General features: G+C 64.8%; 43 protein-coding genes (1 of these 43 only partly in view). 24 read left to right on the top strand and 19 right to left on the bottom strand.

Features of this window, described 5'->3' with window-relative positions:
* The 3 genes from X760_RS65680 to X760_RS65670 all read left to right on the top strand — a co-directional run.
* Positions 1-1,611: DNA translocase FtsK (locus X760_RS65680; protein WP_023721398.1), on the top strand; the 1,611-nt coding region annotated here is incomplete at its 5' end.
* Between the two features lie 133 nt (positions 1,612-1,744).
* Positions 1,745-2,422 (top strand): outer membrane lipoprotein carrier protein LolA, encoded by a 678-nt coding sequence (locus tag X760_RS65675; RefSeq protein ID WP_023721397.1) that lies wholly within the window; start codon positions 1,745-1,747, stop codon positions 2,420-2,422.
* Positions 2,423-2,806: 384 nt separating this feature from the next.
* On the top strand, positions 2,807-3,613 hold the full coding sequence (locus X760_RS65670; RefSeq protein WP_023721396.1) for an exodeoxyribonuclease III: 807 nt from the start codon (positions 2,807-2,809) through the stop codon (positions 3,611-3,613).
* 20 nt (positions 3,614-3,633) lie between these two features.
* On the opposite strand, the gene X760_RS65665 is transcribed toward X760_RS65670, so the two are convergent.
* The 3 genes from X760_RS65665 to X760_RS65655 are packed head-to-tail and all read right to left on the bottom strand — an operon-like array spanning position 3,634 to position 6,828.
* The gene (locus X760_RS65665; RefSeq protein WP_023721395.1) at positions 3,634-4,485 is read right to left on the bottom strand and encodes a TIGR01459 family HAD-type hydrolase; all 852 of its coding nucleotides are present in this window, start codon (positions 4,483-4,485) and stop codon (positions 3,634-3,636) included.
* Positions 4,482-5,783, bottom strand: a complete 1,302-nt coding sequence (locus X760_RS65660; RefSeq protein WP_031194647.1) for an FGGY-family carbohydrate kinase — start codon at positions 5,781-5,783, stop codon at positions 4,482-4,484. The genes X760_RS65665 and X760_RS65660 overlap by 4 nt, the downstream gene beginning before the upstream one ends.
* A 1-nt stretch (position 5,784) precedes the next feature.
* The gene (locus X760_RS65655) at positions 5,785-6,828 is read right to left on the bottom strand and encodes a class II aldolase/adducin family protein (protein ID WP_023721393.1); all 1,044 of its coding nucleotides are present in this window, start codon (positions 6,826-6,828) and stop codon (positions 5,785-5,787) included.
* Positions 6,829-7,057: 229 nt separating this feature from the next.
* Here X760_RS65655 and X760_RS65650 point away from each other — a divergent pair, with 229 nt between their 5' ends.
* The 6 genes from X760_RS65650 to X760_RS65625 all read left to right on the top strand — a co-directional run bounded on the left by X760_RS65650 (position 7,058) and on the right by X760_RS65625 (position 13,790).
* Entirely contained in the window at positions 7,058-7,840 is a 783-nt protein-coding gene (locus X760_RS65650) for a DeoR/GlpR family DNA-binding transcription regulator (protein ID WP_023721392.1), read from the top strand.
* On the top strand, positions 7,837-9,216 hold the full coding sequence (locus tag X760_RS65645) for a carbohydrate kinase (protein WP_023721391.1): 1,380 nt from the start codon (positions 7,837-7,839) through the stop codon (positions 9,214-9,216). Before X760_RS65650 ends, X760_RS65645 begins: the two co-directional genes overlap by 4 nt.
* Positions 9,213-10,754 (top strand): sugar ABC transporter ATP-binding protein, encoded by a 1,542-nt coding sequence (locus X760_RS65640; RefSeq protein ID WP_023721390.1) that lies wholly within the window; start codon positions 9,213-9,215, stop codon positions 10,752-10,754. Before X760_RS65645 ends, X760_RS65640 begins: the two co-directional genes overlap by 4 nt.
* On the top strand, positions 10,754-11,755 hold the full coding sequence (locus tag X760_RS65635; protein ID WP_023721389.1) for a ribose ABC transporter permease: 1,002 nt from the start codon (positions 10,754-10,756) through the stop codon (positions 11,753-11,755). The genes X760_RS65640 and X760_RS65635 overlap by 1 nt, the downstream gene beginning before the upstream one ends.
* Before the next feature lie 85 nt (positions 11,756-11,840).
* A complete protein-coding gene (locus tag X760_RS65630; protein ID WP_023721388.1) occupies positions 11,841-12,779 on the top strand; it encodes an ABC transporter substrate-binding protein in 939 nt (312 codons plus the stop codon).
* 117 nt (positions 12,780-12,896) lie between these two features.
* Positions 12,897-13,790, top strand: a complete 894-nt coding sequence (locus X760_RS65625; protein ID WP_023721387.1) for a sugar phosphate isomerase/epimerase — start codon at positions 12,897-12,899, stop codon at positions 13,788-13,790.
* 43 nt (positions 13,791-13,833) lie between these two features.
* Here the strand turns inward: X760_RS65625 and X760_RS65620 are convergent, their stop codons facing one another.
* Both X760_RS65620 and X760_RS65615 read right to left on the bottom strand, forming a co-directional pair.
* Positions 13,834-14,289 carry a cyclic nucleotide-binding domain-containing protein gene (locus tag X760_RS65620; protein WP_023680480.1) on the bottom strand — a complete coding sequence of 152 codons (456 nt, stop codon included), beginning with the start codon at positions 14,287-14,289 and terminating at the stop codon, positions 13,834-13,836.
* A 195-nt stretch (positions 14,290-14,484) separates the two neighbouring features.
* Positions 14,485-15,168, bottom strand: coding sequence for a response regulator transcription factor (locus X760_RS65615; RefSeq protein ID WP_023721386.1), 684 nt, complete (start codon positions 15,166-15,168; stop codon positions 14,485-14,487).
* Positions 15,169-15,312: 144 nt separating this feature from the next.
* On the opposite strand from X760_RS65615, the gene X760_RS65610 reads away from it, so the two are divergent.
* Positions 15,313-15,849 carry a L,D-transpeptidase gene (locus tag X760_RS65610; protein WP_245278686.1) on the top strand — a complete coding sequence of 179 codons (537 nt, stop codon included), beginning with the start codon at positions 15,313-15,315 and terminating at the stop codon, positions 15,847-15,849.
* 92 nt (positions 15,850-15,941) lie between these two features.
* On the opposite strand, the gene X760_RS65605 is transcribed toward X760_RS65610, so the two are convergent.
* Positions 15,942-16,187 carry a hypothetical protein gene (locus X760_RS65605; RefSeq protein ID WP_023721384.1) on the bottom strand — a complete coding sequence of 82 codons (246 nt, stop codon included), beginning with the start codon at positions 16,185-16,187 and terminating at the stop codon, positions 15,942-15,944.
* 162 nt (positions 16,188-16,349) lie between these two features.
* On the opposite strand from X760_RS65605, the gene gcvA reads away from it, so the two are divergent.
* Entirely contained in the window at positions 16,350-17,270 is a 921-nt protein-coding gene (gene gcvA, locus X760_RS65600; protein WP_023721383.1) for a transcriptional regulator GcvA, read from the top strand.
* A gap of 26 nt (positions 17,271-17,296) precedes the next feature.
* Here the strand turns inward: gcvA and X760_RS65595 are convergent, their stop codons facing one another.
* The 6 genes from X760_RS65595 to tsaD all read right to left on the bottom strand — a co-directional run bounded on the left by X760_RS65595 (position 17,297) and on the right by tsaD (position 21,400).
* The gene (locus X760_RS65595) at positions 17,297-17,716 is read right to left on the bottom strand and encodes a DUF1761 domain-containing protein (protein ID WP_023721382.1); all 420 of its coding nucleotides are present in this window, start codon (positions 17,714-17,716) and stop codon (positions 17,297-17,299) included.
* Between the two features lie 48 nt (positions 17,717-17,764).
* The gene (locus X760_RS65590) at positions 17,765-18,421 is read right to left on the bottom strand and encodes a methyltransferase (RefSeq protein WP_023721381.1); all 657 of its coding nucleotides are present in this window, start codon (positions 18,419-18,421) and stop codon (positions 17,765-17,767) included.
* Positions 18,418-18,843, bottom strand: a complete 426-nt coding sequence (locus tag X760_RS65585; protein ID WP_023721380.1) for an EVE domain-containing protein — start codon at positions 18,841-18,843, stop codon at positions 18,418-18,420. The genes X760_RS65590 and X760_RS65585 overlap by 4 nt, the downstream gene beginning before the upstream one ends.
* Before the next feature lie 135 nt (positions 18,844-18,978).
* Positions 18,979-19,275, bottom strand: a complete 297-nt coding sequence (locus X760_RS65580; protein WP_023721379.1) for a YciI-like protein — start codon at positions 19,273-19,275, stop codon at positions 18,979-18,981.
* A gap of 26 nt (positions 19,276-19,301) precedes the next feature.
* Positions 19,302-20,303 carry an NAD(P)H-dependent glycerol-3-phosphate dehydrogenase gene (locus X760_RS65575; protein ID WP_023721378.1) on the bottom strand — a complete coding sequence of 334 codons (1,002 nt, stop codon included), beginning with the start codon at positions 20,301-20,303 and terminating at the stop codon, positions 19,302-19,304.
* An 11-nt stretch (positions 20,304-20,314) separates the two neighbouring features.
* Positions 20,315-21,400, bottom strand: coding sequence for a tRNA (adenosine(37)-N6)-threonylcarbamoyltransferase complex transferase subunit TsaD (gene tsaD, locus X760_RS65570; RefSeq protein ID WP_031194644.1), 1,086 nt, complete (start codon positions 21,398-21,400; stop codon positions 20,315-20,317).
* Positions 21,401-21,506: 106 nt separating this feature from the next.
* Here tsaD and hemC point away from each other — a divergent pair, with 106 nt between their 5' ends.
* From hemC to X760_RS65540, 6 genes are all read left to right on the top strand, one after another.
* A complete protein-coding gene (gene hemC, locus X760_RS65565; protein WP_023721376.1) occupies positions 21,507-22,433 on the top strand; it encodes a hydroxymethylbilane synthase in 927 nt (308 codons plus the stop codon).
* Between the two features lies 1 nt (position 22,434).
* Positions 22,435-23,151 carry a uroporphyrinogen-III synthase gene (locus X760_RS65560; protein ID WP_023721375.1) on the top strand — a complete coding sequence of 239 codons (717 nt, stop codon included), beginning with the start codon at positions 22,435-22,437 and terminating at the stop codon, positions 23,149-23,151.
* 337 nt (positions 23,152-23,488) lie between these two features.
* Complete coding sequence (locus X760_RS65555; RefSeq protein WP_023721374.1) at positions 23,489-24,994, top strand: COG4223 family protein; 1,506 nt, start codon at positions 23,489-23,491, stop codon at positions 24,992-24,994.
* Positions 24,995-25,002: 8 nt separating this feature from the next.
* Complete coding sequence (locus X760_RS65550) at positions 25,003-26,619, top strand: heme biosynthesis protein HemY (protein WP_023721373.1); 1,617 nt, start codon at positions 25,003-25,005, stop codon at positions 26,617-26,619.
* Positions 26,620-26,658: 39 nt separating this feature from the next.
* The gene (locus X760_RS65545; RefSeq protein WP_023721372.1) at positions 26,659-27,138 is read left to right on the top strand and encodes a TerB family tellurite resistance protein; all 480 of its coding nucleotides are present in this window, start codon (positions 26,659-26,661) and stop codon (positions 27,136-27,138) included.
* Positions 27,139-27,156: 18 nt separating this feature from the next.
* Positions 27,157-27,873 carry a glutamine amidotransferase gene (locus X760_RS65540; RefSeq protein ID WP_023721371.1) on the top strand — a complete coding sequence of 239 codons (717 nt, stop codon included), beginning with the start codon at positions 27,157-27,159 and terminating at the stop codon, positions 27,871-27,873.
* Positions 27,874-27,955: 82 nt separating this feature from the next.
* On the opposite strand, the gene X760_RS65535 is transcribed toward X760_RS65540, so the two are convergent.
* From X760_RS65535 to X760_RS65510, 6 genes are all read right to left on the bottom strand, one after another.
* Complete coding sequence (locus X760_RS65535; RefSeq protein ID WP_023721370.1) at positions 27,956-29,197, bottom strand: MFS transporter; 1,242 nt, start codon at positions 29,195-29,197, stop codon at positions 27,956-27,958.
* Between the two features lie 182 nt (positions 29,198-29,379).
* On the bottom strand, positions 29,380-29,844 hold the full coding sequence (locus tag X760_RS65530; RefSeq protein ID WP_023721369.1) for a MucR family transcriptional regulator: 465 nt from the start codon (positions 29,842-29,844) through the stop codon (positions 29,380-29,382).
* Between the two features lie 164 nt (positions 29,845-30,008).
* Entirely contained in the window at positions 30,009-30,713 is a 705-nt protein-coding gene (locus X760_RS65525; protein WP_023721368.1) for an ROK family protein, read from the bottom strand.
* Positions 30,714-30,732: 19 nt separating this feature from the next.
* A complete protein-coding gene (gene zwf, locus X760_RS65520) occupies positions 30,733-32,109 on the bottom strand; it encodes a glucose-6-phosphate dehydrogenase (protein ID WP_023721367.1) in 1,377 nt (458 codons plus the stop codon).
* A gap of 22 nt (positions 32,110-32,131) precedes the next feature.
* The gene (gene gnd, locus X760_RS65515) at positions 32,132-33,148 is read right to left on the bottom strand and encodes a phosphogluconate dehydrogenase (NAD(+)-dependent, decarboxylating) (protein WP_023721366.1); all 1,017 of its coding nucleotides are present in this window, start codon (positions 33,146-33,148) and stop codon (positions 32,132-32,134) included.
* A gap of 14 nt (positions 33,149-33,162) precedes the next feature.
* Positions 33,163-35,589, bottom strand: coding sequence for a glucan 1,4-alpha-glucosidase (locus X760_RS65510; RefSeq protein ID WP_023721365.1), 2,427 nt, complete (start codon positions 35,587-35,589; stop codon positions 33,163-33,165).
* Between the two features lie 218 nt (positions 35,590-35,807).
* Here X760_RS65510 and X760_RS65505 point away from each other — a divergent pair, with 218 nt between their 5' ends.
* From X760_RS65505 to X760_RS65485, 5 genes are all read left to right on the top strand, one after another.
* The gene (locus X760_RS65505; protein WP_023721363.1) at positions 35,808-36,821 is read left to right on the top strand and encodes an ABC transporter substrate-binding protein; all 1,014 of its coding nucleotides are present in this window, start codon (positions 35,808-35,810) and stop codon (positions 36,819-36,821) included.
* 47 nt (positions 36,822-36,868) lie between these two features.
* Complete coding sequence (locus X760_RS65500; RefSeq protein WP_023721362.1) at positions 36,869-38,389, top strand: sugar ABC transporter ATP-binding protein; 1,521 nt, start codon at positions 36,869-36,871, stop codon at positions 38,387-38,389.
* Position 38,390: 1 nt separating this feature from the next.
* The gene (locus X760_RS65495) at positions 38,391-39,365 is read left to right on the top strand and encodes an ABC transporter permease (protein WP_023721361.1); all 975 of its coding nucleotides are present in this window, start codon (positions 38,391-38,393) and stop codon (positions 39,363-39,365) included.
* A 2-nt stretch (positions 39,366-39,367) separates the two neighbouring features.
* Positions 39,368-40,315 (top strand): ABC transporter permease, encoded by a 948-nt coding sequence (locus X760_RS65490; RefSeq protein WP_023721360.1) that lies wholly within the window; start codon positions 39,368-39,370, stop codon positions 40,313-40,315.
* 120 nt (positions 40,316-40,435) lie between these two features.
* Positions 40,436-42,505, top strand: a complete 2,070-nt coding sequence (locus X760_RS65485; protein ID WP_023721359.1) for a 3-hydroxyacyl-CoA dehydrogenase NAD-binding domain-containing protein — start codon at positions 40,436-40,438, stop codon at positions 42,503-42,505.
* Positions 42,506-42,513: 8 nt separating this feature from the next.
* Here the strand turns inward: X760_RS65485 and X760_RS65480 are convergent, their stop codons facing one another.
* Positions 42,514-43,326, bottom strand: coding sequence for a LuxR C-terminal-related transcriptional regulator (locus tag X760_RS65480; RefSeq protein ID WP_023721358.1), 813 nt, complete (start codon positions 43,324-43,326; stop codon positions 42,514-42,516).
* Positions 43,327-43,440: 114 nt separating this feature from the next.
* Between X760_RS65480 and X760_RS65475 the strand changes: the two genes are divergently transcribed.
* On the top strand, positions 43,441-44,571 hold the full coding sequence (locus X760_RS65475) for an ABC transporter ATP-binding protein (protein ID WP_023721357.1): 1,131 nt from the start codon (positions 43,441-43,443) through the stop codon (positions 44,569-44,571).
* Positions 44,552-44,634, top strand: the 5' portion of a protein-coding gene (locus X760_RS65470; protein ID WP_023721356.1) for a spermidine/putrescine ABC transporter substrate-binding protein. Its footprint extends 1,081 nt past the window's final position; 83 of the gene's 1,164 nt are visible here — the first part of the coding sequence; it begins with the start codon at positions 44,552-44,554; its stop codon lies beyond the right edge, outside the window. Before X760_RS65475 ends, X760_RS65470 begins: the two co-directional genes overlap by 20 nt.

Below are 44,634 nucleotides of genomic sequence, written 5' to 3'. Positions count from 1 at the left end.
GTCGAGGCGCCGGCGCCGCGGCCGGCACCCGGCGCCCGGGTCCAGCGCGAGGCGCAGACCTCGCTGATCGGCTCGGAAAAATTCGAGATGCCGTCACTGCATTTCCTGTCGGAACCGAAGAACGTGGTGCGCGACGCCAGCCTGTCGAAGGACGCGCTGGAGCAGAACGCCCGCCTGCTCGAGGGCGTGCTGGAGGATTTCGGCGTCAAGGGCGAAATCATCCATGTGCGCCCGGGTCCGGTCGTCACGCTTTACGAGCTGGAACCCGCGCCCGGCATCAAATCGTCGCGGGTGATCGGCCTGTCCGACGACATCGCCCGCTCGATGAGCGCCATCGCCTGCCGTGTCGCCGTGGTGCCTGGCCGCAACGCCATCGGCATCGAATTGCCGAACGCCAGGCGCGAGACCGTCTATTTGCGCGAGATCATGGCCAGCCGCGATTTCGAGACCACCAAGGCCAAGCTGGCGCTGGCGCTGGGCAAGACCATCAATGGCGAGGCGGTCATCGTCGACATCGCCAAGATGCCGCACGTGCTGGTCGCCGGCACCACCGGCTCGGGCAAGTCCGTCGCCATCAACACCATGATCCTGTCGCTGCTCTATCGGCTGACGCCGCAGGACTGCCGGCTGATCATGATCGATCCGAAAATGCTGGAACTCTCGGTCTATGACGGCATCCCGCATCTTCTGACGCCGGTGGTCACCGATCCGAAGAAGGCGGTGGTGGCGCTGAAATGGACCGTGCGAGAGATGGAGGACCGCTACCGCAAAATGTCGAAGGTCGGCGTCCGCAACATCGACGGTTTCAACGCGCGCGTGCAGCAGGCCGAGAAAAAAGGCGAAAGAATCTCGCGCACCGTGCAGACCGGCTTCGACCGCCAGACCGGTGAAGCGATCTACGAGACGGAGAACCTCGACCTCGAGCCGATGCCCTACATCGTCGTCATCATCGACGAGATGGCCGATCTGATGATGGTCGCCGGCAAGGACATCGAAGGCGCAGTGCAGCGCCTGGCGCAGATGGCGCGCGCCGCCGGCATCCATGTCATCATGGCAACGCAGCGGCCGTCGGTCGACGTCATCACCGGCACCATCAAGGCCAACTTCCCGACCCGCATCTCCTTCCAGGTGACATCGAAGATCGACAGCCGCACCATCCTGGGCGAGCAGGGCGCCGAACAGCTGCTCGGCATGGGCGATATGCTCTACATGGCCGGCGGCGGCCGCATCCAGCGCGTGCACGGTCCCTTCGTTTCCGACGACGAGGTGGAGAGGATCGTCGCGCATCTGAAATTGCAAGGCGTGCCGGAATATCTCGACGCCATCACCGAGGATGACGACAAGGATGATGATGAGCCGTCGGGCAAAGGCAGTGGCAGCAGCGGCGACGGCGGCAATTTCGAGGATTCCGACGATCCCTACGACCAGGCGGTCGCGGTGGTGCTGCGCGACGGCAAGGCCTCGACCAGCTACATCCAGCGCCGGCTCGGCATCGGCTACAACCGCGCCGCCTCGATCATCGAGAAGATGGAGAAGGAAGGCATTGTCGGCCCGGCCAACCATGCCGGAAAACGCGAAATCCTGGTGCCGACGGAGGACGACAAGTTCTAGAGCGCATCCGCGCCGGCAACTTTGAACCTCTCGGCGCGTTGCAACGGATGAGCGCTGCGCGCCCGCCAAACTTAAGCCCAACTGGGGGGCCAGACCAATATAACGAGCAAGCAATCAGATGATGGTGACCGGCATGAAAAACGCATCTTTCGCCCCGAGCAGGGATTTCGCCCCAACCCGCCGACAGGTGCTCGGTCTGGTCCTGGCCGGTGCCGCGGCCGTCAACGTCGTGCCCGGCTTCCAGCTGCTGGCGTCGGCGCAAGCAGCGGTTCCGGCGACGGCGCAGAAGATCGCCGATCATTTCTCCTCGGTCAAATCGATGAGCGGCGAGTTCGTGCAGTTCGGGCCAAAGGGCGAGCAGACCGGCGGCAAGTTCTTTCTGGAACGGCCGGGCAAGATCCGCTTCAACTATGACGGCGCCTCGAATTTCAGGGTGATTTCCGACGGCAAGTCGGTGGTCATCCTCAACAAGAAGCTGCGGACCTCCGACCTCTACCCGCTGTCGAAGACACCGCTGAAGCTGCTGCTCGACGACAAGATCGATCTGTCGGGCGGACGCGTCAGAAGCGTTAAGGAAGAAAACGATCTCACCACCATCCAGCTTGCCGACAAATCGGTGTTCGGCAATTCGAAGATCACCATGATGTTCGATCCGAAATCCTATGAATTGCGGCAGTGGACCATCACCGATGCGCAAGGCAAGGACACGACGGTGATGATCTTCAACACCAAGGAGGGCGTCAGTTTCGCGCCCGACACCTTTGCCATCGACTATACGGCCAACCGGGAACTGAACACCAAGTCGCGCTAAGGTGTGTCGATATTCAGGTGATGCCGGCCTGCAACGGCGGTTTCCTGCGCTTCCGGCCTTCGCCGGCCAAAGCACTCATGAGCGGTCGTGGCAGTTAAGGCTACGGCCGGCGTAGGCCGGTGCTCACGTACCCAAAAGTACGCTCCGCTCCGGTTCTCGGAATCCACCATTCTGGTCGCTTCGCGCCCGTCTTCGACTCCGACTCGGCCTGACCTGAATCTCAGCACACCTTGGGCTTGGTTCCTGTATTGATATTTCTGGAAAGTCATGGGCCGCGCCCCCAAGGCGCGGCCGGCTTGTTTTTGCGGTGCGCGGCTGGCAGTAGTTTCCGCGATTGACTTCCGTCGGGCCATCCGGCGGATCTTGCGTTGTCCGGAACCCCACATGCCGTTTTCCGTCGCTACCTGGAACATCAACTCCGTCCGGCTGCGCATGCCGATCGTCGAGCGTCTGCTGGTCGAGCAGGCGCCGGACGTGCTCTGCCTGCAGGAAACCAAGGTTCCTGACGAATTGTTTCCGGAGAAGGCGTTCCGCAAGCTTGGCTACGAGCACATCGCCTTCCATGGCCAGAAGGGCTACCACGGCGTTGCGACGGTGGCACGGCGGCCGATCGAGGTGGTCGAAAAGCGCCGCTTCTGCGAGATCGACGACAGCCGGCATCTGTCGGTCACCGTCAAGGCTGGCGGCAAGGCGATCCTGCTGCACAATTTCTACGTGCCGGCCGGCGGCGACGAGCCCGACCCGGCCGTCAACCGGAAGTTCAAGCACAAGCTCGATTTTGTTGCCGAGATGAACGCCGTCCGCGCCGAGCATGACGAGGTTTCCGGCTCGATCCTGGTCGGCGATCTTAACATCGCGCCGCTCGAGCACGATGTCTGGTCGCACAAGCAGCTGCTCAACGTCGTCAGCCATACGCCGGTCGAGACGGAAAATTTCGAAGCGATGCGGCTCGCCGGCGACTGGGTCGACCTGATGCGGCTCAATGTGCCCTACGAGGAGAAGCTCTACACCTGGTGGAGCTATCGTGCACAGGATTGGCAGGCGTCAAATCGCGGCCGCCGCCTCGACCATATCTGGTCGTCGCCAAACCTGGTGCCGCAGTTTGCCGGCTATGAAATCCTGCGGCCGGCGCGCGGCTGGGAGCGGCCCTCCGACCATGTGCCGGTGATCGGGCGTTTCAACCTCGATTAGCTTTGTCTCGCATTAACAATTCAGCGAAACCTGAAGCTATCCGCGATGTAGTCGGGGCGGGCGTTCAGCGTGGCGAAAACAGTCTCCAGATCAGGTGTCTCCGCCAATATGCCGGACAGGACCAGCGTCGTCGCGACGCCGACGCCGTTGCCGCCGGCGATGTCGTGCTCGACGCTGTCGCCGACGCAGACCGCGTTGCCGCGCTCCGGGTTGCCCGCCAGCGCCAGCGCTGCCTCGAATATCTGCGGATAGGGCTTGCCGATGCGGGTGACGCTGCCGCCGAGGTTTTCATAGAGATCGGCCAGCCGGCCAGCGCCGAAGCAAGGCCCGACGGCAGTCAGCATGATCTTGTCGGGGTTGGTGCAGAAGCACGGCACCTGGCGCTTCGCCGCCGGACCGAGAAGCCGGCGATAATGGTCGAGGTCGTAGCGATCGCCCTCGCTGGCGGAAATCAGTACCAGTTCTGCATCGTCGCCGTCCTTGGCCAGGACGAAGGGCAGGCCGTCGACAGCCGAACGGTCATTATCGCGGCTGATCAGCAGGCATTTTGTCTGCGGGCGCAGGGTCCCCGATGCCGCCATTTCGTGGAAGGAGCGCCACGCCACCTCGCCGGAGGAGACAAAATGGTCCCAGCTTCCCGGTGCGAAGCCGAGCTTCAGCAGGCGGCGCTCATTGGGTTGCGCCCGCTTGCCGGAATTCGAGATCAGCACGATGGTCTTGCCGGCGCGCTTGAGTGCCGACAAGGCTTCGATAGCGCCTGGATAGGCGCTGGTGCCGTCGTGCAGCACACCAAATTGGTCGAGCAGGAACACCTGATAGCGCTCGGCCAGCGCGGCGATGCCGTCGAGGTGCTGAATTATCTTGGCCGTCATAAAAGCCCCGCTGCGCCTGCGCCCATCAGCGCCAGCCGCGCCGTGCCGGCGGCGGCCTCCTCCGAAAGAGCCGGCACGAGAGCGACGCCAAGCTTGCGCTGCCGGATCGCCGTCCAGGCCGGATTGGCCGCACCGCCGCCGACGCTCCTGACCGATGTAAGCCGGGGTGCGCCGAGTTCGGCAAGCCGGCGATAGCCGAGCGCTTCGATCGCCGCAATACCCTCGAACATCGCTTTCAGATAATCGGCGTCGTCGGCGGGCCGCGGCTCGAGGCGGGGCGGCAGCGCCGGATCGGCTATGGGGAAGCGTTCGCCCGGCGCCGGCAGCGGGTAATAATCGAGGCCGGTCTCTGTCGCCGGGTCGATCTTTTTGCTGAGTTCGACAATGCGGGCGACGGGGAAATGCTGGGCCAGCACCTTGCCGCCGGAGTTCGAGGCACCGCCCGCCAGGTAGGTGTTTCCCAGCCTATGGCTGTAGATGCCGAATTGCGGCGCCGAGATCGGCCGGTCGGAGAGGATCTTGATGGTCAGCGATGAGCCGAGCGCGGTGACGCCGGCGCCCGCGGCAGTCGCACCGGTCGCCAGGAACGACGCGCATCCATCGGTGGTGCCGGCGACGACAACCACGTCGCGCGGCAGGCCGAACATTTTCGCAGCGCTGGCGGTGAGCGTGCCCGTGACATCGCCCGGCCGCACGATTCGGGGCAGGAATTCCATGCGCATGCCGGTCGCCGCGATCCAGTCCGGCCAGCGCCGGGCCTCGACGTCGTAGCCGGTTTTCAGCGCGTTGTTCTCGTCACTGACATCGAAGCGGCCGGAAAACTGTCCGGCGATCCAGTCGGCCTGGTGCAGCACAGTGGCGACGCCGGGCAGGTGCTGGAAAGACAGCGCCTTGGCGAGACCGGACGTCGCCCCAAGTGCAGCGCTCGTTGCCGGTGCCGCGCCGGCTATTGCAGTCAGAATAATGTCGTCGGCGACCTTGTCGTTGTACATCAGCGGTTCGGCCAGCGGCCGCCCGGAGCCGTCGACCGGCAGCAGCGTGCCCGACGTACCGTCGACGGCGATCGAGAGCACTGCCGCGCGATCGATACATTTGAGCACTTCCGCCAACGTCGCGCCGACCGCCTCCCACCATACGGCGGGGTCGCGGCCGTTCAGCCCAAATCGCTCAAGGGCAATTGCGGAATGCGCGGCGATGGAAAAGTCCGGGCGCATTGCGACGGCGCGCGCGCCGGATGTGCCGATGTCGATGCCGATGGCAAGCGGGCCAGTTGATAGCGGACTTGACGAACGCGGCATGTCAGCTGCCTCCGGCATTGAGTTTCTGGCGATATTTTTCGGCGTCCCAGTTGATCAGTTCGTCATTCTCCGCCGCTGTCAGATAATTCAGCTTCGCAGCGACATCGACCCGCGCCGTCACGTCGGCGAGGCAGCGCTGCATGGCGTCGGCGCCGGCGCCGGCGTCGCCGCGCATCAGCACGCCAAGGCCGGGAAACAGGATCGCCACGGGTGCGGCGCCGCAGCGCTCGATCACGCGCTTCACATCCTCGTCCGGTCTCGCCACGACCGAACCCTCGCCGAGAAAGATGACGTGGTCGGGGTAGAGGCTGCCCCCTGCCGCCATGCGGCAGCATTCGGGGTCGATCGCCACCGCATGCGCCTCGACGTCGGCCGGCAGTCTGTAGCCGCTGCCGCCGGCGAGCGCCGTCAGCGCCACGATGTCCGGTTCTGCCACCTGGCGCGGCGGCCGCGCCAAGAGCCGGGTTACGCGCCGTAGCAGCATGTCGGCCGCGGCGACGGTCTCGGCTGCAACGACCAGGCCGTGATTGCCGAGGATCAGGATGTCTACGCCTGGCCGCAGGCGCTCGGCGATGCCCTGGGCGAGCGGCAGCCCCGGCCGGCGATAAGGAACATACGCCCATTGGTGGCCATCGAGCCGCCTGGCGATCTCGGCCTCGCAATCGGCCTGCACTGCCAGCGAAATGGTCTCGACGCAGTGGACATGCAGAACGATGCGCTGCGGCATCAGCGCATGCACCGTGGTCTCGATCGACGGACGCAAGCCGCGTGGATTGAGGGCGCCGATGGCGAAGGCCTGCGGCTGTTCGGCGGCCGGGTCGCGCCGTTCGATGGCTTCAAGCAATGGCGGGATGCTGACCGGCACCATGATGTCTGCGGTAAGCGCGTCCTTCAGCCAGGTACCGGAGGCCTTGATCCAGAGCGTGTCGCCGGCTTTCAGCGAGGTATTGCCGCCGGCGGCCTGGGTCAGATGCGGGTCGCTGCCGATGACGGCCGAAAGCGACCGCAGCGCTGCCAATTCCTGCGCATCCGCACTGATCGTCATCGAAATTCCTCCACAAACCGGCCGCGTGGCCACGGCTTTGGACGGCCCGTTGCCGGGACTAAGACCGACGCTGGTATCGCAGATGCGAGTAAGTTACGTCAACAGTGATGTTATCGCGTCAAATCACGCTTGCAATCCGAGGCCCGTTGAGTAAGTTGCACCAATTGCCGTGCAAAATGGCAATGCCGTGCAAAATGGCTTGGGAGGCAAGCGCATTGGGAGGTAAGGGTTGAGCGACTCCGGCCGCCAGCGCCAGATTGTCGAGCTTTTGCGAGACCGGCCTTTCGCATCGGTGCGCGAGCTGCAGGAGCGGCTTGGCGTGTCGGCGGCGACGGTGCGGCGCGACATCGACAAGATCGACGAGGCCGGCGAAGCGCGCAAGGTCTATGGCGGCATCTCGGCGCTCGATGGCGCTTCGCAAGTCGGCGTCGCCTATGCCAGGCCCTATGACGAGAACCGCGACCTCGCCGTCGAGGCCAAGCGGCAGATCGCCGCTCTCGCCGCCACCATGGTGCGCGACGGCGACGCGGTCATCGTGCATGGCGGTTCGACCTGCTTCCATCTCGGCGTCAAGCTCGCCGACCGCAACATCCGGCTCTACACCAACTCGATGCCGCTCGCGGCCTATCTCAGCGATCACGGCCATTGCAGCCTGACCGTCGCCGGCGGCGAACTGCACCGCGAGCCGGGTATCATCCATTCGCTGACCCAGACGGTGCCGTTCTACGCCTCGAAGTTCTTTCTCGGCGCGCAAGGCATCGGCCAGGAAGGCCTTCTGGAATCGCACCCGCTGCTGGTTCGCTCGATCGTCGAGCTCAGCCTCTGCGCCGACCAGATCGTCGTGCTGGCCGACAGCCGCAAACTGTCGATCCACGCCCGCAACGTGGCGCTGCCGCTGTCGCGGATCGGTACGCTGGTCACCGATGAGGGCCTGTCCGACACCGACGCGCGCATGCTCGAAGATGCCGGCGTCATGGTGCGCATCGCCGCTTCCTCGGGAGGCGCCCAGTGAAAGTAGCCGTCCTCGATTTCGGCAAGACCAATTCGAAGCTGTTCGTCTTCGGCCAGGACGGACGCATCCTCGACGAGCGCCGCACCCAGCCGAGCTGGATCCGCAAAAACGGCTTCAGCGTGCTCGACGAGGCAACGCTGCACGACTGGGCGGCCCGCGCCATCGATGACGCCGTCGACACGCATGGCGTGGAAGGGCTGATGGTATCCGGCCATGGCTGCACCTTCGCGTTGGTCAACGACGCCGCGCTGACGCATCCGATCCTCGATTACGAGCAGGAACCGCCGGCCGAGATCGCCGCGCAAATCGATCGCCGCATTCCGGATTTTGCCGAGACCTTTTCGCCGCGCCTGCCGCTTGGCTTCAACTACGGCCGCCACATGTTGTGGCTGAAGGAGGTGGACCCCGGTGCCTTCGCCGCAGCGAAATCGATCCTCGGCTACCCCCAATATTGGAGCTGGCGCCTTGGTGGCCGGCCGGTATCGGAAGTGTCCTATCTCGGCTGCCACTCGCATTTATGGGCGCCGCGCAAACGCGATTTCAGCTCGCTGGTCGATGCCGAGGGCTGGCGCGGCCAGATGCCCGCCTTCGAGCGTGCCGGCGCGGTGATCGGCGAGCAGCGCTTCGGCCGAGCCGCGAAGCCTGTCGCCATCCATAATGGCGTCCACGACAGCAATGCCGCGCTCCATGCCTACCGCCGGCAGCAGCTCGGGCCGGTGACCGTGGTCTCGACCGGCACCTGGGTCGTCGTTCTCAACCCGGACTGTCCTCTCGACGCACTCGACGGCGAGCGCGACATGCTGGTCAACGTCGATGTCGATGGCGGCCCGGTGCCAACCATCCGCTTCATGGGCGGCCGCGAATTCGCGACGATCAGCGCCGGCTGGCAGGGCGCCATCGCGCCGTCATCGATACAGCGGGTGATCGACGCCGGCATCATGGCGCTGCCGAGCTTCGCGCCCGGCGGCCCGATGGCACACCGGCGCGGCGAACTGGTCGGGCGCACGCCCAATGCCGACGAACGCGCGGCCATGGCGCTGCTCTATGTCGCGCTGATGGTCGATTTGTGCCTCGAGCTGATCCATTCCGACAATACCGTCATCGTCGACGGCGGCCTGAACAATGGCGGGCTGCTTGCCGCGCTGCTGGCCCAATTGCGTCCCGGGCAGGCCTTCCTGCAGGGCGCAACGCTGGAGGGCAGCGCCACCGGTGCCGCCGCACTCGCCTTCGAAAGCGTCGGACGCGAGTTTGCCACCGAGGCGCCGGAGGCGGTGCATGCGGCAAGCTTCAGCGGCCTTGCCGGCTACCGCAACGACTGGCGCGGCCTTGCCGCCGATCGGGGTGCCCCCAGAGCAGCTGCGGGAGGTGCGCGATGAGCGCCATCGCCCGGATCGAGACGGTGCGCCAGCCGGTGCTGGAGATGCGCCACATCTCGAAGACATTCGGCCCGATCCGCGCCCTGCACGATGTGTCGCTGACCGTCCATGCCGGCGAGCTGCACGCGCTGATGGGCGAGAACGGTGCCGGCAAGTCGACGCTGATGAAAGTGCTGTCCGGCGCCTACCGGCCGGATCCCGGCGGCGAGATCCTGATCGACGGCATGCCGGCCGCCACCGGCGACCCGATCAAGGCACGCGCCGCCGGCATTGCGGTCATCTACCAGGAGCTGTCGCTGGCGCCCAATCTGTCGGTGGCGCAGAACATTTTCCTCGGCAACGAGCCGCGACGGTTCGGCATCGTCGATCGCGAGCAGTGTAACCGGCGCGCCAGCGACATCATCGCGCGGCTCGGCGTGACTTTTTCGGCGCGCACCCCGGTCACCAACCTGTCGCTCGGCGAACGCCAGCTGGTTGAAATTGCCCGCGCGCTGTCGACCAATGCGCGCATCATCGTCATGGACGAGCCGACCACGTCGCTGACCTCGCGTGAGACCGACCGGCTGTTCGAGGTGATCGCGACGCTGAAGTCGCAAGGTATCGCCATCATCTACATCAGCCACCGCATGGAAGAGGTCTACCAGCTCGCCGACCGCGTCAGCGTGCTGCGCGACAGCGGCTATGTCGGCACGCTCGACCGCGCCGATCTGAACGCCTCGCGGCTGGTATCGATGATGGTCGGGCGCGATCTGTCGACGTTCTACAAGAAGGATCACCGCCCGCCGGACAGCAAGCGCGCCGTCGCGCTGTCGGTGCGCGGCATGTCGAACGGCAATCTCATAAAGAATTGCTCCTTCGACCTCCACAAAGGCGAGGTGCTGGCACTGGCCGGCCTGGTCGGCTCGGGCCGCACCGAGCTGGCACGGCTGATCTTCGGCGCCGACAGGCACATATCGGGCACGCTGGAGCTCGGCGGCAAACCGATATCCATCGGTTCGCCAAGCGAGGCGCTGGATGCCGGCATCGCCTACCTGACCGAGGACCGCAAGCAACTTGGCCTGTTCCTCGACATGTCGATCTCCGACAACATCAGCATGGGCGTGCTGGCAAGGGACGCGAAGGCCGGCGGTCTGCGCGACTTCGCGGCCGCCGAAAAGCGCGCCGCCAAAGCGATGTCAGACCTCTCCATCCGCACCAGCTCGGTGCAGGCCAATGCCGGCTCGCTGTCAGGCGGCAACCAGCAGAAGGTGCTGCTCGCCCGCCTGCTGGAAACAGAGCCGCAGGTCGTCATCCTCGACGAGCCGACCCGCGGCGTCGATGTCGGGGCCAAGTCGGAAATCTACCGGCTGATCGACAATCTGGCCAAGAAAGGCATCGCCATCCTGATGATCTCCAGCGAACTGCCGGAGGTGATCGGCATCGCCGACCGCGTGCTGGTGATGCGCGACGGCACAATTGCCGGCGAGGTGACGGCGTCGGAAGGCGAGCCACTGCGGCAGGAAGCGATCATGGAACTTGCAACGGGAGCGGCTCAGTGATGACCGACAAGGTGGCCGACACGATGAAAGCGGACGACCGGGCGCTCGGCAGGAGCACAAGGTGGCGCACCGCCATCGCTGCGCTCGGCATGCTGCCGATCCTGATTCTGCTGGCGGTCGGCTTCCAGTTCATCAACCCGCGCTTTTTCACCCAGACCAATCTGCTGATCGTCATGCAGCAATCGTCGATCAACATCGTGTTGGCGGCCGGCATGACCTTCGTCATCCTGACCGGCGGCATCGACCTGTCCGTCGGCTCGATCCTTGCCGCCTCGGCGATGGTGGCGGTGATGGTGTCGCTGGTGCCCGATTGGGGACTGCTGGGCGTGCCGGCGGCCATTCTCGTCGGGCTCGGCTTCGGCGTCATCAACGGCCTGCTGATCGCCTACATCAAGCTGCCGCCCTTCATCGTCACGCTGGGATCACTGACCGCCGTGCGCGGCGTCGCCCGGTTGCTTGGCCAGGACACGACGGTGTTCAACTCGGACCTGCCGTTCGACTTCATCGGCAACGGTTCGCTGTTCGGCGTTCCATGGCTGGTCATCATCGCGCTGGCGGTCGTGGTGCTGTCCTGGCTGGTGCTCAAGCGCACCGTGCTTGGCACCTGGATCTACGCCGTCGGCGGCAACGCCGAGGCCGCCAGACTGACCGGCATCAAGGTGCCGCTGGTGCTGCTCTTCGTCTACGGCGTTTCCGGCCTTCTGGCCGGCCTTGGCGGCGCCATGTCGGCGGCCCGGCTCTATGCCGCCAACGGGCTGCAGCTCGGCCAGTCCTACGAACTCGACGCCATTGCCGCGGTCATCCTCGGCGGCACCAGCTTCGTCGGCGGCGTCGGCTCGATCTGGGGCACGCTGATCGGCGGCCTGATCATCGCCGTGCTGTCAAATGGGCTCATCCTCGCCGGTGTTTCCGACATCTGGCAGTACATCATCAAGGGATTGGTCATCATCGTGGCGGTCGCCCTCGACCGTTACCGGCTCCAGGCAGGAGCAAGAACGTGATGGCCCTTAGTCGCCGGCGTCCATCGAGCCGGTTTCATGTGTAACGCACCGTGAGAGGCGCGGGCATCAGGAGGAAAATAAAACAATGAAGATCATCGCTAAACTGCTCTGCGGCGTCGCCCTTGCAGCCGCCGTCATCGCGCCGGCATCGGCCAAGGACCTGAACAAGGTCGGCATCTCGGTCGGCCTGCTCGGCAACCCGTTCTTCGTCGCCACCATCAAGGGCATCGAGGACGCGGCCAAGAAAATCAACCCGAATGTGCAGGTGACATCGGTATCGGCCGACTACGATCTCAACAAGCAGGTCTCGCAGGTCGATTCCTTCATCGCCGCCGGCGTCGACGTCATCATGCTCAATGCCGTCGATGCCAAGGCGATCGCACCGGCGGTGAAGAAGGCACAGGCGGCCGGCATCGTCGTTGCCGCTTTTGACGTTTCGGCGCCGGGCGCCGACGTCACCGTGATGACCAACAATGTCAAGGCCGGCGAAGAGGCGTGCCAGTATCTGGTCGACCATACCGGCGGCAAGGGCGACTACGTCATCCTCAACGGCCCGGCCTCGTCGTCGATCCTGGAGAGGGTCAAGGGCTGCAAGGACGTGCTGGCAAAACACCCCGACATCAAGGTCCTTTCAGACGACCAGAACGCCGAAGGCTCACGTGACGGCGGCTTGAAAGTGTTTCAGTCGCTGCTGACCCGTTTCGACAAGATCGACGCGGTGTTCGCCATCAACGATCCGACGGCGATCGGCGCCCAGCTTGCGGCCAAGCAGCTCAACCGCTCGGAGTTCATCTTCACGGCGGTCGACGGCGCGCCCGATATCGAGAAGGAACTCGCTTCCGGCACGTCGATGATCAAGGCCTCGGCCTCGCAGGATCCCTATGTGATGGCCGGCCAGTCGCTGACGATGGCGGCTGACCTGCTTGCCGGCAAGAAGCCGGCCGAGCCGACGGTGCTGCTCGACCCGAAGCTGATCACGGCCGACAATTTGAAGGATTACAAGGGCTGGACCGCAGCTCGCTAAACCTCCCAAGCCTGGTGCGGCCGGGATGACCGGCCGCACCTTTTTTGTCTGAGCAACGGATTGCCAAACACCGATTTGGACTTGGGTCCGCTACTGCTGGAATAACCGGAGACAATCATGTCGCGCATCGGAATCCACTCATTCGTCTGGTCGGCGAGCTCGACGCAGAGCGATCTCGAGCGGACGCTGGCCAACACCAGCGAAGCCGGCTTCGACCTGATCGAATTCTCCTATCTCGACCCCGCCAATGTCGACATTGACGGCTTGGCCAAGCGGATAGCGGATCTCGGCCTCGGCGTCGCGATCAGCATCGGACTGCCGGCCGACGGCGATATTTCGAGCGCCGACAAAACGATTGCGGCGCACGGCGTCGAAATCCTGAAACGTACGATCGCGCTGACTCGCGATCTCGGCGGCCAGAAGGTTGCCGGCATCCTCAGCACCAGCCACGGTTTGCAGAGCGAGGCGCCGACGCGCGACCAGTGGAACCGCAGCGCCGGCACGCTTGCCGAGGTGGCGGAGACGGCAAAGTCAGCCGGCGTCACCCTCAACCTCGAGATCGTCAACCGCTTCGAAAGCAACCTGCTCAACACCGCCGCGCAAGGCATGGCCTTTCTCGAGGACAGCGGCTCCGACAACATCTTCCTGCATCTCGACACGTTCCACATGAACATCGAGGAGGCCGATGTCGGATTGGCCATCCGCAACGCCGCAAAGAAAATCGGCTATGTCCATATCGGCGAGAGCCATCGCGGCTTCCTCGGCACCGGCAATATCGATTTCGCCGGGATATTCGATGCGCTGACCGCTATCGGCTACAGCGACGACCTCAGCTTCGAATCCTTCTCGTCGGAAATCGTCGACGAGAACCTGTCGCGGAAAACCGCGATCTGGCGCAATCTGTGGACCGACAATATGGAGCTGGCCAAACATGCGCGCCGCTTCATTGCGCTCGGACTGGAGACGGCGCGGCGCAAGGCCGAGCTTGTTTCCGCAACGCACCGGCCTTGAGAACTCGCAAATTCCGAAATCTGGTTAAACCAGAGGCGCTACATTAGCCGGCAAAACGCGGCCCAAGTTCCTCGATCCGGCGGATCATCGCCTGGAAATCCTCCAATATGCGCTGGTGCAAGTGAACCGCCAGCTCCGGGTATTCCTCGAGGATGCGGCGGAACATCTTGCGGCTGAGCCGCAGCACTTCCGAATCGATTTCGGCGGAGGCGCTGGTGAGCCGGTTGGTGTCGGCGATCAGCGCCAGTTCGCTGAGTATGGTGCCGGGACCGGCGGTGCCGATCGGGATGCGCTCCCCGTCGTGCTCGCGATAGAGCACGATGCGGCCGCTGACCACGATGTAGGCCGAATCAGCTTCGTCGTCCTCGCGATAAAGCTTGTGGTCGGCTTTCAGCATGGTGGTTTCGGCGCCGAAGGCGAGCAGACGCAGCTGTTCCTGCGTAAAGCCCTCGAAGAGCCTCACGGTGGACAGGATGCGGATGTCGTCATCCAGCGCCATCTAGCTATGTCCCCGAACCGTCAGTCCCACTCCTCCCTAGAGCGCCGCGCGTCCCCCGGACGCGCAAGGCGTTTCAAAAATCGGTTCCGCTCCTTGGACCCGATGCCTCCGCGAGTTCGATCCAGACCCACCTCCAGCTCAGGACCGTACCCGAAAAGCGCCCCGCCCGGATCGCTTATTTGAATAATGAAATGTTTAAGGAACCAGCTTGTAGCCGCCGCTTTCTGTCACGAGAATTTCCGCGTTGGAAGGATCGCGCTCGATCTTCTGGCGCAGCCGGTAGACGTGGGTTTCGAGCGTATGCGTGGTGACGCCGGAATTGTAGCCCCATACTTCCTCCAGCAGCACGTCGCGGGTCACCACCTTCTGGTCGGCGCGGTAGAGATATTTGATGATCGAGGCTTCCTTTTCGGTCAGCCGCACCTTGGCGCCGCGCGGGTCGATCAGAAGCTTCTGGCTGGGCTTGAACGTGTAGGGGCCGACCGAGAAAGTGGCGTCCTCGCTCTGCTCGTGCTGGCGCAGCTGGGCGCGAATGCGGGCCAGCAGCACGGCAAAGCGGAACGGCTTGGTCACATAGTCGTTGGCGCCGGCCTCGAGACCAAGGATCGTGTCGGAATCGGTGTCGTGGCCGGTCAGCATGATGATCGGCGCCTTGTAGCCGCCCTTGCGCAATATCTTCACCGCCTCGCGGCCATCCATGTCGGGCAGGCCGACATCCATGATGAGCAGGTCGATAAGCCCGCCGCGCGCCGCGGCGACGCCTTTGGCGGCGGTCGCTTCCTGCAGGACATCGAATTCCTCATAAAGCGACAATTGCTCGACAAGGGTGCCGCGCAGGTCGTCATCGTCGTCGACGATCAGAATGGTGCGTGAAGTCATGGATCAATCCGTTGTTTTGAAAAGAGATTTCAGTTGACCGCTGCCTGTTTATGCGGAAGCTGACCGGCACAACAGCCGTTCACAGTGATTTGTTCCGTGGCACGATCATACAAGAAAAAACACGATCGCAATGCAGTCGGCGCAATTTTGCCGAAAGGGCTTACCGTGCTCACCGTGCGCGCGCGGCCCGGCCATGCCAGCCAGGGCTTTCTACAGGCCGGCAAACTCGTGTTTCCATGTGCGCTGGGGCATGGCGGCATCTCGGCCGGCAAGCGCGAGGGCGATGGCGCCACGCCGCTCGCCTCGATGCGGATATTGTCGGGATATTTTCGCGGCGACCGTTTTTCCAGCGGCCGCCGGACGCGGCTGGCGATGACGCCGATCGGCCGCGACCTCGGCTGGTGCGAAGTGCCTGGGGACCGCAACTACAACCGCCCGGTCAAAATCCCCTATGGCGCCAGCCATGAGCGGATGCAGCGGGCCGACGATCTCTACGATGCCTGCCTGGTGCTGGACTGGAACATTGTGCCGCGCCGGCGCGGGCGCGGCAGCGCCATCTTCTTCCACCTGGCGCGCCCCGGCTTCACGCCGACGCAAGGCTGCGTCGCGGTAACAGCCCGCACCATGGCACGGCTGCTGCCGCTGCTGTCGGAGCGGACGGTGGTGAGGGTGGTAAGGTAAGGGAATAGGGGAATAAGGGAGTAGGGGAATAGGGCAGTAAAAGTAGAGACAGGGGCGGGCGCGCCGCTTAGCTCCCCTACTCCCCTACTCCCCTACTCCCCTACTCCCCTACTCCTTTGCCACCCTATGTCGAGAAGGCCGAGCCGGCCGAGTTCGCGGTCCATGGCGCGTGCGATGTCCTTGCGTTCGCTACCGATGTCGCGCAGCTGGCGATCGGAGAGATCCTCGACATTCTCGTAGGGAAGATTGGCCGCGATTCTCGCGTGCCGAAGCCAGTCGAGCACGGCGCGCAGCCAGGCCGGGCGGAGGGTTACCGAGCGCAGGGCGATGTCAGACATGGTGCAATCCGCTTCTCCGGACATCAAATCCGGTTTGATGTTTCTTCGATGCTCAGATCATGGCGGATTGAAATTCAAACGGGAAACGAGTAGTTTTTTCTGCATCTTCAAGTTTTGTTTGAGGATTGGAATGCTCGACCGAACCCTCCTCGTCTGGCCCTGATGGCGCGCCTGCTGCCTGGAACCCGTGCGCTGCGGACGCTGGAGGCGGCGGCCCGGCACCTCAATTTCACCCGCGCCGCCGACGAGCTCGGCCTGACGCCGGCAGCGGTCAGCCACCAGATCAAGGAAATCGAGGATCAGCTCGGCATCATGCTGTTCACACGCACCAGCCGCACAATCCGGCTCACCGAGGCGGGTGCGGTGCTGTTCGAGGCCTCGACCGACGCGCTCGACCTGCTTGGCCGCGCGGTCTCACGGGCGCAGAAGACGGCGCGCGGATCGGCGCTGCTGAAGGTCACCCTCGATGCGCAATTCGCGACGAAGTGGCTGATGCGGCGCGTCGACGATTTTCGCAAACAGCATCCGGCAATCGAGCTGCGCTTCGATATCAGCTATGAGGTGCGCGATTTCGACCGCGACGATGTCGATGTCGGCATCCGTTTCGGCGCCGGCAAATATCCGGGGCTTCGCTCGCACCGGCTGTTCGAAAACGTCATCATTCCCGTCTGCAGTCCGGCCTTGCTGCGGTCAGGGCCGCCGCTCAAGGAGCCACGCGACCTGTTCCATCATACGCTGGCGCATATCGAGTGGTCGCGCCAGGGCGTCACCTGGCCGAACTGGAGCATGTGGATGGCGGCGGCGGGCGTCGACGATTTCGACGACAGCCGGACCATCGTGTTCGGCAATTCGACGGATGCCGTGCAGGCCGCGCTCGACGGCAACGCGGTTGCGCTCGCCGATTTCGCCATGGTGGCAAACGACCTTTCGGAAGGCCGGCTGATCCGGCCCTTTGAACTCGGCATCAAGGTCGCGCCCGAATTCGCCTATTTCCTGGTCTATCCCGAAAGTGCGGCGAACGATCCGCGCATCGTCGCCTTTCGCGATTGGCTTCTCGAGGAAGTCGCCAAGACCCCAACCTAAAGGTCAGCCTGTCGCCGCCTAAAAGGTCAGCCTGTCGCCGCCGCGCCGAACCAGCCGATCACCGCGCCGATGAGAAGCATCACGCCGAGCCAATGGCCGACATCGATGAGCGTCAGATCCCAGCCGAAACCTTCGTAGCGATGGTTGACCGAAAGCGTCGTGGCGACGAACCCCAGCCAGAGAACGAAGCCGAAGATCACCCCGGCAAGCAGGCTCGGTTCGCCGCCGGTCACTGCGCCGATGATCAGCGACATGACCAGCGCCATGACAAGCTCCGCGACGAAGGAGACGACGAAGGGCAGCATCGACTTGCTCATCGTCGCCGGATCAAGCTTGGCGGCCTTCAGCCACGGCTTGCTCAGGCCCATATACCAGGCCGCGCCGAACAGCCACGCCACCACGGCGGCGACGATTACCGCCAGCCAATTGATTGCTGAAAAATCCATGATTCCCTCCGGTCGATTGCGCGATGGAACGCCTGTTCGGCGATGCCGTCAAGCAAGGCACCAGACGGTGGTGCGCTTGACCTCGGCGTCCTCCAGCGCGCGGGTCACCGCCACTTCGTAGACGGCAAGCGGTTCCAGCCCGGTCTTCGGCAAATAGGAGCGGCCGGGATCGCCGACGAGGATGTCGGCGCCGCGCGCCTTCAACGCTGCGAACCACGGCATCAGCCTGTCGGCGAAAGCTTTGTCGTAGAAGACGTCGCCGGCCAGCACCAGATCCCAGCCCGCATCGGTGCCGATGCAGTCGCCGGCGAGGAATTCTATCTCGACGCCATTGGCCTCGGCATTGAGGCGGACCGCGGTCGCGCAGAACGGGTCGATGTCGGCGGCGATCACCTCGGCAGATCCGGCCTTCACTGCTGCAATGGCGACGAGGCCGGAGCCGGAGGCGAAGTCGAGCACGCGCCTGCCGCGCACCGCCGCCGGATTGTCGAGGATGTAGCGGGCAAGGCCTTGGCCGCCGGCCCAGGCGAAGGCCCAGAAGGGCGGCGGCAGGCCGATTTCGGTCAGCTCATCCTCGGTCCGCTGCCACAATTCATGCGCCTCGTCGGCCAGCTGCAGGCGTATCTCCGGCACATGCGGCGGCGCCATCAGCGCCGTGTTGTCGAGGATGAATTTCTTGGCGCTGTCCGGCGTCAGCGCCGTCATGGCGCCGGCGTCAGTCCGCTCATGCGGCAGACCTCCTGCCATTCGGCAGGCGTCACCGGCTGCACGGACAGCCGCCCGAGCCGCACCAGCGCCATGTCGGCCAGCTTTGGATTGGCCTTGGCCTGTTCCAGCGTCACCGGCTTCGGCATGTCCTTGAAGGCGCGGATATCGACGCACTCCCAGCGGGGATCGTCGGTCGTGCTGTCCTGATGGGCCAGAGCGCAGATTTCGGCGATGCCGACTATGTCGAGCCCATCATTGGAATGGTAGAAAAAGCCGACATCGCCGATCTGCATCGCCTTCATGTTGTTGCGCGCCGCATAATTGCGCACGCCGTCCCATTGCGTGCCGGCCTTGCCCTTGGCCTTGAGGTCCTCGAAGGAGAAGACCGAGGGTTCGGATTTGAACAGCCAGTAGTTCATTGTCTTGCTCCTCCTCAGGTGCCGTCGCGACTAAAAGCGCGTCGCGTTCGACCGGCGTCATGCGACGCGCTTCAGGTTCTTGTTTTATGCATGTCGTTATCACAAAACCGCTGCACACTTTTGCGCGACATGCATTTAGATACCCGCCGGTTTGTTGAAGCTCCAGTTCCACTGCCGGATTTCGACGCTTTCGAACAGCCCTGCCTTGGTATAGGGATCGGCCGCCGACAGGGCTTTTGCCGCAGCCAGATCGGGCGCCTCGACAACGGCGAGAGTGCCGTTCGGCTTGCCGTCTGCGTCGAGGAACGGGCCGGCGAAGGCCAATTTCTTGTCACCGTTCAGCCCTTCCAGGAAGGCAAGGTGCTTAGGCCGCGTATCGAGCCGCACCTGCAGGCTTCCTGGCTTGTCCTTGCAAATCAACGCAAACAGCATCTTTCCATCTCCGCAATCGTTCGGGATTACATGTCGGTTTCGGTTTTGAGCGGCCTGGTCATCAACGCCGACACAGCCTGGTCTATGGTGACGGTGCCGTCCAGTATGGCGGCGACGGCGGCGATGATCGGCGCGTCGATCCGGCGCTCGCCGGCGATGCGGGCGGCGATCGCCGCCGTCGGCACGCCTTCAGCCAGAGGCAGGCCGGCAAGCGGCTTGCCTTGCCCGAGCGCCAGCCCATAGGCGAAATTGCGCGACTGGGCGGACGAGCAGGTGAGCAGCAGGTCGCCGAGGCCGGAAAGGCCCATCAGCGTCTCCGGCTTTGCGCCGAAGGCGGCACCGATGCGGCGCAATTCGACGAAGCCGCGCGTCACCATTGCGGCCTGGGCGCTGGCGCCGAGCCCGGCGCCGGTAACGGCACCCGCGGCGATGGCAAAGACGTTCTTCAGCGCGCCGCCGATCTCGACGCCGATCAGGTCGTCGCTCCAATAACAACGCAGGTTTTCAGCCGAGAAACGGGCGGCAAGGTCGGTGGCCAGAGCCTCGTCGCGGGCGGCGACCACCACGGCCGTGGGCAGGCCCCTGGCGACGTCGGTGGCAAAGCTTGGGCCGGACAAAGCGGCGACCGGATTTGCCGGCAGGATTTCCTCGGCAATGGACGACAGCAGCGCGCCGGTGTCGCGCTCGATGCCCTTGGCGCAGAGCACCAGCGGGACGCCTTTCGGCACATGGCTGGACGCGGCCGTCAGCATGGCGCGCAACGATTGCGCCGGCGCCACCGCCAGCACGCAGTCGGCGTCGGCGAGAGCCAGTTTGATGTCACTTGTCGCCGCGATGCCGGGATCGAGCGCGATGCCGGGCAGATAGCGCCGATTTTCGCCACGGTCGATCGCCGCGACGGTCTCCGGGTCGCGCGCGAACAGCCGGACCGAATGGCCGGCGCGCAGCATGGCCAGCGCCAGCGCCGTGCCCCAGGCACCGCCGCCAAGCACGGCGACACGCCAGCCGGCGCTGGCTTTGCGCGTCATGGCTTTGCTCGTCACGCCTTGGCCCCGCGCCGGCCAGAGCCGACCATCGGGGCCGAGACGCTGTCCAGCGGCCAGCGCGAGCGCGGCACGAAATCGGCGGCGTTTTCGCCTGATATGCCGGCGCGCAGCCGCTCGATGCCGGCCCAGGCGATCATCGCCGCATTGTCGGTGCAGAGATTAAGCGGCGGGGCGACGAAGCTGAACCCGGCCTGTTCGCACAGCGCTTGCAATGTCGCCTTGATCGTCCGGTTGGCGGCGACGCCGCCGGCGACAACCAGCGCAGGCTCGGCCTTGTCCGGGAATTGCTGACGGAATCTGGTCAGCGCCCGCGAAACACGGTCGCCGAGCGCATCCGCCACCGCCGCCTGGAACGAGGCGCAGATATCGGCGACGTCCTGGTCGCTCAGCGGGGCGATCGCGGATGCCGCCTGGCGCACTGCGGTCTTGAGGCCGGAAAAGGAAAAATCGGGCTGCGCCGAGCCCTTCATCGGGCGCGGAAACGCAAAACGGGCCGCATCGCCATTTGCCGCCGCCTTCTCGACATTCGGTCCGCCCGGATAGGGCAGGCCGAGCATCTTGGCCGTCTTGTCGAAGGCTTCGCCAAGCGCGTCGTCGATGGTCGTCGCCCAGCGCTGGTAGTCGCCGACGCCGCGCACGGCGACGATCTGGGTATGGCCGCCGGAAACCAGCAGCAAGAGGTAGGGAAAGTCGAGCCCGTCGGTTAATCTGGCCGTCAGCGCGTGGCCTTCGAGATGGTTGACGGCGATCAGCGGTTTTTTAGCTGCCGCGGCGATTGCTTTTGCCGTCATCAGGCCGACGATCAGCCCGCCGACAAGACCGGGACCGGCGGTGGCGGCAATCGCATCGATGTCGGCGAGGTCGACGCCGGAATCGGCCAGCGCTGCCTCGATGATGCCGTCGAGCGCCTCGACATGGGCGCGCGCGGCAATCTCCGGCACGACGCCGCCGAAAGCGGCATGCTCCTCGATCTGGCTGAGCACGATGTTCGACAGGATTTGCGGCGTGCTGCGACCGTCCAGCGCCACCACGCTGGCGGCGGTCTCGTCGCAACTCGTCTCGATGCCCAGAACGCGGATCAATTCGTCGCTGTCTCCAAGGATTGTACGGCCTGCCTTTCCCCGATAGGAGGAAGCCGGAAAGACGGACCTCGATCCTGCCGGGGGTTATCACGGACGGCGCGCCATGCAAACAACCTTGAAAATCGGAACACGCGGCAGCCCGCTGGCATTGGCGCAGGCGCATGAAACGCAGGCGCGGCTGATGACGGCGCATGGCATGCCGGCCGAGGCGTTCGAGGTGGTCGTCATCTCGACCAGCGGCGATCGCATCCAGGACCGGCCGCTGTCGGAAGCTGGCGGCAAGGGCCTGTTCACCAAGGAGATCGAGGAGGCGTTGCTGGCGCGGCGCATCGACATCGCCGTGCATTCGTCGAAGGACATGCCTACGCTGTTGCCCGAGGGGCTGGAACTGGCCGCCTTCCTGCCGCGCGAGGACGCACGCGATGCCTTCATCGGCAAGGCGGCGCGAACGATTGCCGGCCTGCCGCAAGGCGCCAGGGTCGGCTCGTCGTCGCTCAGGCGCCAGGCACTGATCCGGCGGATGCGGCCGGACATCGACGTGGTGATGTTTCGCGGCAATGTGCAGACGCGGCTGCGCAAGCTCGACGAAGGCATCGCCGACGGCACCATCCTCGCCTATGCCGGGCTGAAGCGGCTCGGGCTCGAAAATGTCGTCACCGACCTGATGCCGCTCGACGTCTTTCCGCCGGCGCCGGGGCAAGGCGCGATCTGTATCGAGAGCCGCATCGGCGACCGCGACGTGGAAGCGATGCTGGCGGCAATCCACGACGTGCCGACCGGCCAGGCGCTGGCCTGCGAGCGCGCCTTCCTGGCGGCGCTCGACGGCTCCTGCCGCACCCCGATCGCCGGCCATGCGACGATATCCGGCGCAACGGTTTCCTTTGCCGGGCTGATCATCTCGCCCGATGGCACGCAGTCGCATGAAGTCAGGCTGGAAGGGCCAGCGCAGGAGGCGGCGCGCATTGGCGCGGAAGCCGCCGCGACCGTTCGGGCCAAAGCCGGCGAAACATTCTTCGACGGCTGGACCTGACATGCTCCGCGTCCTGGTGACGAGACCCGAACCGGGCGCCTTGCGCACGGCGCGCCGGCTTGCGGATGCCGGCTTTCAGCCGATCCTGCTGCCGCTGACCGAAACGGTGGCGCTGCCCGTCGACGTCGGCGCGGTCGCCGATGCGGCTGCGGCGGTCGCGGCCACCAGTGCCAACGGCGTTCGCCATGCGCCGAAAGAGGTCATCGCGGCGCTCGCCGGCTTGCCGTGCCACACCGTCGGCAGGAAGACGGCGGAAGCCGCCCGCGCGGCCGGGTTTCTGTCGGTCAGCGAAGGCCCAGGGAATGCCGAGGCGCTGGCCGATGCGCTTGCTGGTGGTTACGCGGGGCAGACCATCGTCTATCTCTGCGGGCGGGTGCGCTTTCCGGGCTTCGAGGAGCGGCTGCAGGCGGCGGGCGCTCAGGTCCGCGCCGTCGAGACCTACGACACCGTTGTGCTGGATTACTCCGACGAGGCCGTGCTTGCGCGCCTGTCCGCCCGGCCGGTCGAGGCGGTGCTGCTCTATTCGGCCAAGGCGGCCATGGCGATGCAGGCCCTGGCTAGCCGGCCGGCGGTGCGCGGTTTTTTTGAAGAGACGCGCTTTTTCGCATTGTCGGGACGTATTGCCGCGGCCTTGGATGATGCCGCTGGCGAAAGGATCCGGATTGCGCCTGAGCCCAGCGAAGATGCCTTGCTGGGGCTTTTGCAGGCGCGGCGCTGACCGGCATCCGCCTGTTCCGGACGTTGGCATACCTCCTGCGGGCTCCTGAAACATTCCGCAGCTAAGCTGGGGCGATTGTCCGCGACACAGCTATTTTGTTCTTGCTTTGTGCCGGCAGCTATGCTAGAAAATCACTTATGGTGCTGATTCGCCCCAACGACCCGCCGCCGAGGCGGGTTTTTCATTTCTGGTTCCGCATGCCGTGTCCCAAAACCGCTGCGGCGTTTTGCCAAAACTGAACTCCAAGCCGTGGCGTCATCACGCCGCCCCTTTTCACCGCTTGGTGATGTGCTAGACCCTTCAAACCATCCCGAAGCGAATTTTGCGGAGCCCGAGCATGGTCAAGACGCCGAAGATGCGGCATTCCAAGAGCCGCCGTGAGCCGGTGACCATCGATCTCGAGCCCGGCGCCGTCTCGCGAGTCGCCGACGAACAGGATGCCAGCTCGCAGCAGCCGGCCGCGGCGCAGACCTACGAGGCGCGGGCCGAGGAAGCGGCGAACGCATCGCAGCCGGAGCCGCCTGAGGAGCCGGTGCATGCCGACCAGACCGATCTCGAACCATGGGAACATGCCGACGCAGCCGCGCGGGCCGGCACGCAAGAGCCGACGGACGCAGGCGCCGATTCTGCCAGGGAAGCGGAAATCCCTTATCCGGCCGGTTCGGATGCGCCGGTCGGTCGCTTCACGGCTTCCGACTACAGTTTCGAAGATGCACCCAGCGGAACCGGGGCCAACGAACCGAGGATACCAGGTTCCGGCGAGAAGACAGCTGAGACGAGGGACGACCATATGGCAGCGCAGCCGAAGCGGAGCGGCATCAACGGCATCGCCGCCGGTATTGTCGGCGGCGTCATCGCGCTGGCCGCCGCCGGCGGGCTGCAATTTGCCGGCCTGCTCGGGGCGCCGGGGTCGGGCGGCGTGTCGCTCGACCCCGTCAATAGTGAGATCGCTTCGCTGAAACGCGAGGTCGCGGACCTCAGACAGGCCGACGCCAACAATGACGCATCAGCCAAGGTGGACGGGCTGTCGTCGGCGCTGGATCAGGTCAGGGCGGACGTCACGGCGCTCAAATCGGCGGTCGAGCAAGGCGGCGCCGGCGACAATGCCGGGCTGGCCGCACTTGGCGACAAGGTCCGGCAGATCGAGACGGCGGTCGCGGGCCTCGGCAAGGCCGGCGGCACGGCGCCGGTCGATCTCGAGCCGCTCAACGAAAGGCTGGCCGCGCTCGACGCGCTGGTGAAATCGGCCGGCGAGACGGCAAAGGCGCAGGAAGGCCGGCTTGCGGCGCTGGAACAGTCGGTTTCACAGCTCTCGGGCAAGGTCGATGCACAGGCTTCGCAGCCGAAGATCGCGCTGGCCATTGCCGCCTCGGCGCTCAAGGCAGCGCTCGACCGCGGTGCGCCGTTCGCGACCGAACTCGAAACCTTTGCCGCGATCTCACCCGATGCACCCGAGATCGCGACGCTGCGCGCCTATGCCGAAAAGGGCGTCCCAACGCGCGCCGAGATCGCCGCCGAAGCGGACGCCACCGCCAACGCCATGGTCGCTGCCGCGACGCCTGTCGACCAGAATGCCGGCATCCTGCAAAAGCTGCTGTCGAGCGCCGAATCGCTGGTCAAGGTCAGGCCGATCGGTGCGGTCGAGGGCGCCGGCGCCCCGGAAACCGTCGCCCGCATGGAGGTCGCCGTCAATCAGGGCGACTACGCCAAGGCGCTCAGCGAATACGAAACGCTGCCTGAAGCGGCCAAGGCCGCCGGCGCCGACTTTGCCGGCAAACTGAAAGCGCGGATGGAGGTCGAGACGCAGATCGATTCGCTCATCGCTGGCGCGATGAAGGCGTGAGGAACCCGATGATCCGCATCCTCGCCTTCCTTGCCGTCGTCTTTGCGCTCGGGCTCGGGTTCGCCTGGCTGGCCGACCGGCCGGGTGAAATGCTCGTCACCTTCAACGGCTATCAATACCAGGTCAGCCTGATGGTCGCGGCGGTGGCGATCGTTGCCGTGGTTGCCGCGGTGATGATCGTCTGGTGGCTGGTCAAGGCGCTGTGGACCAGCCCCTATACGATCTCGCGCTATTTCCGCGTGCGGCGCCGCGACCGCGGCTATCAGGCGCTGTCGACCGGCATGATCGCCGCCGGCGCCGGTGACGGCGCGCTCGCCCGCAAGAAGACCAAGGAAGCGGCAAAGCTGATCCGCTCCGACCAGGAGCCGCTGATCCAGCTGCTCGACGCGCAGGCCTCGCTGCTCGAAGGCGACCATGAGGGCGCCCGCGAAAAGTTCGAGACCATGCTCGACGATCCCGAAATGCGGCTGCTCGGCCTGCGCGGACTGTATCTCGAAGCCGAGCGGCTCGGCGACCGCAACGCAGCCCGCCACTATGCCGGCCGTGCGGCGGCGGTGGCGCCGCAGCTGGCCTGGGCGGCCGAATCGACGCTGGAAGACCTGACCGGGCGTGGCGACTGGGATGGTGCGCTGAAACTTGTCGACGCCCAGAAGTCGACGCGGCAGATCGAGCGCGACGCCGCTAACCGGCGCCGCGCTGTGCTGCTGACCGCCAAGGCGCAGGCGCTGATCGACAGCGATGCCAATGCCGCCCGGACGGCGGCTCTCGAAGCCAACCGGCTGCGGCCGGATTTCGCGCCGGCGGCGGTCGCCGCGGCGAAATTGCTGTTTCGGCTGAACGACGTGCGCAAGGGCTCGAAAATCCTCGAGGCGGCGTGGAAGGCCGAGCCGCACCCGGAGATCGCCGAGCTCTACACCCATGCCAGGCCCGGCGATGCCGTGCTCGACCGGCTGAACCGGGCAAAGAAGCTGCAGGACCTGAAGAAGAACCATGCCGAGGCCTCGCTTGCCGTGGCGCGCGCCGCGCTCGATGCGCAGGACTTTTCAACCGCCCGCCGCGAGGCCGAAGCCGCCATCCGCATCGATCGCCGCGAAGGCGCCTATCTGCTGCTGGCCGATATCGAGGAGGCCGAGACCGGCGACCAGGGCAAGGTGCGGCAGTTGCTGTCGAAGGCGGTGAGAGCGCCGCGCGACCCGGCCTGGGTCGCCGACGGCGTCGTCTCCGACCGCTGGGCTCCGGTATCGCCGATCACCGGCAGGCTCGATGCATTCGAATGGCGAGCGCCGATGGAGCGGCTCGGCCAGTTGATCGACAGCGATGAGGATACGCAGGAGGCATCGGTGCCGGCAATTGCGGCTTCAGCCAAGCCGGTACAGGAAACAGCCGAGGCGATCGAGCACACAGCGGTTGCTGCCGAGACACCGGGCACCGCGACCGAAGCAAAGACCGAAAACCGTGCCGGCGAGGATCATGTGACACCGGTCGCCGCGGCGGCGTTTGCCGCGGTGCCGGACGATGCCGAAGCCGTCGAGCCGGCGCAGGAGTTGACGCGGCTGCCCGACGACCCCGGCGTCGACCCCGACGACGAGGCGGGTAAATCGACGCGCCGGTTTCGTTTGTTCTGATCCGGGTCGAGTGGACCCGGTCTTATTGGGAATGATTTGATGTTCGAACGCGTTCTGTCGTTTCTAAGGGACCTGCCGTCCGGTAGTGGCGCCAGCGCCAGCGCCGACGATCCGCGCGTTGCCGCATCCGCCTTGCTTTTCCACGTGATGAACGCCGACGGCGTGCGCCAGGATACCGAATGGGAACGGTTCAAGAAGGTGCTGGCGGAAAGCTATTTTATCAGCGGCGACGAACTCGATGCGTTGGCGGCTGCCGGCGAGCGGGCCGACAATGAGGCGATCGACCTTTACGCCTTTACCAGCGTGCTCAAGCGCCATCTCGACGCCGAGGCGCGAAAGGCCTTTATCGGCCTGATGTGGGAGATCGTCTATGCCGATGGCGAGCTGCACGAACTCGAGGACAATACCGTCTGGCGGGTCGCCGAGCTGATCGGCGTCGAACGCCGCGACCGCGTCGAGGCGCGCCTCAAGGCGGCGGCCGCGGCTCCTGGTGCTGCCGGAACGTCAAGCGACGAATAGACAGGATCCCGCCTTTCAATGCCGCCCAAGCCAAGCCCGAGACCAAAGATCCTGATCGTGCTGCATCAGGAGCATTCGAGCTCGGGACGGGTCGGCCATATGCTTATCGAGGAAGGCTTCGATCTCGACATCCGCCGCCCGCCGCTCGGCGAGGCCTTGCCGCAGACGCTTGATGGCCATGCCGGCGCGGTGGTGTTCGGCGGGCCGATGAGCGCCAATGACGGCGACGAGTTCGTCCGCCGTGAGACCGACTGGCTCAAAATTCCACTCAACGAGAACCGGCCGCTGCTTGGCATCTGCCTCGGCGCGCAAATGCTGGTCAAGCATCTCGGCGGCAGGGTCGAGGGCCATGGCGAGGGCCTCGTCGAAATCGGCTGGTATCCGCTAAAGGCGACTGAAGCAGGCAGCAGGCTGATGCATTGGCCGGAGATGGTCTATCAGTTCCATCGTGAGGGCTTTTCGCTGCCGAAGGACGCGACGCTTTTGGCGACGGCCGAAACCTACCCCAACCAGGCCTTCCGCTATGGCGACAATGCCTGGGGCATCCAGTTCCATGGCGAATTGACCCGGGCGATGATGCAGCGCTGGGTGGTGCGCGGCGCCCATCGCTTCGAATTGCCCGGCGCGCAGCCCGGCCGCGACCATCTCGGTGGCCGGCTGATCTGGGACATGCACCTCGAGCGCTGGCTCGGCGAGTTCCTGCCCATGATTTTTGGCAAGCCGGCGCTGCGGTGAAGTCGGTGCATGTCGCCCAAAAGTGTGCAGCGGTTTTGGGAAAACGACATGCACAAACAAACGAACTAAAGCGCGTCGCGCTTTAGTTTCGCCCCCTGAGATGACGCACCTTGCGCAGCTGTGGGAACAGCACCGCCCATAGACCGGCGACAGCGATCGCGCCGACGCCGCCGACCACCACGGCCGGAACCGTGCCGATCAGCGCGGCCATGGTGCCGGCGCGGAATTCGCCGAGCTCATTGGAGGCGCCGACAAACACCTGGTTGACGGCGTTGACGCGGCCGCGAACGTCGTCCGGCGTCCACAGCTGGATCAGCGTCTCGCGGATATAGACGCTGAACATGTCGGTGGCGCCGAGCAGGGCAAGGGCTGCGATCGACACCCAGGTGATGGTCGAGAGGCCGAACAAGACGGTGAACGCGCCGAAGAGCGCAACGAAGCCGAGCATGACAAGGCCGGCATGGTTGCGGATCGGGTGTCCGGCCAGCCAGATGGCGACGCAGATGGCGCCGACGCCGGGCGCCGAGCGCAACAGGCCGAGCCCCCATGGGCCGAGTTCGAGGATATCGCGCGCATAGACCGGCAGCAGCGCCGAGGCGCCGGACAGGAGCACCGCAAACAGATCGAGCGAAATCGCGCCTAGCACGATCTTTTCGCTCCAGATATAGCCGAAGCCGGCGAACAGGGTCCGTACCGTCGGTCTGTCGGTCCGGCTGCGCTGGGCGGGCTTCGGGATGGTGAAGATCAGCACGGCGGCGATGAGCATCAGCGCGGCCGCGGTGGTGTAGGCGGCTTCGGCCGAAAGCCCGTAGAGCAGACCGCCGGCGACCGGCCCGACGATGGTTGCCGTCTGCCAGGCGGACGAGTTCCAGGCGATGGCGTTGGCGAAATCCTCGGGCGGCACCAGATTGGCGAACAATGATGACGAGGCCGGCCCGAAGAAGGCGCGCGCGATGCCGAACATGGCGAGCACGATGAAGACCGGCATCGGCCCGGAGAGGCCGCGCAGCGTCAGCAACAGAAGCGCCAAAGCGCAGCCCGCCTCGACCAGCACCGCCAGCGCCATGATCAGGCGGCGTCCAAAACGGTCGGCAACGTCGCCAGTGACCAGCACCAGCAGCAGCGAAGGCAGGAACTGGACGATGCCGACAAGCCCAAGGTCGAATGGGTCGCGGGTCAGATCGTAGATCTGCCAGCCGACGGCGACCGACACGATCTGGGTGGAGAATGTCGAGAGGAAGCGCGCCGCCCAGTAGCTCAGGAACGGCCGATGGCGAAAGGCGGCATAACGCTGGTCAGGCGGTACTTGGGATTCTGTGGTCATGGATCAGGCCCCGTGGCGGCGATGTCGGCCGGCGGGGCACTTCCACGATGGGCGCTGGTCCGGCCAAGAGAGCCTTTAGCGCAGTTCAGCGCAGGGCGCGCGCAAAAATCTGGCCTGGATCAACAATTTCCGCTCCGCCGGGCGTTGCCGCTGGCGGAGCGACCGGACCTGCTCCGAACGCTTTAGGCCGTCGCCTTGGCCTTCCTGCCCCTGCCCTTGACGGGCGCGGGCGGGGCGGCCTTGCGGCCGAGACCGATTGCCTTGGCCAGCTGCGAACGCGAGGCCGCGTAGTTGGGGGCGACCATCGGGTAGTCGGACGGCAGGCCCCATTTGGCGCGATAGGCGTCGGGCGTCAGCCCGAAATGGACGCCGATATGGCGCTTCAAGGATTTGAACTTCTTGCCGTCCTCGAGACAGATGATGTAGTCCGGCGTCACCGATTTCTTGGGATTGACGGCAGGCGTCAGCGGCGCGGCGACCGGCACTGCCGGTTGCCCGAGCCCGCCTATGGAAGCGCTGACGCTGGCGATGAGATCGCCGAGGCCGGAAGCCGGCAAGCGGTTCTTCTCGACATATGCGGACACGATATGGGCGGTCAGCTCAAGCAGGTCGATGTCTTTGCGAGCGTTGTTGTTGTCGTCGGTCAATCTATTTCTCCGTCCGTGGGGGTCGCAGAAATTCCTAGTCGGCAAATCTGCGCAATGCAATGACGCCGCACCACGTCACACATTATTTTGAATAATAATACTAACGGCAGCGCGGGATTAACAACCCTGAGCCGGTGCTCGATAATATCAGACAATCAGCAATATCAGATAATCAGGGATTTGTCGCGCCACAGTCGAAATCCGCCCTCGAAGGCGCGTGTATTGTCGCCGCGTCTGCAATCGGCGGGCAAGTCGGCGAGTTCCTCGACATTGCCGCCGCCGATGACCACGTAATCCGGCTGCATGGCGGCGCGAAGCCGGTCGACCACGTCAAAGACGTGTTTGCGCCATTTCTTCTTGCCGCGCTTTTGCAGGCCGCGTTCGCCGACATAGTCTTCGAAACTGCCGCGCTTCTTGTAGGGAAGATGGGCAAGCTCCATCGGTTGGGCGACGTTGTCGACGATCATCGCGGCCCCGAGGCCGGTTCCGAGGCCGAGGAACAGCATGCGGCCGCCTTCATAGCTGCCGACGGCCTGCATCAGCGCATCGTTGACGACCTTCACCGGTTTGCCGAACTCAGCGGCGAAATCGCAGCCGACCCAGCCCTTGCCGAGATTGGCGGGTTCGGTGAGCGGCCGGTTGTGGTGCACCGGACCCGGATAGCCCATCGAGACGACATCGTATTGCAGCCCTTCGGCCAGCGTCTTCACCGCCGCGACCATCTGCTGCGGCGTCAGCTCCGGTCCGGAAGCGGTCTTGCGCTCGTCGCCGCCGGCGCTGGTGCGGATCTTGACGTGCGAGCCGCCGATATCGATCGCAAGCACGATCTTTTCGGCGTCGGGTGCCGGTCGCTTCACCGCTTTGGCCATCGCTTTCGCCTCCCAGAAATCATTTCGATGGATTGATCCAGCCGTTCGGCGGGCCGAATCCAGTCATCGCTTCGGTCGGCCCCCAGGTCTTTGGCGCGTAGATCGCGGGCGGCGTGGTGTCGCCGAGCACCGGGCCGACGATGCGCCAGGCGAGCTCGCTGGCGTCCTGGCGGGTGAACAGCTGGCCGTTGCCGTTCATAGCGTCGCCGATCAACCGCTCGTAAGGCGGCATGTCGCCCTTCGAATCGTCGAGCGCGGTGAGCTCGACCTGCTCGCCGACCATGTCGTCGCCGGGCGCCTTGCGCCGGGCTCCGATCGAGATCGCCACCTGCGGATCGATGCGGAAGCGCACGTGATTGCAGTCGCCGGGCTTGATTGGATCGAAGACGTCCAGCGGCGGCCGTTTCAGCCGCACGATGACCTCGGTGGCGTGCACCGGCAGGGATTTGCCGGCGCGGATGAAGAACGGCACATCTTGCCAGCGCCAGGTATCGACGAAAAAGCGCACCGCCGCGAAGGTCTCGACCGGCGAGTTCGGCGCCACGCCCGGCTCGTTGAGATAGCCGTCGAACTGGCCGCGCACGACATCGTCCCTGGTCAGCGTCCGGATCGCCCGCAGCACCTGCACCTTCTCGTCGATCAGATCGTCGGCCGAGCGGCCGACCGGCGGCTCCATGGCGAGCAGCAAGAGGATGTTGAGCAGATGGTTTTCGATGACGTCGCGGATGCAGCCGACCTCGTCATAGAAGCGGCCGCGGCCCTCGACACCGAAATCCTCGGCCATGGTGATCTGCACGCTCTCGACGAAGTTGCGGTTCCAGATCGGCTCGAGGAAGGAATTGGCGAAGCGGAAATAGAGCAGGTTCTGGATCGCCTCCTTGCCGAGATAATGGTCGATGCGGAAGATCGACTTTTCGTCGAAGACCAGATGCAGTACCCGGTTCAGCCAGCGCGCCGATTGCAGATCATGGCCGAACGGCTTTTCCACCATCAGGCGTGCGCCCTGGGCGGCGCCCGACTGCTCCAGTCCCTGGACGACGACCTCGAACATGGCGGGCGGCACCGCCAGATAGTGCAGCGGCCGCTGTGCGCTGCCGAGCGCGGTCTTCAGTTTATCGAAGGTCGCAGGCGCCCGGTAGTCGCCGCTGACATAGCGCAGCAGCGACGCGAGCCTTGCGAAGATCTTCTCGTCGATGCTGCCGATGGCGTTGACGATGCCGTCGCGGGCGCGTGCCTGCAGCTTGGCGATATCCCAAGGATCGAAGGCGACGCCGATCACCGGCTCGTTCAGCGTTCCCTTGGCCACCATGGCGTAGAGGGCGGGGAAGATCTTCTTGTGGGCGAGATCGCCGGTGGCGCCGAAAAGCACCAGCGTGTCCGATCGTTCCTGGCTCATGGGCGTGCCTCCCTGTCGCCCGTCACGAGCCGGCCTTGGGTTTTTCGACATGGCCGCCAAAGGCATAGCGCATGGCGGACAGAAGCTTGTCGGCGAATTCGGACTCGCCTTGCGAGGAGAACCTGTCGAACAGCGCCGACGACAGCACCGGCGCCGGCACGCCGGTGTCGATCGCCGCCTTCAGCGTCCAGCGGCCTTCGCCGGAATCCGAGACCCGCCCGCCGAACTGTGTCAGCGACGAATCGGCCTTCAGCACGCCGGCCGTCAGGTCGAGCAGCCACGAGCCGATGACGCTGCCGTGCCGCCAGACCTCTGCCACCTCAGCGATGTCGATGTCGAACTGGTAATATTGCGGGTTCTCGAGTGGACTGGTTTCGGCGTCGGCGGTGCGCTGCCGCTTGCCGGCGTTCGCCGACTTCAGGATGTTCATGCCCTCGGCATAGGCGGCCATGACGCCGTATTCGATGCCGTTATGGACCATCTTGACGAAATGGCCGGCGCCGCTCGGTCCGCAGTGGAGATAGCCGAAGGGAGCGGTTCCGGCGTCCTTGGCAGGGGCGGGCGAAGCGGCGTCGGCGCCCGGCGCCAGCGTTGCGAAAATCGGATCGAGATGCTGCACCGCGCTGTCGGGGCCGCCGATCATCAGGCAGTAGCCGCGCTCGAGGCCCCAGACGCCGCCGCTGGTGCCGACATCGACATAGCTCAAGCCTTTCAAGGCCAGGCGCGCGGCGTGGTCGACGGCCTCATGATAATAGGAATTGCCGCCGTCGATGATGATGTCGCCCGGCTCCATCAGGGCGGCCACCTGGTCGACGATCCGGCCGGTGATCGCCGCCGGCAGCATCAGCCAGGCGCTGCGCGGCTTGGTCAGCTTGCCGACGAACTCCTCCATCGAGGCGGCTCCGACCGCGCCGGCGGTCACAAGCGCCGCGACGCTCGCCGGGTTAATGTCGTAGACGACGCATTCGTGGCCATCGCGCAACAGGCGCCGAACCATGTTGGCGCCCATCCGGCCCAGTCCCATCATTCCTATCTGCATGGTCTCGTCCTGCCTTACTTGAGGGATCGATGATCTAGTGGCTGTGCGGTATCGCCGATGCCGACAGAAAAGTCAGCATTCTCCCAACGGCCGGCATCGGACCAGAAGAATGTGAAGACAATGCTATTGCCCGGAGCGGCGTCGGCAACCGGCAACTCTGCGAGATGGATACCGAAAAGGTTCGCGGCGGTCTCGGTGTCATGGACGGTTGCCCAATTGTCGCTGCTCCAATGAACCACCGCCCGGGCCAGAAGTTCGATGCGCAGCGCCTTGCCTGCCGGGACGGTACGGATCATGTGGTTGAAGCGCCATGCCCTGAGGCACGACACCGTCCTGCCCTCGATATAGCGCTTGACGCCTTGCGGCGGCATGTCGAACACGGCGCCGTCGCGCAGCGAACGCAGCAGCTTGATGTGCTCGGAATGCGCCCAGACCAGCGGCTTGGCGCTGCCGGAGGGGCCGCCATGCCGCAATTCGCGCTCCGGCATGTCGGGACCGTCCCAGACCTGCTCCGGCAGCAGGCCGCCCGGCCCGGCGGAGCCCTCAAACGTGGCGAGCAGGCGTGCCGCACTGTCCCTGCGCCCTGCCGCCAGCTCGTAATGGGCGCGCTCGCCGACCAGCAGCGGCCAGGGCCGGCCCTGGCCGGTTCCATCGAAGGGTGCGCCGTCGGCATGCTCGCCATAGCCGTCGCCATTGTAGCGGTACCAGAGCGGCCCCTGCGGCAGTTCGCAGCGTAATTGCGCGTCGATGACCTTGACCGTGTCGAGGATGCGCGGATCGTCGGCTGCCCTCAGGCCGAAGCGGACCAGCGCCAGCGCATCCGGGCTGACGATCGCTTCGGCTGGGCGGTCCGCATCACCGGGCGGGCGGTTCTTGATCGGCACAAAGCCGTCCTTCGGCGATGCGGCGCCGGCGGTGTCGGGCGGGGCGATGCGGACATAGTAGCCTTCGACGCCGGCTTCGTCGCATGCGGCGGTGCCGGCGACGTAGGTCCAGCGCTCGATCTGATCGTTCCAGATATCGGCGGTTTCGCGCAGATAGTTTGCCGGCTCTGTTTTGCCGGCGGCATCGAACATGTCCGCAGCCCCAAGCAGCGCGGCGATCTCGACGGCAAGCGTGAACGGGCTGTAGCCGGCGTCTTCCTCCCAGCGGTCCTCGCCGGTGACGGGGCCGTTGCGTACGACATAGGCGGCAGCGCGCTCGATCATCGGCATGAAGGAGGAGAGTACCGCAGGCGGCAAATGCCCGGCGCGGCGCAGCGCGTCGGCGAGCAGCAGCGGAAAGGCGCACTCGTCCATCTGGATGCCCGGCCAATAGACCGACCCGTCGAGCCAGGCGTTCTGCGGCCAATGGCCGTCCGGCTGCTGGATCGAGCGCAGATAGCCAAGGATGCGCAAGGCTTCCGCCGGGTCGCCGGCGGCGAGGAATCCGCCGGCGGTTTCGACCAGATCGCGCGGCCAGACCAGGTGATAGCCGCCGAGATCGTCGTCGCCCTTGTTGAAGCCCCACGGGATCGACAGGCTGGCCACGGCTGCTCCGGTCGACGAGCGGTGTGTCGCCAGCACCGCCGTGCTGAGGCGGTAGGGATTGAGGGCGGACACCGCATGCCGGTCCAGCGGCAGCAATCCGGCCTGCCATTGGCGCCATTTGTCGACGTAGGATCCGGCTGCGGGCCCAAAACCTTGGTTCAGGCTGGCGAAAGCAGTTTCCGCCGCCTGTTGCGGCGTCGTGCCGAAGCCCAGCGCCAGCAACATTTTTGGGTTCGCAGCCGAAAAGGCGATCTCACCGGTCAGCGCGACATTGCCGTCCTCGGCCCTGCGGCAGGCCGGATCGAGCCGGCCGCTTTGACGAAGCTGCTGCCAGCCGTCGGAGACGCCGACATAGCCGGCCGCGCACGCCTTCCACGGCCGCGACGAGGCGAGCGCCAGGCAGACGCCGCGTCCCGATGCAAACAGAACAGGCTGTCCTTCATGGTCGTCGATCCAGGCAGTGTTGCCCATGCCGGCATTGACGAGGTGCGGCGCCAGCAGCGCGTAGACGCGGTAGTCGCTGGCGGCACCCTTGAGCGACGTGAACATGATCTCCTGCAGCAAGACGGGACGTTCCGGATCGGTGAGGACGCGCTTCTCGATCCGGTAGCTTCCATCGGCTGCGGTGTTGACCAGCCGATAGGCAGGCACCCCGTCCTCGAGGGGTTCGATGCGATGTTCGGCGTCGCGCTTCTCTTCGGAGAAATAGCCGTCGGGTCCGGTGACGATCAGCCCCAGATCGCGGGTGCATGCGCTGTCGAGGCGGGAATAGTAGATCTCGTTGAGGATACCGTGGCTGATGGTGAACCAGATCGGGCAGGCCGGCGACAGCGCGGTGCCGACGCCGCTCTTGGCGCTCGACGTCCAGCGCGCCGGAATGCCGGGTGCACCCGGGGCAAGGTTCACTGCCATTTAATCGGTCTCCATCGCCATCCCTAGACCAGGAGTCGAACCGGTTTCAATGATTGCACCGCAAGTTGATCGTCGGCCATGGATTGATGTTGACAGCTTGCTGGCTATCTGCATTTGTCTGATAATAGATAAAAAACAGCATTGTGAGCGTATCAGCCATTAGCCACCAGCCAGCCATTAGCCACCAGTAAGACAGCAACTCACGGGAGGAGTATGACATGAAGAAAATATTCGTTTTGGGCGCCCTTGCAGCGATGCTTGCCGCAGGCACCGCGCTTGCCGATACCAGCGGCAAAAAGATCGCTTTCTCCAACAATTACGCCGGCAATTCGTGGCGGCAGGCGATGCTGGACAGCTACGGCATCGTCACCAAGAAGGCAGTCGCCGACAAGGTGGTCGGCGCCGCCGACGTCTTCACGACGGCCGACAAGGAAGTGCCGACGCAGGCAGCCCAGGTGCAGAACCTGATCCTGCAGGGCTATGACGCGATCGTCATCAACGCGGCATCTCCGGATGCCCTCAACGGCGCCATCAAGCAGGCCTGCGACGCCGGCATTGTCGTCGTCTCCTTCGATGGCATCGTCACCGAACCCTGCGCCTACCGCGTCGTCGTCGACTTCAAGGACATGGGCAAGCAGGAAGTCGAGCAGATGGCCAAGTTCCAGCCCAAGGGTGGCAATCTGCTGGAAATCCGTGGCCTTGCCGGCACTTCGATCGACGATGCCATCCATGCCGGCATCCTCGAAGGTGTCGCCGCCCATCCCGAGTTCAAGATCGTCGGCTCGGTGACCGGCGACTGGGACCAGACCACGGCACAGAAGGCCGTAGCGACGATCCTGCCGTCGCTGCCGGATGTGGTCGGTGTCGTCGACCAGGGCGGTGACGGCTACGGCGCGGCGCAGGCCTTTGCCGCCGCCGGCAAGCCGCGCCCGACCATCATCATGGGCAATCGCCAGGACGAGTTGCAATGGTGGAAAGAGCAGAAGGAAAAGGACGGCTACCAGACCTGGTCGGCTTCGATCGCGCCAGGCGTATCGACGCTTGCCTTCTGGGTGGCGCAGCAAGTGCTCGACGGCCGCACCGACGTGCCGCACGACCTGCTGGTTCCTTATCTCGCCTTCACACAGGACGATTTCGAGGCAGCGTTGCCGAAGATTCCGAAGGGCGGCGTCGCCAGCCACGAATACACGCAGGAAGACGCCGTCGCGGCGATCAAGGCCAACATCAAGTGAGCATGGCACTATTGTTGCCGCCACAGATAACCGGGTATCGTTGAGGCATGCCCGAGGCCAGTGCAGACATCATCAGGCCTGACGGCGCCGAAAAACATTTCGGCGCCGTCAGTATGGACATCATAAGACTGGACGGAGCCGAAAAACATTTCGGCGCCGTCAGGGCGCTCGACGGTGTCGATTTCAGCGTTCGTGCCGGAGAATGCGTCGGTCTCGTCGGCCATAACGGCGCCGGAAAGTCGACGCTCATGCATATGGTGGCCGGCACGCTTACCCCCGACAGCGGGCAGATCGCGGTCCGTGGCGGCGTCGAGGCAAGTTATTCGGTGCCGCGCGCACAGCAGCTCGGCATACGTTGCGTTTTCCAGGAACTGTCGCTCTGCCCGAACCTCAGCGTCGCCGAGAATACGCGGATCAACCACGCCTCGCTTAATGGCTTCGGCTGGCGGCGCAAGGCCGCCCATCTGATTGCCGCCAAGCTCGACGAGATATTCCCCGGCCACAGCATCTCGGCATCCGACATCGTCGGCGATCTTTCCATCACCAGCCGGCAGATGGTGGAGGTGGCGCGCGCCTTCACGGTCACGCAGGAGCCGCTCGAACTGGTCATCCTCGACGAGCCGACATCCTCGCTCGATGCGCATACCGCCGGCCAGCTGCTGGCGTTCGTGCGCCGCTTCATCGCCGCCGGCAAGAGCTGCATCCTGATCTCGCATGTGCTGGGCGAAGTGCTCGGAAATGCCGATCGCATCGTGGTGATGCGCGACGGCAAGGTGGTCGCCGCCGGGCAGGCCGACGCCTTCGACCGCGACAGGCTGGTGACGGCGATGGGCGGAGCGGAGGCGCGCGAGAAGGCCGCCGCAGAGATTGCGAGCGGCAAGCCGGAGCCCGGTCCGCTGCGGGTCCGGGCGCGGCCGGCGCGACAGCAGGACGGCAATGAGCTCATCGCCCGTGCCGGTGAGATCATCGGCCTTGCCGGACTTGCCGGGCATGGCCAGACCGACCTGTTGCTGGCGATCTTTGCCGCGGCTTCCCGCGCCAAGACCGGCATCGAGGTCACCGCGCCGGTGGCGCTGGTTGCCGGCGACCGCCAGTCGGACGGGATTTTTCCGCAATGGTCGATCGCCGAGAACATCGGCATCCGTTCGCTGGCGCGATTGCGCAACGGCCTCTTGATCTCGCCGCAGCGCGAAGCCGAGCTCGCCCAGCTGTGGCAGCGGAAAATCGGCATCCGCACGCCCGACATGAACAACAACATCTTCTCGCTGTCCGGCGGCAACCAGCAGAAGGCCTTGTTCGCGCGGGCGCTCGGCTCCGACGCCAAGATCGTGCTGATGGACGATCCGATGCGCGGCGTCGATATCGGAACCAAGCTCGAAGTCTACGATCTCGTGCGCGAAGAAGCTCGCCATGGCCGCACATTCCTCTGGTACACCACCGAAACCGAAGAGCTCGACAATTGCGACCACATCTATGTGTTCAAGAACGGCCGGATCGTCGCCAACCTTCGTCGCGACGAACTGACGGAGGAAAAGATCATCCAGTCCTCGTTTGGCGACGCGGCCTGAGATGACGGCGGCATCCATCGAGAATGGGCTAAAATCGTCGGCTCGCGCCACGAGGCGGGCGCGCATGCTGCGCAGCCTGCTGCCGGCACTGTCGTTGGCGCTGGTGCTCATCGCTATCGCCTGGCTCAACCCGCGCGCCATCAGCTATTTCGGCTTCAGCCTGATGCTCAATCTGGCGATCCCGATCGCGCTGGCGACGATCGCGCAGATGTTCGTCATCGCCGGCAACGAGCTCGATTTGTCAATCGGCACCTTTGTCGGCTTCGTCGGCTGCGTCACGGCGACATGGCTGAAGGACGCGCCGTTGCTCGGCGTCGTCATCCTGCTCGGGTCGATCGGTGTCTACGCGCTGCTCGGCGCGCTGATCCATCTGCGCAACCTGCCCTCGATCGTGGTGACGCTCGGCATGAGTTTCGTCTGGCAGGGCCTGGCCATCCTGATCCTGCCAAAGCCCGGCGGCAAGGCGCCGGACTGGCTGCTGGCGCTGATGGCCTTCAAGCCACCCTTCATTCCGTTCCCGATCATCGCGGCATTGCTGATCGCGGCGGTCGTCCACTTTGGCCTGATGCGCACCTCCTATGGTGTCATCCTGCGTGGATCGGGCGGCAATTCAGCCGCACTCAAGCGCGCCGGCTGGTCGCTGCTCCGTACCAAAATCGCGCTGTTTGCGCTGACCGGCCTGTTCGGCGTTTTGTCCGGCATGGCGCTGATCGGCATCACCACCTCGGCCGACGCCAATATCGGCAATGGCTACACGTTGCTTTCGATCGCCGGCGTCATCCTCGGCGGCGGTGAGTTCGTCGGCGGCCGGGTGTCGCCGATCGGCGCCGTCATCGGCGCGTTGACGCTGGCGCTTGCCGCATCGCCACTGCTGACGTTCATGCACATTCCGCCCGACTGGCAGGTTGCCGCCAATGGCGCCATCCTGATCATCGTGCTGGCGGCCCGGGTGCTGATCAGCCGCAGGGAGAGGTGAGCATGGTCTCGCTGCGGACACTGCTCGCCAGACCCTGGATCTGGTCGTTCTTCGGGGCGCTGCTGGTGTGGCTGGCGACGATCGCCTTCACCGGCGGCTATGGCGGAGGCGGGATGATCACGGCGGCGCTGTCGCTTGCCGTCTTCACCGTCATCGTCGGCGTCGGCCAGATGTTCGTCATCACGCTCGGGCCGGGCAATGTCGACCTGTCGCTGCCGGCCAATATCGGCCTTGCCAGTGCTGTCGCCATGAAGGTCATGGACGGCAATGATGCGATGATCGCGGTCGGGCTGCTGGCCGCGCTTGCCTGCGGCATGGCGATCGGTGCCGTCAACTACCTTCTGATATGGGCGCTGCGCATTCCGCCGATCATCGCGACGCTGTCGGCCAGCTTCGTCATCCAGTCGGTCGACATCAGCTATGGGCGCGGCTTGCAGATCAAGCCGCCGCCGGGCTTTGCCGATTTCACCAACTGGCAGGTGTTCGGCATCCCGGTGCTGGCGATCCTGACCGTGCTGTTCACCATCGGCGCCGGCATCGTTTTGCAGCGCATGATCTACGGACGCTCGGTGCTGGCGATCGGCCAGAACATCCGCGCCGCCTGGCTGGCAGGCGTCAATGTGGGCCGCACCCGCTTCCTCACCTACACGCTGTCGGGCGCGCTCGGCGGCCTCGACGGTGCACTGCTCGCCGGTTATTTCCGCGGCGCCAATGTCGATATCGGCAATGAGTATCTGCTGGCGTCGATCGCGGTCGTCGTCATCGGTGGCACGTCGGTAGCCGGCGGCAAGGCCAATGTGCCGGGGGTCTGGGGCGCGGCGCTGTTCCTCGTGCTGCTGTTGACCATGCTCAACACGTTCGGCGTAAGCGTCGGCGTGCGCCTGGTGCTGACCGGGCTGATCATCGTCGGCGTCATCACCGCGGCCGGCGGGCAGAAGGCGCTGCGCTAAGGCAAGGCCACCCGGCGGCGAGAGGATATCGATCCGGCCCGCAAACATGTGGTTCCCATCCGCATGCCAGCGCTGTAAATCCCGTCGGGCTCCTGGCCAACATCATTGTATGAGGTTTGCGTGCCCGATTTCGTCAGCACTACAAGGCACGGCAACGTCGCGCTGGTGACCATCGACAATCCGCCGGTCAACGCGCTGAGCTTCCATGTGCGCGAGCCGTTGATGCGGGCGCTCGTTTCCCTGCGGGACGAGCCGTCGGTGGGAGCAATCGTGATAGCCTGCGCCGGGCGGACCTTCGTCGCCGGCGCCGACATCACCGAATTCGGCAGACCGGCGCAGCAGCCGGAATTGCGCGCCATTGTCGCCGTGCTGGAAACCATCGCCAAGCCGACGGTCGCCGCCATTCACGGCACTGCGCTCGGCGGCGGCCTGGAACTGGCGCTCGGCTGCCATTTCCGTGTTGCCGACCGAGCGGCAAGGCTCGGCCTGCCGGAAGTCAAGCTCGGCCTGCTGCCGGGCGGCGGCGGCACGGTTCGCCTGCCGCGCTTGGTTGGTCCGCTGAAGGCACTCAGCATGATCGTTTCGGGAACGCCGATCAATGCGGCCGAGGCGCGCGCCGCCGGTCTGGTGGATGCCGTCTTCGATGGCGACCTGACCGCGCAAGCGGTGAGTTTCGCCAGCGAAACGGCCGCGAAAGGCGGTCCGTTCACGCCGGTGCGCGACCGCAACGATCGCCTCGACCAGGCCGACTTGCCGGCCTTCGACAAGGAGGCGGCAACGCTTGCGGGCAAAGCGCGCGGTCTCGAGGCGCCGATAGCCTGTGCGCAGTCGGTCCGCAACGCCCTCACGCTGCCCTTCGACGAAGCGCTGGCGGCCGAACGCGACCTGTTCGTCAAGCTTGTCGCCGGCGACCAATCACGCGCGCAGCGGCATTTGTTCTTCGCTGAACGTGAGGCGGCAAAGCTTGCCGGCAAGGATGTCGTCAGGCGCAAGATCGCCCGGGTCGGCGTCATCGGCGCCGGCACGATGGGCGGCGGCATCGCCATGGCGTTCGCCAATGGCGGTCTTCCCGTGACCTTGCTGGAAACAACGCAGGAAGCATTGCAACGCGGGCTGGCGACGATCGACAAGAACTATGCCGTTTCCGTCACCCGCGGGTCGCTGAGCGAAGACGCCAAGCGCCAGCGGCTGGCTTTGTTCAGGGGCAGCACCGACTATGCAGACCTCGCCGATTGCGACCTGATCGTCGAGGCTGTGTTCGAGGAAATGGCGGTCAAGAAGGAGGTATTCGGCAGGCTCGATGCGGTGGCCAAACCGGGCGCGATCCTTGCCACCAACACCTCTTATCTCGACGTCAACGAGATCGCCGCTTCGACGTCGCGGCCGCAAGATCTCCTTGGCATGCATTTCTTTTCGCCGGCTAACGTCATGAAGCTTCTGGAAATCGTCCGCGCCGACAAGACCTCGCCGGACGTGCTGACGACCATCGTCGATCTGGCGCGGCGGATCGGCAAGGTGCCGGTCGTCGTCGGCGTCTGCCACGGCTTCGTCGGCAACCGCATGCTGGCGGCGCGGGGTGCGGAACTGGAGGCGCTTCTGCTCGAGGGTGCAATGCCGCGCCAGGTCGACCAGGTGTTCACCGATTTCGGCTGGCCGATGGGGCCGTTCCAGATGAGCGATCTCGCCGGCCTCGACATAGGCTGGCGCAACCGCAAGGCGCGTGGCCAGACGGCTGACATCGCCGACACGTTGTGCGAACAGGGCCATTTCGGCCAGAAGACCGGCAGCGGCTTCTATCGCTATGAGAACGGTTCGCGCACGCCGCTGCCCGATCCGGAGGTCGAAGCGCTCATCCACAACAAGGCTGCTGAACGCGGCATTGCACCGCGGGCAATCGGCGCCGAGGAGATCATCGAGCGCACGCTCTATCCGATGATCAACGAGGGCGCCAAAATCCTCGAGGAACAGATTGCCGCCCGCGCGTCCGATATCGACGTCGTCTGGGTCAACGGCTATGGCTTCCCGGTCGGCAAGGGCGGGCCGATGTTCTGGGCAAGCCGCGAAGGCGTGGACAAGATCATCCGGCGGTTGGATCACTGGCACCAGCAGACCGGCGAGGACGTCTTCCGGGCCGCACCTCTGCTCAGGCAAATGGCCGAAACCGGTTCCTGGGACGGCGCTGCCGGCTGAACTTGGGACTACCGAATCCGTGCATCCATGATCTCGACAAAACGCGCGAATAGGCCCGCCTGCGATTTGATCTTGAGCTTGCGGTAGATGTTACGGCGATGGACTTTTACGGTTCCCGGCACGATGCGCATCGCCCTGGCGATTGATTCCGTGGAATGGCCCTGAAGCACCAGGTCGACGACATGCTGTTCGCGCGGCGTGAGCGAAAGGCTCTTCCAGATGTGAGCACGTTCGAACTCGCTGACTGGAGCAATCGTTTCGTCCTGCTTCGTCTCTGCCGGTTTGTCGGCCGGAAGATCATGCCAGCGCAGCCTGATGAGATTGATCACCGCAGGCGCCATGTCGCGCAGCAACCTCGCATCGGCGGTTCCGAAAGGTCCCGAAGCGCGCAATCGCATCAGCGAGAGCACCAGTGCGTCCTTTCCCGGCAGCGGCACAAAAAAGCCGACCTCCTCCGCAAGTCTGGTCTGGCTGTAATAGGAGCGGTAATATTCGCTGGCATAGAAGCGATCCGGCGCCAATTCGCGCATGCGCCAAAAGCCTTCCTTGCGCTCGACCGCAGCATGGTGGAACGGATCGAGCAGATAAGGCCCTTCCTGATAGAGCGCGACGAAGACGTGGCTGTCGGCCGGCGAGAATGTCTCGAACAGCAGCGGCGGGCGTAAGGCGCCGCGATAGCCGAAGATCACGCAATGATCGAAGCTGACATGCTGCCGGAGCCAGGCCACCATTGCCTTGCCGAAAAGCTCGCCGCTGGTCTCCGGCGTCGCTGCGATGAGCGCAGCGAGCCGGCTGTATTCATCGCTGCGCGAAACGCCCAATTCATACCCCTCCAGACGAGAAAATAGACAAAATATACCACCTGGGAGGTATATACTAGCCGCCATTGGCTCTGATAGCGTTTCGAGATCAACTAGCCGCTGGAGCCCGCAGCTTTGACCGCAGTGCCCGACATCGAGTTTCGCGGGGTCACCAAACGCTACGGCAGCGTGATCGCGGTCAGCGGCATCGATCTTGCCATCCCGCCGTCTGCCTTTGTCGCCTTGCTCGGGCCGTCCGGCTGCGGCAAGACAACCTGTTTGCGCATGATCGGCGGCTTCGAACAGCCAAGCGAAGGCGCGGTATTCATCCGTGGCCACGACATGGCCGGCACGCCGCCCTATCGGCGGCCGGTCAACATGGTGTTCCAGCAATATGCGTTGTTTCCGCATCTGGATGTCGAGGACAACATCGCCTATGGCCTGCGCCAGGCGCGGCCGCGCCTGTCGTCGCGCGAGATCAGCCTGAAAGCAGGCGAGGCGCTCGCCATGGTGCGGCTTGCCGGCTATGGACGCCGCAAGATCCATGAGCTTTCCGGCGGCCAGCAGCAGCGTGTCGCCCTGGCGCGGGCGCTGGTCAACAAACCGGCGGTGCTGCTGCTCGACGAGCCCCTGGCGGCGCTCGACAAGAAGCTGCGCACCGACATGCAGATAGAGCTGCAGAACCTGCAGCGCGAGATCGGCATCACCTTCGTCCTGGTCACCCACGATCAGGAAGAAGCACTGTCGATGAGCGATTTCGTCTGCGTCATGAATGGCGGGCGTATCGTCCAGCTTGGGCAGCCGAGCGAAATCTACGACGAACCCGCCGACCTCTTTGTCGCCGATTTCGTCGGCAAGACCAATCTGTTGAGCGGCAAGGTCGTCGGGCTCTCGGGCAAGCTCGTCGAGGTGGCGCTTGCCGATGGCACTGTCATTGCCGCGCGCAAGCGGACTTCGATGGCTCAGGGTGAAGCCGTTTCGGTCAGCCTGCGCCCTGAATCGCTAAGCCTCGGCGCGCCCGGAAGCGGCCGGCTGAACGGGCTTGTCCGCAACCGGATCTTTCTCGGTTCGACCGCGGAATATGCAATCGAGGTCCAGGGCATCGGGACGCTGCTCGCAAAGGCCGATCATCTGATTGGCGGTGGAAATCTCTTCAAGCCGGGTGAACCCGTTGCCATCGGCTTTGCAGCCGGAACGCCGCTGGCGTTTCCGGAGAATAACGGGACCAACCAGAGGGAAAACAAAAATGTCGAAATCATATCGTGACGGACTGCCGATAAGCCCTGAAAAGTTCGTCGATCAATTGATGCGCCTCAAGCGGGGTTCCAT

Origin of the sequence: Mesorhizobium sp. LSHC420B00, from assembly GCF_000503055.1 — a bacterium.
In the GTDB taxonomy this organism is placed as follows: Bacteria; Pseudomonadota; Alphaproteobacteria; order Rhizobiales; family Rhizobiaceae; genus Mesorhizobium.
Note: the sequence above shows the minus strand (reverse complement) of the source record. Positions and strands in the feature narration are given on the sequence as shown.

Coding starts and splice junctions, on each gene's coding strand:
- X760_RS65675 (WP_023721397.1), top strand. CDS start 1,745: ATGAAAAACGCATCTTTCGCCCCGAGCAGGGATTTCGCCCCAACCCGC.
- X760_RS65670 (WP_023721396.1), top strand. CDS start 2,807: ATGCCGTTTTCCGTCGCTACCTGGAACATCAACTCCGTCCGGCTGCGC.
- X760_RS65665 (WP_023721395.1), bottom strand. CDS start 4,485: ATGACGGCCAAGATAATTCAGCACCTCGACGGCATCGCCGCGCTGGCC.
- X760_RS65660 (WP_031194647.1), bottom strand. CDS start 5,783: ATGCCGCGTTCGTCAAGTCCGCTATCAACTGGCCCGCTTGCCATCGGC.
- X760_RS65655 (WP_023721393.1), bottom strand. CDS start 6,828: ATGACGATCAGTGCGGATGCGCAGGAATTGGCAGCGCTGCGGTCGCTT.
- X760_RS65640 (WP_023721390.1), top strand. CDS start 9,213: ATGAGCGCCATCGCCCGGATCGAGACGGTGCGCCAGCCGGTGCTGGAG.
- X760_RS65635 (WP_023721389.1), top strand. CDS start 10,754: ATGACCGACAAGGTGGCCGACACGATGAAAGCGGACGACCGGGCGCTC.
- X760_RS65630 (WP_023721388.1), top strand. CDS start 11,841: ATGAAGATCATCGCTAAACTGCTCTGCGGCGTCGCCCTTGCAGCCGCC.
- X760_RS65625 (WP_023721387.1), top strand. CDS start 12,897: ATGTCGCGCATCGGAATCCACTCATTCGTCTGGTCGGCGAGCTCGACG.
- X760_RS65620 (WP_023680480.1), bottom strand. CDS start 14,289: ATGGCGCTGGATGACGACATCCGCATCCTGTCCACCGTGAGGCTCTTC.
- X760_RS65615 (WP_023721386.1), bottom strand. CDS start 15,168: ATGACTTCACGCACCATTCTGATCGTCGACGACGATGACGACCTGCGC.
- X760_RS65605 (WP_023721384.1), bottom strand. CDS start 16,187: ATGTCTGACATCGCCCTGCGCTCGGTAACCCTCCGCCCGGCCTGGCTG.
- gcvA (WP_023721383.1), top strand. CDS start 16,350: ATGGCGCGCCTGCTGCCTGGAACCCGTGCGCTGCGGACGCTGGAGGCG.
- X760_RS65595 (WP_023721382.1), bottom strand. CDS start 17,716: ATGGATTTTTCAGCAATCAATTGGCTGGCGGTAATCGTCGCCGCCGTG.
- X760_RS65590 (WP_023721381.1), bottom strand. CDS start 18,421: ATGACGGCGCTGACGCCGGACAGCGCCAAGAAATTCATCCTCGACAAC.
- X760_RS65585 (WP_023721380.1), bottom strand. CDS start 18,843: ATGAACTACTGGCTGTTCAAATCCGAACCCTCGGTCTTCTCCTTCGAG.
- X760_RS65580 (WP_023721379.1), bottom strand. CDS start 19,275: ATGCTGTTTGCGTTGATTTGCAAGGACAAGCCAGGAAGCCTGCAGGTG.
- X760_RS65575 (WP_023721378.1), bottom strand. CDS start 20,303: ATGACGCGCAAAGCCAGCGCCGGCTGGCGTGTCGCCGTGCTTGGCGGC.
- hemC (WP_023721376.1), top strand. CDS start 21,507: ATGCAAACAACCTTGAAAATCGGAACACGCGGCAGCCCGCTGGCATTG.
- X760_RS65560 (WP_023721375.1), top strand. CDS start 22,435: ATGCTCCGCGTCCTGGTGACGAGACCCGAACCGGGCGCCTTGCGCACG.
- X760_RS65555 (WP_023721374.1), top strand. CDS start 23,489: ATGGTCAAGACGCCGAAGATGCGGCATTCCAAGAGCCGCCGTGAGCCG.
- X760_RS65550 (WP_023721373.1), top strand. CDS start 25,003: ATGATCCGCATCCTCGCCTTCCTTGCCGTCGTCTTTGCGCTCGGGCTC.
- X760_RS65545 (WP_023721372.1), top strand. CDS start 26,659: ATGTTCGAACGCGTTCTGTCGTTTCTAAGGGACCTGCCGTCCGGTAGT.
- X760_RS65540 (WP_023721371.1), top strand. CDS start 27,157: ATGCCGCCCAAGCCAAGCCCGAGACCAAAGATCCTGATCGTGCTGCAT.
- X760_RS65535 (WP_023721370.1), bottom strand. CDS start 29,197: ATGACCACAGAATCCCAAGTACCGCCTGACCAGCGTTATGCCGCCTTT.
- X760_RS65525 (WP_023721368.1), bottom strand. CDS start 30,713: ATGGCCAAAGCGGTGAAGCGACCGGCACCCGACGCCGAAAAGATCGTG.
- zwf (WP_023721367.1), bottom strand. CDS start 32,109: ATGAGCCAGGAACGATCGGACACGCTGGTGCTTTTCGGCGCCACCGGC.
- gnd (WP_023721366.1), bottom strand. CDS start 33,148: ATGCAGATAGGAATGATGGGACTGGGCCGGATGGGCGCCAACATGGTT.
- X760_RS65510 (WP_023721365.1), bottom strand. CDS start 35,589: ATGGCAGTGAACCTTGCCCCGGGTGCACCCGGCATTCCGGCGCGCTGG.
- X760_RS65505 (WP_023721363.1), top strand. CDS start 35,808: ATGAAGAAAATATTCGTTTTGGGCGCCCTTGCAGCGATGCTTGCCGCA.
- X760_RS65500 (WP_023721362.1), top strand. CDS start 36,869: ATGCCCGAGGCCAGTGCAGACATCATCAGGCCTGACGGCGCCGAAAAA.
- X760_RS65495 (WP_023721361.1), top strand. CDS start 38,391: ATGACGGCGGCATCCATCGAGAATGGGCTAAAATCGTCGGCTCGCGCC.
- X760_RS65490 (WP_023721360.1), top strand. CDS start 39,368: ATGGTCTCGCTGCGGACACTGCTCGCCAGACCCTGGATCTGGTCGTTC.